This window comes from Acinetobacter sp. ACNIH2 (assembly GCF_002934965.1).
Classification (GTDB): Bacteria; Pseudomonadota; Gammaproteobacteria; order Pseudomonadales; family Moraxellaceae; genus Acinetobacter; species Acinetobacter tandoii.
Genome location: NZ_CP026416.1, coordinates 57,672 through 115,342 on the forward strand (window position 1 = coordinate 57,672; position 57,671 = coordinate 115,342).

The 57,671-nt window shown below is 38.7% G+C and carries 48 protein-coding genes and 10 pseudogenes (2 of these 58 cut by a window edge); 33 read left to right on the forward strand and 25 right to left on the reverse strand.

All coding sequences use genetic code 11. The features are described from left to right. From ureC to C3F34_RS19290, 6 genes are all read left to right on the forward strand, one after another. On the forward strand, nt 1-1,058 hold the 3' portion of the coding sequence (gene ureC / locus C3F34_RS19265) for an urease subunit alpha (protein ID WP_004778074.1). Its footprint begins 643 nt before the window's first position; the window shows 1,058 of its 1,701 coding nt (coding positions 644-1,701); its start codon lies off the left edge, out of view; the stop codon is at nt 1,056-1,058. Between the two features lie 412 nt (nt 1,059-1,470). Continuing rightward, a complete protein-coding gene (gene puuE / locus C3F34_RS19270) occupies nt 1,471-2,433 on the forward strand; it encodes an allantoinase PuuE (RefSeq protein WP_000127611.1) in 963 nt (320 codons plus the stop codon). A gap of 143 nt (nt 2,434-2,576) precedes the next feature. Next, the gene (gene uraD / locus C3F34_RS19275) at nt 2,577-3,080 is read left to right on the forward strand and encodes a 2-oxo-4-hydroxy-4-carboxy-5-ureidoimidazoline decarboxylase (protein WP_001177702.1); all 504 of its coding nucleotides are present in this window, start codon (nt 2,577-2,579) and stop codon (nt 3,078-3,080) included. Then, nucleotides 3,077-3,397, forward strand: a complete 321-nt coding sequence (gene uraH / locus C3F34_RS19280) for a hydroxyisourate hydrolase (protein ID WP_000625767.1) — start codon at nt 3,077-3,079, stop codon at nt 3,395-3,397. The genes uraD and uraH overlap by 4 nt, the downstream gene beginning before the upstream one ends. A gap of 35 nt (nt 3,398-3,432) precedes the next feature. Next, nucleotides 3,433-4,794 carry a nucleobase:cation symporter-2 family protein gene (locus C3F34_RS19285; RefSeq protein WP_000139429.1) on the forward strand — a complete coding sequence of 454 codons (1,362 nt, stop codon included), beginning with the start codon at nt 3,433-3,435 and terminating at the stop codon, nt 4,792-4,794. 126 nt (nt 4,795-4,920) lie between these two features. Further along, nucleotides 4,921-5,637, forward strand: a complete 717-nt coding sequence (locus C3F34_RS19290; protein ID WP_004778009.1) for an outer membrane protein OmpK — start codon at nt 4,921-4,923, stop codon at nt 5,635-5,637. A gap of 125 nt (nt 5,638-5,762) precedes the next feature. Here the strand turns inward: C3F34_RS19290 and C3F34_RS19295 are convergent, their stop codons facing one another. Both C3F34_RS19295 and alc read right to left on the reverse strand, forming a co-directional pair. After that, nucleotides 5,763-6,263: an ureidoglycolate lyase gene (locus tag C3F34_RS19295; protein ID WP_000250866.1), complete on the reverse strand. Its 501-nt coding sequence runs from the start codon at nt 6,261-6,263 to the stop codon at nt 5,763-5,765. A 96-nt stretch (nt 6,264-6,359) separates the two neighbouring features. Continuing rightward, the gene (gene alc / locus C3F34_RS19300) at nt 6,360-7,367 is read right to left on the reverse strand and encodes an allantoicase (RefSeq protein ID WP_004778010.1); all 1,008 of its coding nucleotides are present in this window, start codon (nt 7,365-7,367) and stop codon (nt 6,360-6,362) included. 210 nt (nt 7,368-7,577) lie between these two features. Between alc and hpxO the strand changes: the two genes are divergently transcribed. Next, complete coding sequence (gene hpxO / locus C3F34_RS19305) at nt 7,578-8,735, forward strand: FAD-dependent urate hydroxylase HpxO (RefSeq protein WP_000406591.1); 1,158 nt, start codon at nt 7,578-7,580, stop codon at nt 8,733-8,735. A gap of 123 nt (nt 8,736-8,858) precedes the next feature. On the opposite strand, the gene C3F34_RS19310 is transcribed toward hpxO, so the two are convergent. Next, nucleotides 8,859-9,785, reverse strand: coding sequence for a LysR family transcriptional regulator (locus C3F34_RS19310; RefSeq protein ID WP_034426981.1), 927 nt, complete (start codon nt 9,783-9,785; stop codon nt 8,859-8,861). A 245-nt stretch (nt 9,786-10,030) separates the two neighbouring features. On the opposite strand from C3F34_RS19310, the gene C3F34_RS19315 reads away from it, so the two are divergent. Next, nucleotides 10,031-11,086, forward strand: coding sequence for an aromatic ring-hydroxylating oxygenase subunit alpha (locus tag C3F34_RS19315; RefSeq protein WP_005090794.1), 1,056 nt, complete (start codon nt 10,031-10,033; stop codon nt 11,084-11,086). Between the two features lie 56 nt (nt 11,087-11,142). On the opposite strand, the pseudogene C3F34_RS19320 reads toward C3F34_RS19315, so the two are convergent. From C3F34_RS19320 to C3F34_RS19340, 5 genes and pseudogenes are all read right to left on the reverse strand, one after another. Further along, a pseudogene (locus tag C3F34_RS19320) lies at nt 11,143-11,894 on the reverse strand (IS5-like element ISAha2 family transposase); the annotation flags it as partial. Nucleotides 11,895-11,990: 96 nt separating this feature from the next. Further along, nucleotides 11,991-13,295 (reverse strand): nucleobase:cation symporter-2 family protein, encoded by a 1,305-nt coding sequence (locus C3F34_RS19325; protein WP_004778258.1) that lies wholly within the window; start codon nt 13,293-13,295, stop codon nt 11,991-11,993. A 20-nt stretch (nt 13,296-13,315) separates the two neighbouring features. Next, nucleotides 13,316-14,107: an outer membrane protein OmpK gene (locus C3F34_RS19330; protein WP_104442435.1), complete on the reverse strand. Its 792-nt coding sequence runs from the start codon at nt 14,105-14,107 to the stop codon at nt 13,316-13,318. 17 nt (nt 14,108-14,124) lie between these two features. Continuing rightward, nucleotides 14,125-15,078, reverse strand: a complete 954-nt coding sequence (locus C3F34_RS19335; protein WP_104442436.1) for an isopenicillin N synthase family dioxygenase — start codon at nt 15,076-15,078, stop codon at nt 14,125-14,127. Between the two features lie 16 nt (nt 15,079-15,094). After that, nucleotides 15,095-16,069: an isopenicillin N synthase family dioxygenase gene (locus C3F34_RS19340; protein ID WP_000125683.1), complete on the reverse strand. Its 975-nt coding sequence runs from the start codon at nt 16,067-16,069 to the stop codon at nt 15,095-15,097. A gap of 304 nt (nt 16,070-16,373) precedes the next feature. Between C3F34_RS19340 and C3F34_RS19345 the strand changes: the two genes are divergently transcribed. Further along, complete coding sequence (locus C3F34_RS19345; RefSeq protein ID WP_004778253.1) at nt 16,374-17,306, forward strand: LysR family transcriptional regulator; 933 nt, start codon at nt 16,374-16,376, stop codon at nt 17,304-17,306. A 70-nt stretch (nt 17,307-17,376) separates the two neighbouring features. On the opposite strand, the pseudogene C3F34_RS20785 reads toward C3F34_RS19345, so the two are convergent. From C3F34_RS20785 to C3F34_RS19365, 3 genes and pseudogenes are all read right to left on the reverse strand, one after another. After that, nucleotides 17,377-18,465: pseudogene (locus C3F34_RS20785) on the reverse strand (BMP family ABC transporter substrate-binding protein). Further along, nucleotides 18,462-19,538: a hypothetical protein gene (locus C3F34_RS19360; protein WP_000738084.1), complete on the reverse strand. Its 1,077-nt coding sequence runs from the start codon at nt 19,536-19,538 to the stop codon at nt 18,462-18,464. Before C3F34_RS19360 ends, C3F34_RS20785 begins: the two are co-directional and overlap by 4 nt. Nucleotides 19,539-19,564: 26 nt before the next feature. Then, complete coding sequence (locus C3F34_RS19365) at nt 19,565-20,554, reverse strand: isopenicillin N synthase family dioxygenase (RefSeq protein ID WP_004778250.1); 990 nt, start codon at nt 20,552-20,554, stop codon at nt 19,565-19,567. A gap of 344 nt (nt 20,555-20,898) precedes the next feature. On the opposite strand from C3F34_RS19365, the gene C3F34_RS19375 reads away from it, so the two are divergent. The 6 genes and pseudogenes from C3F34_RS19375 to C3F34_RS19400 all read left to right on the forward strand — a co-directional run bounded on the left by C3F34_RS19375 (nt 20,899) and on the right by C3F34_RS19400 (nt 26,396). Beyond that, the gene (locus tag C3F34_RS19375) at nt 20,899-21,954 is read left to right on the forward strand and encodes an aromatic ring-hydroxylating oxygenase subunit alpha (protein ID WP_000991568.1); all 1,056 of its coding nucleotides are present in this window, start codon (nt 20,899-20,901) and stop codon (nt 21,952-21,954) included. A 244-nt stretch (nt 21,955-22,198) separates the two neighbouring features. Beyond that, nucleotides 22,199-23,131 (forward strand): annotated as a pseudogene (locus tag C3F34_RS19380) (IS5-like element ISAha2 family transposase). Nucleotides 23,132-23,385: 254 nt separating this feature from the next. Beyond that, nucleotides 23,386-23,661, forward strand: coding sequence for a metal/formaldehyde-sensitive transcriptional repressor (locus C3F34_RS19385; protein WP_001133624.1), 276 nt, complete (start codon nt 23,386-23,388; stop codon nt 23,659-23,661). A 21-nt stretch (nt 23,662-23,682) separates the two neighbouring features. Beyond that, nucleotides 23,683-24,795, forward strand: coding sequence for an S-(hydroxymethyl)glutathione dehydrogenase/class III alcohol dehydrogenase (locus tag C3F34_RS19390; RefSeq protein WP_000842149.1), 1,113 nt, complete (start codon nt 23,683-23,685; stop codon nt 24,793-24,795). A 228-nt stretch (nt 24,796-25,023) separates the two neighbouring features. After that, a complete protein-coding gene (fghA, locus tag C3F34_RS19395) occupies nt 25,024-25,854 on the forward strand; it encodes an S-formylglutathione hydrolase (protein ID WP_104442438.1) in 831 nt (276 codons plus the stop codon). Between the two features lie 239 nt (nt 25,855-26,093). Then, nucleotides 26,094-26,396: a putative quinol monooxygenase gene (locus C3F34_RS19400; protein WP_045795883.1), complete on the forward strand. Its 303-nt coding sequence runs from the start codon at nt 26,094-26,096 to the stop codon at nt 26,394-26,396. A 97-nt stretch (nt 26,397-26,493) separates the two neighbouring features. On the opposite strand, the pseudogene C3F34_RS19405 reads toward C3F34_RS19400, so the two are convergent. Next, a pseudogene (locus C3F34_RS19405) lies at nt 26,494-26,811 on the reverse strand (IS3 family transposase); the annotation flags it as partial. A 183-nt stretch (nt 26,812-26,994) separates the two neighbouring features. Between C3F34_RS19405 and C3F34_RS19410 the strand changes: the two are divergent. From C3F34_RS19410 to C3F34_RS19420, 3 genes are all read left to right on the forward strand, one after another. Next, nucleotides 26,995-28,152 carry an iron-containing alcohol dehydrogenase gene (locus tag C3F34_RS19410; RefSeq protein ID WP_104442439.1) on the forward strand — a complete coding sequence of 386 codons (1,158 nt, stop codon included), beginning with the start codon at nt 26,995-26,997 and terminating at the stop codon, nt 28,150-28,152. 75 nt (nt 28,153-28,227) lie between these two features. Next, nucleotides 28,228-28,905, forward strand: a complete 678-nt coding sequence (locus C3F34_RS19415) for a type 1 glutamine amidotransferase domain-containing protein (RefSeq protein WP_104442440.1) — start codon at nt 28,228-28,230, stop codon at nt 28,903-28,905. Nucleotides 28,906-29,105: 200 nt separating this feature from the next. Then, nucleotides 29,106-30,233: an alkene reductase gene (locus C3F34_RS19420; protein ID WP_104442441.1), complete on the forward strand. Its 1,128-nt coding sequence runs from the start codon at nt 29,106-29,108 to the stop codon at nt 30,231-30,233. 83 nt (nt 30,234-30,316) lie between these two features. Here C3F34_RS19420 and C3F34_RS19425 read toward each other — a convergent pair whose 3' ends face one another. Beyond that, entirely contained in the window at nt 30,317-30,547 is a 231-nt protein-coding gene (locus C3F34_RS19425; protein ID WP_001087973.1) for a hypothetical protein, read from the reverse strand. Nucleotides 30,548-30,653: 106 nt separating this feature from the next. Beyond that, a complete protein-coding gene (locus C3F34_RS19430; RefSeq protein ID WP_104442442.1) occupies nt 30,654-31,262 on the reverse strand; it encodes a TetR/AcrR family transcriptional regulator in 609 nt (202 codons plus the stop codon). Between the two features lie 143 nt (nt 31,263-31,405). On the opposite strand from C3F34_RS19430, the gene C3F34_RS19435 reads away from it, so the two are divergent. The 4 genes and pseudogenes from C3F34_RS19435 to C3F34_RS19450 all read left to right on the forward strand — a co-directional run. Beyond that, a complete protein-coding gene (locus tag C3F34_RS19435; RefSeq protein WP_104442443.1) occupies nt 31,406-32,425 on the forward strand; it encodes an NADP-dependent oxidoreductase in 1,020 nt (339 codons plus the stop codon). Nucleotides 32,426-32,441: 16 nt separating this feature from the next. Then, nucleotides 32,442-33,080, forward strand: a complete 639-nt coding sequence (locus tag C3F34_RS19440) for a glutathione S-transferase family protein (protein WP_104442444.1) — start codon at nt 32,442-32,444, stop codon at nt 33,078-33,080. A 236-nt stretch (nt 33,081-33,316) separates the two neighbouring features. Next, nucleotides 33,317-34,249, forward strand: coding sequence for an IS5 family transposase (locus C3F34_RS19445; RefSeq protein ID WP_104442445.1), 933 nt, complete (start codon nt 33,317-33,319; stop codon nt 34,247-34,249). 94 nt (nt 34,250-34,343) lie between these two features. Continuing rightward, a pseudogene (locus C3F34_RS19450) lies at nt 34,344-35,294 on the forward strand (tyrosine-type recombinase/integrase); the annotation flags it as partial. 15 nt (nt 35,295-35,309) lie between these two features. Here C3F34_RS19450 and C3F34_RS19455 read toward each other — a convergent pair. Both C3F34_RS19455 and C3F34_RS19460 read right to left on the reverse strand, forming a co-directional pair. Next, entirely contained in the window at nt 35,310-35,588 is a 279-nt protein-coding gene (locus C3F34_RS19455; protein WP_004871362.1) for a helix-turn-helix domain-containing protein, read from the reverse strand. Further along, the gene (locus C3F34_RS19460; protein WP_104442446.1) at nt 35,581-36,885 is read right to left on the reverse strand and encodes a type II toxin-antitoxin system HipA family toxin; all 1,305 of its coding nucleotides are present in this window, start codon (nt 36,883-36,885) and stop codon (nt 35,581-35,583) included. Before C3F34_RS19460 ends, C3F34_RS19455 begins: the two co-directional genes overlap by 8 nt. Before the next feature lie 204 nt (nt 36,886-37,089). Here C3F34_RS19460 and C3F34_RS19465 point away from each other — a divergent pair. After that, a pseudogene (locus tag C3F34_RS19465) lies at nt 37,090-38,021 on the forward strand (IS5-like element ISAha3 family transposase). A gap of 372 nt (nt 38,022-38,393) precedes the next feature. Beyond that, a complete protein-coding gene (locus tag C3F34_RS19470) occupies nt 38,394-39,626 on the forward strand; it encodes an ATP-binding protein (protein ID WP_087528525.1) in 1,233 nt (410 codons plus the stop codon). Nucleotides 39,627-39,897: 271 nt separating this feature from the next. Here C3F34_RS19470 and C3F34_RS19475 read toward each other — a convergent pair whose 3' ends face one another. Together C3F34_RS19475 and C3F34_RS19480 are read right to left on the reverse strand one after the other, a co-directional pair. Next, a complete protein-coding gene (locus tag C3F34_RS19475) occupies nt 39,898-40,215 on the reverse strand; it encodes a DUF4236 domain-containing protein (protein ID WP_104442447.1) in 318 nt (105 codons plus the stop codon). A gap of 3 nt (nt 40,216-40,218) precedes the next feature. After that, a protein-coding gene (locus tag C3F34_RS19480) for an IS4-like element ISAba33 family transposase (RefSeq protein WP_104442458.1) occupies nt 40,219-41,309 on the reverse strand; the annotation gives its coding sequence in 2 pieces (ribosomal slippage) (nt 40,219-40,769 and nt 40,769-41,309; 1,092 coding nt in all). Between the two features lie 239 nt (nt 41,310-41,548). Here C3F34_RS19480 and C3F34_RS19485 point away from each other — a divergent pair. Continuing rightward, a complete protein-coding gene (locus C3F34_RS19485; RefSeq protein WP_104442448.1) occupies nt 41,549-42,958 on the forward strand; it encodes a TIGR00341 family protein in 1,410 nt (469 codons plus the stop codon). A gap of 32 nt (nt 42,959-42,990) precedes the next feature. Here the strand turns inward: C3F34_RS19485 and C3F34_RS19490 are convergent. Beyond that, nucleotides 42,991-43,827 (reverse strand): annotated as a pseudogene (locus C3F34_RS19490) (BCCT family transporter); the annotation flags it as partial. 275 nt (nt 43,828-44,102) lie between these two features. Here C3F34_RS19490 and C3F34_RS19495 point away from each other — a divergent pair. Both C3F34_RS19495 and C3F34_RS19500 read left to right on the forward strand, forming a co-directional pair. Beyond that, nucleotides 44,103-44,667, forward strand: a pseudogene (locus C3F34_RS19495) (recombinase family protein). 332 nt (nt 44,668-44,999) lie between these two features. Then, a complete protein-coding gene (locus C3F34_RS19500) occupies nt 45,000-45,227 on the forward strand; it encodes a hypothetical protein (RefSeq protein ID WP_004812234.1) in 228 nt (75 codons plus the stop codon). A 66-nt stretch (nt 45,228-45,293) separates the two neighbouring features. Here C3F34_RS19500 and C3F34_RS19505 read toward each other — a convergent pair whose 3' ends face one another. From C3F34_RS19505 to C3F34_RS19525, 5 genes and pseudogenes are all read right to left on the reverse strand, one after another. Further along, nucleotides 45,294-45,998, reverse strand: a complete 705-nt coding sequence (locus C3F34_RS19505; protein WP_001067783.1) for an IS6-like element IS1008 family transposase — start codon at nt 45,996-45,998, stop codon at nt 45,294-45,296. Nucleotides 45,999-46,278: 280 nt separating this feature from the next. Then, complete coding sequence (locus C3F34_RS19510; protein WP_004695721.1) at nt 46,279-47,736, reverse strand: DASS family sodium-coupled anion symporter; 1,458 nt, start codon at nt 47,734-47,736, stop codon at nt 46,279-46,281. An 83-nt stretch (nt 47,737-47,819) separates the two neighbouring features. Next, nucleotides 47,820-48,751, reverse strand: a pseudogene (locus tag C3F34_RS19515) (IS5-like element ISAha3 family transposase). Between the two features lie 121 nt (nt 48,752-48,872). Beyond that, entirely contained in the window at nt 48,873-49,754 is an 882-nt protein-coding gene (locus C3F34_RS19520; protein WP_005021625.1) for a copper resistance D family protein, read from the reverse strand. A gap of 64 nt (nt 49,755-49,818) precedes the next feature. Further along, entirely contained in the window at nt 49,819-50,199 is a 381-nt protein-coding gene (locus tag C3F34_RS19525) for a copper resistance CopC family protein (RefSeq protein ID WP_004681441.1), read from the reverse strand. 351 nt (nt 50,200-50,550) lie between these two features. Between C3F34_RS19525 and C3F34_RS19530 the strand changes: the two genes are divergently transcribed. The 6 genes and pseudogenes from C3F34_RS19530 (at nt 50,551) to C3F34_RS19555 (ending at nt 56,440) form a co-directional block, all read left to right on the forward strand. Next, nucleotides 50,551-50,793 carry a DUF2789 family protein gene (locus C3F34_RS19530; RefSeq protein WP_004281876.1) on the forward strand — a complete coding sequence of 81 codons (243 nt, stop codon included), beginning with the start codon at nt 50,551-50,553 and terminating at the stop codon, nt 50,791-50,793. Nucleotides 50,794-51,396: 603 nt separating this feature from the next. Then, nucleotides 51,397-51,828: a hypothetical protein gene (locus tag C3F34_RS19535; protein WP_004695737.1), complete on the forward strand. Its 432-nt coding sequence runs from the start codon at nt 51,397-51,399 to the stop codon at nt 51,826-51,828. 26 nt (nt 51,829-51,854) lie between these two features. Continuing rightward, nucleotides 51,855-52,103: a DUF2933 domain-containing protein gene (locus C3F34_RS19540; RefSeq protein ID WP_004695740.1), complete on the forward strand. Its 249-nt coding sequence runs from the start codon at nt 51,855-51,857 to the stop codon at nt 52,101-52,103. Nucleotides 52,104-52,123: 20 nt separating this feature from the next. Beyond that, complete coding sequence (locus tag C3F34_RS19545; protein ID WP_104442449.1) at nt 52,124-52,774, forward strand: methyltransferase family protein; 651 nt, start codon at nt 52,124-52,126, stop codon at nt 52,772-52,774. An 11-nt stretch (nt 52,775-52,785) separates the two neighbouring features. Next, complete coding sequence (locus C3F34_RS19550) at nt 52,786-55,161, forward strand: heavy metal translocating P-type ATPase (RefSeq protein ID WP_104442450.1); 2,376 nt, start codon at nt 52,786-52,788, stop codon at nt 55,159-55,161. Beyond that, nucleotides 55,158-56,440: pseudogene (locus C3F34_RS19555) on the forward strand (MgtC/SapB family protein). Before C3F34_RS19550 ends, C3F34_RS19555 begins: the two are co-directional and overlap by 4 nt. A gap of 38 nt (nt 56,441-56,478) precedes the next feature. Here C3F34_RS19555 and C3F34_RS19560 read toward each other — a convergent pair. Beyond that, nucleotides 56,479-57,671 carry the 3' portion of a heavy metal sensor histidine kinase gene (locus C3F34_RS19560; RefSeq protein WP_104442452.1) on the reverse strand. 208 nt of this gene lie beyond the right edge of the window, so 1,193 of the gene's 1,401 nt are visible here — the last part of the coding sequence; the start codon falls outside the window, past its right edge; it ends in the stop codon at nt 56,479-56,481.

Sequence of the window (57,671 nt, forward strand, 5' to 3'; positions counted from 1 at the left end):
TAAAATTACATGAAGACTGGGGATCGACGCCAGCCGCGATTGATAACTGTCTAAGTGTGGCGGATCAATACGATGTACAAGTTGCCATTCACACAGACACACTAAATGAAAGTGGCTTTCTAGAAGAAACCTTAGCAGCATTTAATAACCGGACCATCCACACTTACCATACTGAGGGTGCGGGCGGTGGTCACGCACCAGATATTTTAAAAGCAATTGGTCAACCCAATGTTTTACCATCTTCAACCAATCCCACACGTCCATATACCGTCAATACCATTGATGAACATTTAGATATGTTGATGGTTTGCCACCATTTAGACCCTGCAATTTCTGAAGATGTTGCTTTTGCTGAAAGTCGGATTCGCCGTGAAACTATTGCTGCAGAAGATATCTTGCAGGATATGGGCGCAATTGCCATGATGTCTTCCGACTCGCAAGCGATGGGGCGTGTGGGTGAAGTAATATTACGTACTTGGCAGACAGCACATAAAATGAAAGTGCAACGCGGCCCACTCGAAGGTGATAATCAAAATCACGATAACAATCGTGTGAAGCGCTATATTGCTAAATATACGATTAATCCTGCCATTACCCATGGATTAAGCCATGAAGTTGGTTCGATTGAAGTGGGTAAATTAGCCGATATTGTTTTATGGAAGCCTGCATTTTTTGGTGTTAAGCCCTCGATGATTATTAAAGGCGGAATGATTGCAGCTGCGCCGATGGGTGATATTAATGCTTCAATTCCAACGCCACAGCCTGTGCATTATCGTCCGATGTTTGGCGCTTACCCTCGTGGCGTACATAACACCTGCATTACCTTTTTATCGCAAGTGGCAATAGAGCAAGGCGTACATGAACAATTGGCTTTAAAGAAGTTGATTAGTCCTTGTAAAGCCACGCGTAATATCTCGAAAGCAGATATGAAGTTAAATACTTATTGTCCTGTAATGGAGGTTGACCCTGAGATTTATGAAGTACGTGCAGATGGTGTGCATTTGACTTGTGAGCCTGCGGAAGTGTTACCAATGGCGCAGCGTTACTTCTTATTTTAATCATTTCCAAAACACTATTTCACAAAGCCTTTCTGAATATGAAAGGCTTCTCTTTTTTAAATTTTAGGGCTTTGTTGCATAAATATGTAAGCATCTGATTTAAATAAATTTAATTTTGGATCAAAAAACAATCAAAACTTTTAAAATCATATAGTTATGAAATCGTTGTGCAACAAAGCCATTCTAAAGTAAAAATATTAATAATTTTTTTATGTTTTGTATTCATTAGACAGTCCAAAGAAAAAATATTTTTTAGATATTAAATTTATAAAGTTAGATGCTCAATATGCACGCGTCATCAGTTGTCGTTCCTTTAGAAAGGAAATAAAACTTGTATACTAAGTTTTGGCGCACTAATTGCTTAATTCATTCTAGTTTTTGACTGTTTGATATAACAAATTAGGAAGTGGATGTGACAGCAACATATTTACGTGGGCAAGATCTGATAGACCAGATTCAACAACAAGACTATTCCAGAGATCTGATTGGCTATCATGGAGAACCACCCAAAGTGGAATGGCCAAATGGTGCTCGTGTCGCGGTTCAGTTTGTATTGAACTATGAAGAAGGCGGTGAAAACCATGTAGAACATGGTGATGCAGGTTCAGAACAGTTTTTGTCAGATATTATTGGCGCGGCCAGTTTTCCAGACAAACACATGTCGATGGATTCCATGTACGAATATGGCTCACGAGCGGGCTTTTGGCGCATTCACCAAGAGTTTAAAAAACGCCAACTCCCCATGACCATTTTCGGTGTGGGTATGGCTTTGGCACGCAATCCTTACATTGTGGAAGCGATTAAAGCAGCCAATTATGATGTCGTATCGCATGGTCAACGTTGGTTGCATTATCAAGATATGCCAATCGAACAAGAACGCCAACATATGGATCAAGCTATTAGCGTGCTTGAAACGCTATTTGGTAAAACACCAATCGGTTGGTATACCGGACGTGATAGCCCGAATACTCGAAAATTACTTGCTGAATTTCCTCAGATTCAATATGACTGTGACTATTATGGCGATGACTTACCATTTTGGAGCACAGTGACGAATGTAGATGGTGCAACACGTCCGCATTTAATCATTCCATATACACTTGAAAGTAATGATATGAAGTTTTGCTCGCCGGGTGGTTTTAATAGTGGTGAGCAATTTTATCAATACCTTAAAGATGCCTTTGATGTGTTATATGCCGAAGGTGAAACTGCGCCAAAAATGCTATCTATTGGTATGCACTGTCGTATTTTAGGGCGACCAGGACGCTTTAAAGCACTACAAAGATTCTTAGATTATGTGCAATCGCATGAAAAAGTATGGGTTTGTCGTCGTGCCGATATTGCAGAACATTGGATAAAACACCATGCACCGTAATAAAAAAAATAAAGAAGAAAGAGAGGCTTAGCGCCTCTTTTTTTGTGCCTATAAAAAGCAATTTGTCTAAGAAATAAGGGATTGGCATTGATATTGCAAAACATGTTTTGAACGAACATTAAATATTTTTAGGCGATTTAATAGTGCAACTTGTTGAATTTAATCAAGCATCCGAAGCCGATGTAAAAACATTTTTAAAGCACTGTGTGCAAATTGAAAGCTGGGCGAATGAGCTGCTCAGTCAGCGTCCGTATGCATCATTAGACAGTATTTTGGAATACGCGGCTCAAGCTGCTCGTACATGGTCGTGGGAAGAAATTAAATCTGCTTTAGATAATCACCCGCGTATTGGTGAAAAAAAAGCCCAAGCTGAACTTTCTGAATTAGAAAAGAATTTTTCCAACCGTGAACAATCCGCTATTTCAGCCGATGAAGAAACACAAATGGCATTGCTCAAAGGCAACATCGCTTATGAAAAAAAGTACGGCTATATCTTCTTAATTAAAGCTTCAGGCTTAAGCAGTGAAAATGTATTACAAGCATTGCAGTACCGTCTGCTGAATAATCCAGAAACTGAAAAGCGTATTGTCCATCATCAATTGGCTGAAATTGCCTTATTAAGATTAAAACAGGAGCTAAGTGCATGATCAGCTCACATATTTTAGATACAAATCTTGGGAAACCTGCTGCCAATGTCTTGATTAAATTATTCAATGCAGACGGTATGTTACTTGGTGAAGGGCAAACCAATGCAGATGGCCGTGTGACCGACTTTGGTTTAAGCGAATTTTCTACGGGTAGCTATAGCTTAGAGTTTGCCACAGCGGACTATTTTGAAAGTCTTAATACCGAAACTTTTTTCCCAAAAGCAGTAATTCATTTCTTAGTAAAAGATGCCTCACAGCATTTTCATATTCCTTTGTTGATTAGCCCTTTTGCCTATTCAACATATCGCGGTAGCTAAAAATAGCATCATAAAACGGATCGGGGGATATAAAAATGACAGAACAAAATCAAACAGTTTCACCAGAACATGAATATTTAGGTGCAGGGAAAAGCCTAGCTTATGGCTTACAACATGTATTGACGATGTATGGCGGTATTATTGCGCCGCCACTGATTATTGGTACAGCCGCAGGACTTGAACCTGCACAAATTGGTTTATTAATTGCAGCAGCATTATTTGTCGGTGGTTTAGCCACGATTTTACAAACGGTCGGTGTGAAATACATCGGTGCAAAATTACCCCTAGTTCAAGGCGTATCCTTTGCTGGTGTGGCAACGATGATTGCCATAGTCACTGCAGGTGGTGGGCTTTCGGCAGTATATGGTGCGGTTATTGTTGCTTCATTAATCGGTTTCTTTTTAGCACCATATTTTTCAAAAATTATTCGTTTTTTCCCGCCAATCGTGACCGGCTGCGTGATTACCGTGATTGGTTTGTCATTGCTACCTGTCGCAGTACGTTGGATGATGGGTGGAAATAGCAAAGCGCCTGATTGGGGCAGTGCTGAAAATATTAGTTTGGCTTTTCTAACTTTAGCCATTGTCATTGTGCTGAATATTACTCGAAACGCTACAATTCGTCGTTTATCCATCTTATTAGCAATTGTGCTAGGTACAGTGCTGGCATATGCGATGGGCTTTGGCGATTTCTCAAAAGTCGCAAATGGCAATTGGATTCAATTCCCAAGTTTCTTTGCCTTTGGTATGCCAACATTTGAACTGAGTGCCATTATTGCCATGCTAATTGTGACATTGGTGATTATGACTGAAACTACAGCTGATATTATCGCTGTTGGTGAAATTGTCGGTACCAAAGTCGACGCTGAACGTATTACCAATGGGCTACGTGCCGATATGCTTTCAAGTGCAGCAGCACCAATATTTGGCTCATTCATGCAAAGTGCCTTTGCACAAAATGTAGGCTTGGTCGCGATTACTGGTGTAAAAAGCCGTTTTGTTGTTGCAGCGGGTGGCTTAATTTTAGTTGTATTGGGTATTTTACCAATTATGGGCCGTTTGATTGCTGCAATTCCTGTACCGGTATTGGGTGGCGCAGGTTTGGTATTGTTCGGTACAGTGGCTGCAAGTGGTATTCGTACTTTAGCTAAAATTGATTATAGTGAGCAAAAGAACCTAATCATTGTTGCTACAGCAATTGCCGCAGGTATGATTCCAATTATTGATCACTCATTCTATGCGAACTTCCCAAAATGGGTACAAACCCTGTTCCATTCAGGTATTAGTTCAACGTGCCTCATGGCCATCGTATTAAATATTGTGTTTAACCATCTAAACTTTTTTAAAAGTAAAGAAGTGAATAAAACCAGCAATATTGTTATAGATAGTCATCACTAAGCTATTCAAAATAAATAAAAAAAGCTCACATTAATGTGGGCTTTTTTTATTAAAAAATCTAATATTGGCTTTGTTTTTGCTAAATAAATTACTCAAAACGTATTTATCGCTAGGAAAAACAATTTAATGAAATTTATGCCTCTTTCAGCTGCAATTCTATGCACTATTTCAGCCAACTCTATCTTTGCAGCCCCAATCTGGCAAGACTTCAGCATTACCGGTCTATATGGCACCGACTATCAGCTCATTGCAAAAGAAGACAAACAAACCACTGTGACATTTGAATACGCGTCAAAGCTTAAATATGGTGATTTCTTCATTTTTGCCGACCGTACACATAATGACGTCGGCGATCAAACCTATTTTGAAGCATCACCACGATTGAGTTTAGGCGCTGTAACGGGTAAAGAACTTAAATTTGGCCCTGTAAAAGATGTATTGCTTGCAACCACTTGGGAAGCGGGTAGCAACATGGATAATTTTCTCTATGGTATTGGCTTAGACTTTGATGTGCCATATTTTCAATATGCAAAATTAAATTTATATAAAGTGAATAATGATACTAAAGCTGATGACTATCAAATGACGCTTACCTATGCCATACCTTTTAAAATTGGCTCAGAATCTTTCTTAGCAGATGCTTTTCTGGATTGGTCAACTGCGGAAAAAGGCTCAGCCAGTGAGATGAACTGGACCAGTCAATATAAATGGAATGTGGGGCAACATATTTCCCCAGATACACGCCTGTATGTAGGCGTTGAGCATTCAGTTTGGAATAATAAATATAATATTAAAGGTAAAGATGAAAATAACGTCAGTGCGCTAGTGAAATATCACTTCTAATTGATTCGTTAAAACCGTACATCGTTACACAACATACTGCACAAGACTTAAAAGCCCCACGGATGGGGCTTTTAATTTCTGAGACAATTTTAAATTGAGGTTTCAATTTCAATGATAGTTTAAATTTATGCCACGATATTGAGTACTTCATTAAACTGATAAACATCACAATTATGTCCAATACCAATACGATCAACCACGGCAAAGTTACTTGGCGCCTCTAAAGTTAATAGAGGGTGATGCCATGTACCTGCATGGTAGTTAACACCTTGTGTACCATCTGAAATAAAAGCACAGAGTTTTGAAATATCAGGCGTTTGATCATCCAATGCAGGTGCCACCACAATTAAAAAAGCCTGACCTTGCATCGGGATAAAAGCTTGTGAGCCATTCGGATGTCGCTCAAGCATCGAAACCGAAAAAGGAATTTCTGTCTGTTTAATATTACGAAAAATACTAATACCTGCATGTGCTTCACCGAAGATTTCAGTGGTTACAAGGGCATGATAACGCTCGGTATGTGCATCATTGATATGAAAAAAATCCTGTCCTCCGCAGCAAATCACCTCACCAAAAGGGGCAAAGTTTTCAATGCTCAGGGGCTGTAGCTGAATTGTTTGAACCATGTGTAATTCTTTTATTGTCTATATCAAGTGTAGGAGAAGAAGGATAAAACCACAGTACTTATCCTTCTCGATGTAGAAAGTATTCAAGCTTTCAATTTAGCTTTTGGTTTTACCCCACAAACGAATACGGCTGATACCACCATCTGGAATCATATTAATGCGAATATGCGAGATCTTTTCATGTTGCAAAATTTCGTTTACAAAGCTATGAATATGATCCATTTGCAAGTCTTGTGCTTCAAGCAAAAATGGCCAGAACATACTTTGTGGAATTAATTGTGGATCAGTTGCATCTTTAACATATACGGCTTGAATAGAGACTTGGGCTGGAAAGTTGCCTTTAAAGTGTGCCGTATCGATATCAATTTTTTCAATTGCACCAGTTTGACCCAAAGCCAAAATACACCAATCAAAGCCCGGTGCACGACGACGTTTGGTTTCCCAACCATCACCCATATTAATTCCGCGACCTGGGTTAATCAGATTACGTGGATGACCAAAATGTGCATCGCTATAAGCAATTACACGTCCACCATTTTCTAAAGCAACTAAATCAATTGTTGCAGTGTGATCTTGTTGTTGAACGCTCACTTCACCATACACTTTAAAACGAGCAACACCACCATCAGGAAAAATATTTAAACGCACATGAGTAAAAACTTGGTCAGCTGTAATCGGCAAAACATGATGCTGACTTGGGCCAAGTACGTTGTTCTCTAATATGTTCAACCATTCAGCTTGAGCAAGATCGCCATCAGGGGCGTAGCAGGCTTCAACTGAAGCTGAAGCAGGGTAATTCCCAGTGAAGAAGGTAGTGTCAATATCTAAAGCCTTAATATGCCCAGCTACGCCCAATTGAATAATTGCCCAGTCATAACCTGTGTGACGTTTACGGCGCGTTTCCCAACCATCCATCCATTTACCATGGTCATCGAATTTATCTTCAACAAAAATTGGCGCGTCAAATTGAAGCATACGTTTTGCTTCTGCGAAAAATTCATCTGAACATTCAATAATTTTTGCACCAATACGGTCATCTGCCAAATTGGTAAGTGTCTGTAATTGTGCAGGAATATCAAAATCGGGTGCTAATAAAGTCGCCATATATTAAATCCATTCGCTATTTTCTTTCAAAATTCATGCTTTGCGCTATCGTGCTACAAAAAATTTAATAAACGATAAAAACAAGCATTTACACGCGTTTAGATGCACAGCGTGTGCCAACTTTGGATTTTTTTCAGGGCGCTTTATAAAAAATGGCACGCTTTTAGCATTTTATGACTTAGAAACTTATAAAACACAGGGGAATTATAGATGGAAATTACAATTATTGGTGCAGGTATGGCGGGTCTAACTACAGGCATCGCACTAAAAAAATTCGGACACCAAGTAACCATCTATGAACAGGCAGAACAAATTTTACCGGTGGGTGCTGCTATTTCGTTATGGTCTAACGGTGTGAAATGTCTAAATTATTTGGGTTTGACAGAGCAAGTTGAAAAGCTTGGCGGCAAAATGGATAACCTTGCTTATATTGATGGTCTGACGGGCGATGTGATGACCCAGTTTAGCCTTTATCCATTGATTGAAGAAGTCGGGCAACGACCATATCCGGTATCACGTGCGGAACTTCAGAATATGTTAATGGATGAATTTGGTCGTGAAGATATTCATCTAGCTAAGAAAATGATTTCTTTTGTTGAAGAAGGAGAGCGTGTAAAAATTCAATTTGCAGATGGTAGCGAAATAGAATCTGATCTATTGGTGGGTGCAGACGGTACACACTCAATTACTCGTGCCTATGTTTTAGGTGAGCAAGTTGAGCGACGCTATGCAGGCTATGTCAATTGGAATGGTCTCGTTGATGTCTCAGACGATTATGCCGCAGCAGATCAATGGACAACGTTTGTAGGTGAAGGCAAACGTGTTTCACTGATGCCAGTGGCGAATAATCGTTTCTATTTCTTTTTTGATGTGCCGTTAGCTGTTGGTCTTGAAAATGATCGTAGCCAATACAAAGCTTTATTCAAACAATACTTTAAAGGATGGTGTGAGCCTGTCCAAAAGTTAATTGATGCAGTCGATGTGCAAAAGACCAATCGTGTAGAAATTCACGATATCGAACCATTTGCCAATTTTTACAAAGGTCGAGTGGTGATTGTAGGTGATGCAGCGCACAGTACAACACCTGATATTGGTCAAGGCGGCTGCCAAGCGATGGAAGATGCTATCTATTTGGCACGTTCATTGCAAATTAATACCTTAGGTTTACAAGATTCTTTACGTCGCTATCAGAACAAGCGTAATGAACGTGCCAATGAGTTGGTACTTCGTGCCCGTAAGCGCTGTGATGTGACACATATGAAAGATGAAGCGGTGACCCGAGAGTGGTATGAAGAGTTACGTAAAGAACAAGGCAATCATATTATGAAGGGAATTATTAGTAACATTGTCGGTAATCCACTCGACTAAGCTGTAAGACACAAAAAGAAATGTAAAACTAAAAGGTTAGCTTTCAGCAGCCAGTGTGAATATTCACACTGGCTTTTTTTAGCTATTTAGAAACATTAGATTGAAGAGCAAAGGATTAAATGTTTAAGGAAGTTGCTTTAATTGCAATTTGATTTCTTCCATTTTTTCGACCAATAAATTTACCATTATTTGTGAAAGACGAGATGTTTGACGTTTTGAAGCGACGCACAGTGCAATGGTTAAACGATGCATACCTTTTTCACGAATGGGCTTAAATACGATCTTTTTTGAGTTTAAAAGTGGTAATGCATCCATATATGACATTAAGCCAATGCCTAATTGTTGTTGAATTAATGATGTTATCATTCTAATGTCATTACATTCTATCTTTTGTATAGGATTAAATTTGTGATGTTTATAGAGTGTATGTACATAATCACTGATGACTAAGGGCTCACTTGGCATGATATGACGCTCATTTAAAGTGTCAGATAAATAGATTTTATCCATGCCGGCTAAGGTGTGATGTGGTGATAAAACATAGCCTAAAGGAATTTCAATAAAGGATAAGATTTCTAATTGATTGTGACTTTTAGGATTTAAGATAATGCCAAAATCTAATTCTGCATCAATGATTTTTCTCGATATTTCTTCACTGCTATTCATACTGATATTGAGATTAATCCATGGATAGCTTTCAGCCATGCGTTGAATACAATCCACGACAAAACCATCATTTAGGGAAGAAATAAAACCCATTTCAATATTGCCGCGACTTAATCCTTGAATTTCATCAAATCGAATTCGAGTCAGCTGATATTCTTTTTGCCATTTAAGCAAATCAGCATAAAGTAATTCACCTGCTAACGTTAGCTTCAGCCCCTGCGGTAAACGCTCAAATAAAGCAACGCCTAACTCTTCTTCAGCAAGAACAATTTGCCGATGCACTGCAGAGACTGAAATAAAAAGCTGTTCTGCGGCTTTACGTAAACTGCCAGTACGGGCAACAGCCATAAAATATTCAGAAAATCGGGAAAAGGTAAGCGACATACAGCTATTCAATCTCACGGGCAGTTTACAAAGTACTTATCCATGCTTAAGCGATTTTCATGCCATAACTTTTGATTTTTTCAATTCATTCTGCTTTTGTGTTCTAAAAAGCAGAACATTGTATGCAAATCATTCTAATAGACAGAAATGCTATCCAAACGTATTTTTGACTTAGAAAAGAACGAATTAGCCCTAGTTACATGGCATAAAAGTTCTGCAAATAATGCGAATGTAGAGATTTAAAAATGAATGCGATTCCTGTACTGAATTTATTTACCCAACCACAATGCAGTTCATTTGATGCAAACGATTGGAATATTTTAGCGCAGCATTGGTACCCAGTTGCACGTACACAGGACGTTTCAGAACAACCGCAACAAGTACAATTACTTGATGTGAAAATGGCATTGTATAAAACTGAAAGTGGAAAAATTCATCTCGTGCGTGATATTTGCCCGCATCGTGGTGTGCCATTAACCAAAGGCTGGGTGAAAGGCGAAGAAATTATTTGCCCATACCACGGCCTACATTATAACGGTGAAGGAAAGTGTGTAAAAATTCCTGCACAGCCGGAACTTACACAAATTTCAGATCGTTTTTCACTGACCAAATTTCCAGTTGTAGAAAAATATGGACTTATTTGGACCAGTTTATTTAACCGCGATGTATCGAAAGCCAATTTTCCAGATTTAGACACGTGGGACAGTGAAGAACATCAGTCAATTCTCCCTCCATTTGTCGATATTGCTGGATCAAGTGGCCGTCAGCTTGAAGGCTTTATTGATGTTGCGCACTTTGCATGGGTACATAACCAAAGTTTTGCTGATCGTGAAAATCCTAAAGTACAAAAATATTCGACCGTTCGAACGGATTATGGCTTACATACAGAGTATGTGAGTGATGTCAGTAACTATCCGCATGGCTTACAACATTTAGCACCAGATGATTTTTTATGGAAACGTACTTTCGATGTCTATCCACCATTTTCAGCTATTTTGACTATCGACTTTCCTGAAAATGGCTTACTTAAAATTTTAAATGCGTGCTGTCCAGTTTCGCACAATAAAACGCGATTATTCGTTCCCTTAACTCGTAACTTTGATACTACAGGAGACTTACAGGCAGTTTATGATTTCAATGCACAAATCTTCGCTGAAGATCAGGACATGGTGGAAAGCCAAAAACCAGAAGAACTTCCTTTAGATATTTCAATGGAGGCACATTTTGAGGCAGATCGTTCATCAACCACTTACCGCCGAATTTTGGCAGAGTGGGGATTGAGCAAACGCTATACAGTTTAAAATGGCTTTGTTGCACAAAGATTTAAAAGATAACACTCTGCTCATTTGAACAGAATTCAAGTGACAACTTGGGTATGAGGACGACCTAATTCTGTAAATTTGACAATACGGCTATGCGTGCATGAATCTCATTCACCTGACTAGAAAAACTCCTTGCTGTTAATTTATCACCTAATAGTTTGATGCAATGCATCTTGGTTTCAACTAAACTTCGACGATGATAACCAGACCATTTTTTCCAAAGCGTTCTTCCTAAACGTTTAACTGTTTTCAGTAACTCATTCCGCTCTAAAGATCTCAATTTCTGATCTTTCCATGGTTTTGCATTTTTTCTTGGCGGAATGAGCGCATGTGCATCTCGATCTAGAATGACTTGTCTGCAGTGCTTCGTGTCATAAGCACCATCGGTATAGACCGAATCAATTCGTTCATCTAAGGGAATTTGAGCAAGTAAATCACCGAGTACTTGCGAATCGCTCACATTATTTGTAGTAAGCTGTACTGCACGTATTTGCAAGGTTTCAGCATCGATGCCAATATGAAGCTTACGCCATTGGCGACGATATTCAGGTCCATGTTTCTTACGTTTCCACTCACCTTCACCTAGAAACTTTAAGCCAGTTGAGTCGACGAGTAGATGTAGCCCATCACTACTTTTTTGATAGCTAATCGCAATATCAATATGTTTTTGTCTTCGACAAAGCGTACTGTAATCTGGTGCGGTCCAATTTAATCCACAAAGTTTAATCAGACTTTGAACAAAACCTGTGACCATGCGTAAAGAGAGTCTAAATAAAGATTTGATCATTTTGAAATTATAGGACTGAATAAACCTTATAGGCTATGTTTGTGCAACAAAGCCCTGTGTATCTGATATTTATGCATCTTTCAATTTCTGAAGATACTATTCATCCAATATCCGCTGTTTTCGATTGAGAACAGCATTCAAAATCACAGCACAAAAAGCCGTTAGCAAAATTGGGCTGTTTAACAGAGGTGAAAGATAAGATGGTAGTTGTGAGAAAATAGTAGGTGTGAATACAGGCAACATACCTATGCCGGCACTGACTGCAATGATGTAGAGATTATTCACATTTTGAAAGTCGACACGCTGCAGTACTTTGATACCATTAGATGTCACCATCCCAAACATAAACAATGCGGCTCCACCTAGAACACATGAGGGTATAGACGCAACAAAGTAAGCTATTTTAGGAAATAGACCTAAAAGGATTAAAAACACACCAGCTAAAGCACATACACTGCGATTCTTAACACCTGTGATCGCTAGCAAACCGATGTTCTGAGCATAGGATGTATACGGGAAGATATTAAAAATCCCACCAATCATTGTGCCAAGGCTGTCAGCTCTAAAACCGCGAGTCAATTTTTCCTGATCCACCTCTTCTTCAACAATTTCACCTACAGCCATGAACATCCCAGCTGTTTCAATGAAAATAACCAGCATGACTACGCACATAGTCAAGACAGCCCAAAAGTTAAACTCTGGAATACCGAAGTGAAATGGCATCACCCAACCTAACCATGGGCTTTCATCTATCTTGTCTAAAGAGATGAGGCCAGAAAATGCAGCGATGATATAACCAATTCCCATCCCGATTAGAACTGAAATGTTGCCCAAAAAGCCTTTAACATAACGGCTGATGATAATAATGCTTAATAGAACACAGGCAGCGATAGATAAGTACAATGGATTTCCAAAGTCTTTTACCCCATATCCGCCAGCGGACCATGTGCCTGCAATACCAATGAGAGATAGACCAATCACAAGAATTTGAGTTCCTGTCACCACAGGAGGGAAGAATCGTATTAACTTTCCAATAAATGGTGAAATCAGGAAGCCAAAGATCCCTGCGATAATGATTGCCCCAAATACACTTAGTAGTCCCATATCTGGATTAGTCCCAATTGCAATCATTGGGCCTACTGCAGTAAAGGTAACTCCCATCATAATGGGAAAGCGAATACCTACATTTTTAAAACCAATAGTTTGAATGAGGGTGGCAATGCCACAAACAAATAGATCTGCAGTAATTAAGAAAGCAATTTCTGCAGTGCTTAACCCTAAAGCTCCTCCAACAATTAGGGGAATTGAAACAGCACCTGCATACATTACCAAGACGTGCTGGATACTGAGAAAAATCATGGAGCTTGGTTTTAAGTTATTGGCTGTGATTGTGTTAGTCATATATGTTTTTCTCCTTCAGCCTAAAAGGTATATTTGACGATGAAACTAGTAGCATTTTGATTAGTTTTAAAATATGGAGTGTCTTCGATTAAGAATTTGTTTTTCCAATAGTCGTATTCAATACCTGCTGCTAATTTTTTTGGGCTTAAGCCTAGATGAGGGCTAAGGTCATATTTGATTTGTGGGTTAAAGTGAAAGTCGGAAGAGTTATTACCTTTGGAATTGACTACCCAATCAATGTATCCATCAAAAATGATTGATGATTTAAGAAATGGGACGGTATATGACCAGGATGGAGTGATTTGCCATTGTCCACTTGGGGTGTTTCCATCGTCTGGAATGCGATAGTAAAAATTAAGGGTGAAATAATCAAAGCCTTTGATATCTAGGTCAAAACCTGGACCAACTAAATAAGTCCACATATCGTCATAGCCAGGCTGATCTTGAATACTTAAGTCAAAACTCGTAGCTATTAGGACATCTTTCACTGGCCCAAAGCTCAAATTCGTATTGGTTAGTTTTCCTATTGAAAAGCGTGGGGCTATTTCTGTATAGACAGCATTATGGCCTTGGGAAGCTGTCTTTTCGCCATCAAACCAATAAGTGTCGACGAATAGAAAGAGATCTCCCCATTTCCAATTACTAGCATGTTCGAAGGTAATGGTTTCATGTGTATCTGGTTCAACTTCAAAACCTTTACCGTAAAGTGCAGAAATACTATTGGATTGCCAATTTAACCATGATTCCTCAGCAAAAGAATAAGTGCTGACTGCACAGGTACTTAATAGTAATGAAGTGATAATTTTTTTCATTTGAATGTCCCCGATATTTAAACGTCAGCACGATGTTTGTAGGTTGCACTAAAACGTGATTGCAAATATTCCATACTAGTAATTGGTAAGTACTTAGGTGGATTGGATTCGCTGTAACAGTTAGGTAGGCAACGGATTACAGTTTTTGGACTAGGTTGTATGAAAAATGGAAATGAGAATCTTTGTTTTCCTTTAGGACTCGAAACGCGATGAGGTGTCGATTTATAGAGATCATTTGACCATCGTGCCATCATATCTCCGATATTGATTACATAGGTGTTAGGTATAGGAGGAGCATCGATCCAATTACCATTTACATCCTGAACTTGTAATCCACCTACTTCATCCTGAGCCAAAATAGTTACACACCCATAATCAGTATGTGTTCCCGCATTAAAACCTTGAGAGTCTGTATTGTCTAAGGTAGGCGGATAATGAATTAACCGGAGAAAACATAGGCTGTCTTGCAGACAATGATCAAAATAATTTTGCGGAAGACCAATGGCATGAGACATGGCATTAAGCAATATTTTTGCTAAATCCACCATTTCATCAAAATACTCTTCTGTAGCTACTTTCCACCCTTCAATATTTGGATAAACATTTGGTCCCCTTAGAGGTTCTTGATTAATGACTTCGGGATGATTAGCTTCTAAATGGACACCCATGTCATATATTTCTTTAAAGTCTTCAGGTAAGTCAGGGTTCAGTTGTTCTACTCCTAATGCACCATATCCTCTATGTGCAATTTTATTCTTTTGAATATCTATTTCTAATTTCTCTTGTAGAGGCTTACTAAAAAACTCTTTAGCTAAACTTTGAACTTCTGCAAGGTGATTCGGTTTATAACCACTGATATAGAAGAATCCCCATTCACGACATGCTTGGTCAATTTGGTTGCATATATCTGCATAATCAGGATGGTTAACGTCATAAAGAGGTGCAATGTCGATAACTGGTAATTTTTTCATGGGAAACTCCTTATTATTAGATATATGTTTTTTTGAACATGTTACGATAATGCTGTTCAACACTGATTGGTGGATATAGCGGTTCTGAGTTTTCCTCCAAACACTCTCGAATGCATTCAATCTGATACTGGTGATTACCGCTGTAGAAGAATGGAACAGAATATCGTTCCCCACCTGAGATGTTGATGACGCGATGGAGGGTGGATCTATATGTATTGTTCGTCCACATAGAGATTAGGTCACCTAGGTTAACGACATAACTATCTTCAATAGGCTCTGCCCAAATCCATTGGTTTGTTGACTGATCCCATACTTGTAAACCACGATTATGGTCTTGAAGTAATAGAGTAAGCCCGCCGAAATCAGTATGTGCCCCGCAACCTTTTTCATTTGGTTGAGCATTAGCTGGTTGAGGGGGATAGTGTAATAAGCGTAAAGTGACTAAATCTGCATCCTTACAAAACTCTGTGAAATAGTCAGCTTCCAAGTTTAGAGATAATGCAATAGCACGCATGAGTCGTTCAGAGACTTTAATCAATTCAACTTGATATTCCTCCATTACCTCTTTAAATCCATCAATATCTGGCCATTGGTTTGGGCCTTGGTTAAAAGCTTTATGGATGACAAAAGGATCTGAAGGTGAGCGTTCCTTCCCGATATAAAAGCCTTCCTTTATATCAGGCGGAGAATTAGGTTCAAGTGTTTGTGCTCTTAATGATTCATAGCCTCTATTTGCTTCAGAAAGCTCTTTGGACCACTGCTTTTTCTGTTCTGGGGGAAGACTAAAAAATAATTTGGAATATTCAAAAACCTTATCTTGTAATGCTTTAGAAACTCCATGTCCGGTAATGTAAAAAAAACCTTTATCTAAGCATGCTTTCCGAATATGTGAGGCAATGTTTTGGTGCGTTTGTATGTCATTATCCAAAAGTCCAGAAATATCGATGATGGGTATAGAGGTAATGTTTTGATTGTTTTCCAGCGCAGTCATGTAGCAATCTCTCAAAAATAATGTTTTCTTTTTATAAAATAATCATGAGACCGCATAGCAATGAATATCGAGCAAGCTGATGCCAAAAAGAGAGCTATTCTTAATTAATTAAATAAAAACAATTGCTTAAACTTTTTTAAATGAGTGGTGATGCTGAAAAAGCAACGGGATGCACTGAAAATAATGCTTTAGGTCCAAAAAATGGCTGCTACTTAATGGCAAGTTTTTTGCTTCTATTTCAATAGCTCATTCAAATTTATAAATGAATTTGGACTTTAAAGTTGGAATAGGATGTGATGTTAAAATGAGTACACGTGGTCTTCGCTTTCACTCAGCAGCAATTCATTATTTTGATGCTGTACGCCGGTGCGGTTCAATCAGGGAAGCAGCCAGACAATTAAATGTCGTGTCTTCCGCTGTAAATAGGCAAATTTTAAAACTCGAAGATGAAATTGGAGCACCATTATTCAATCGGGTGCCTTCGGGTATGGTGCTTACTCATGCAGGTGAGTTGTTTTCAAGACATATTAGTTTAGTACTGAGAGATACTAAGCGATTGCAGAATGAATTGGATGCACTGAAAGGGCTTTATAAAGGTCATGTTGAAATTGCGAGTGTTGAAACACTAGCGATTAATTTACTGCCAGAGATTATTGAAAAATTCCAGGTCAAATATCCTAATGTAACTGTAGGGGTTACAATTTTAGGCTCAAAAGATATCCCTAATGAAATCATTGAAAATCGGGTGGATCTAGGCTTGGCTTTTGCCTTGCCAAAGCATAATGATTTGCACCAAATAGCAATATCCCATTTTAAATTAGGTGCAATTGTATCGACTGACCATCCGCTGGCTTCTCAAAAGACGGTGTCATTCCATCAGTGCCTCGACTATGATGTGATTATGCCAAAACCTAATTTGTCTATTTATCAACAGTTGGCGCCATTATTTGCGGGTGCACAACATGCTATTCCAAATTTTAAAATACAAACGAGTTCTTTGGAATTAATGAAACAGTTAATACTCAGGAATAAGGGAATTGGTTTTCAGACATTCTTTGGGTTGGAAAATGAAATAATTAATAATCGCCTTCGCTATATTCCGCTTAATGATAACAATGGTATCTACTGTGATTTAGGTCTGTATGCACGTAAAGGTCATTATCTTTCTACAGCAACAGACGCTCTCTCCAGGCTTATTACAGATGAAATCCTACAAAGAGGCGAAGCTGGACAATAAACATAACCTGAAAAGTACAACTAAAAAGCTAAGCCCTTATCGAAATCCCTCAATAAAGGCTTAGCTTTGTTTATTTTGGATAAGCAGCATCCACGCCTTTAACGAAATAATTCATACTCATCAATTGCGTATTTGAGAGATGTTTACCTTTTCCCAAAAGCAATGTTCCATCTTGTTTGTAAAGTGGTCCACTAAACACAATATATTGACCGTTACGAATTTTATCTCGGACTGCCAAAACCTTCATTTTTTCATTGTTAGAGACCATTGGACCAAAACCAGTTATATCGATGGCACCTTCCTTGACACCATACCATGTCGATCCCGACTTCCATATTTTGTTATGCACTTGTTGCAAAACAGGGGTATAGATTTTTTTCCCAATATAACACTGATGCAGCTAGGTGACCTTTAGGAGCAAACTTACCCATATCTGAGTTCCAGCCAAAGGCAAATTTTCCTTTTTCCTGAGCAGCTTGAACTACAGCGGGGGAGTTGGTGACTTGTGATAATACATCAGCATTTTGCGATATTAATGCAAGTGCAGCCTCATGCTCTTTTCCTGAATCAAACCAAGTGTTAATCCAGACTATCTTGGTCTTAATTTTTGGATTTACAGATTGAGCCCCAAGTGTATAGGCATTGATGTCTCTAATGACTTCAGGAATTGGGAATGGTGCTACAACACCCAAACATTACTTTTAGTCTTATAGCCTGCCAATACCCCTTGCAAGTAAGAGCCTTCATAGGTTCGGATATCATAGACTCCCACATTTTTTGCAGTTTTATATCCGTTCGCATGCATAAAAATGGTGTTCGGGAACTGTTTAGCTACCTTTTCAATGGCATTCATATACCCGAAGGTAGTAGCAAATATAACCTTATTTCCTTGTTGTGCGAGTCTCCGAAATGTACGTTCAGAGTCGGCATTATCTAGAATATTCTCGATATAAGAGGTCTTAAATTTACCCTTTAAGGACTTTTCTGCTTTCAGACGACCTATATCGTGTGAATAAGACCAACCATAATCGTTTTTATGAGCGACATAGACAAAAGCCGCTTGATCAGCGGCCAATGCTGGATTGGCCCCACTGATGAGTAAAAGTCCTAAAAGACTGGCATTTACGAAAATATTTTTTAAATTAAGTAGGTTATTCATGCTGATTCTCTTTGAAGAGTATCAGTTGAATTTTGTTTTGCCATAAATATTGCCAGTCGCTCCTCATAAATCTCACGAATATAATGGGCAACACTGCAACTGTCGGCAAACATGTTGTATTTCCAATTTAAACCATACGACTCTAAATTGATATTATCAACAGTCATAAGTTGAACTTTAGAATTTGGATTGTTCAAGTAGCTATCAATGATTTTACGAATGACTTCTTTGGTTGGTGCAAGCTTATATGCATGCCAGAAGTCTGTATGCCATTCACCTTCCGTAGGTTGATTAAATGGATACTGAATTCCTCGGCCAGGACGATTTGTTCCTAAGCCATTATATGGTCCTGTTTCAAATGCTAACCAGTTAACTGGATTATTCGGGACTGCAGGACGGATCTGCCCCCATGTAACTAAATTTCGATTCAGCCAATCATCTGCAAAACTATCATTATTAAAAGGATCTAACTTTCTGATAGCTTCAGGATCATCACGCATTTGTGATACAGCAAGCTCAATTTCATTTTCAATTTTAAAAATACAATGGCTGTAATCCATTGCAAACTCAAACGGCACACCTTCTTTTTCTATAAGATCTGCCACCGGAATTACTCGACGATAATCTTCAGACCAGTTATCAACGTGGCACTCTAAGGTAACCGTTATTCCTTTACTTTGAGCGTAGGTGTAGAAATCGATATAAGTTTTAGCAACTTCTTCGTTCGTTACATAATGACCATCTGCATGTTTTGCCCAAATCATCATGTTGTGGAATTTGGCCCCTACAGCGGCACTACGATTAATATCCTGTTTGAATGCTTCCTCATCCTTGCCAATGACATATAAGCCACAACCAGAATAAATAGGGATATTTGTTTTCTGACTTGCCTTGATGTAAGCATCTATTTGACTATCTTCAAGAGGGATACGATCCAGAAAATCAAAGACCTCCGCAGCTTTTAGCATTTCGAACTGTTCGAGAATAGTAGGCTCATTCAGGCTTACTGGTCGTTCTTTTGATGAGTTTTGAATGCCTAAACCAGCACAACCTAAAGGAAACATTTTTTTCATAATTTTGATACCAACTGTTGAATAAATTAAACGGCTTCTTTTTTCGATGCGTAAGTTTTTTGATACATATAGGCTAGGTACTCACCTACAGTCATTTCTTTAGGTTCAGCCTTAAATTGATCACCTAAATTTTGCAGCGTTTTGATTTTGTATTCGTAATCCAAGTCAAAGAAGGTTGGAACCGAATAACGTGAGACACCTGCTTTACTATTGAAAACACGGTGCATATTTGAGAGGTAGAGTCCATTAGTCATGAATTGGACTAAATCACCGAGGTTTACGATAAAAGTATCTGGTATGTGAGGTGCACGTATCCATTCACCCTCACTATTGCGTACTTCTAGTCCACCTACTTCATCTTGCAATAAGAGCGTCAGTAACCCCCAATCAGTGTGCGCACCGCACCCTAGCTGATTGTTTACAATTTTTTCAGATTGAGGAGGATAGTGAAGCATACGGGTAATAATGACAGTTTCATCATAGCCTGCCTCGAAGTAGTTTTCTTCAAGCCCAAGAGAAAGTGCCAATAGGCCAGCTAGATGCTTACCCAGTTTTAAAGTCTGTTGAATATAGGTTTCGGTCTGGGTCTTCATTTCAGGAAGATCTTCAGGCCACTGATTCTGCCCATGTTGTGGATAGCCTTTTTGGACATATGGGTGACTTGAATCTAGATTTTTCCCTGACATGAACCCTTCTTTTAAGTCAGGAGGAGAGCCTTCATCAAGTGTTTGAACTGCCATTGGTTCATAACCACGAAGGCATTTGGAGTTTTTGAAATCAATTTCTAGTTTCTTTTCAATCGGAAGGTCAAAAAACTGTTTTGCAATGTCTAATTGTTTTTGGAGAACTTCAGAAGCGATACCATGATTTTTAATATAGAAGAAACCTGTTGTTCTGCATGCTTTATGGATTTCCCACGCAACAGATTTCCGTTTTTCTAGGTTATCGGAAAAACTGTCGCTTAAGTCGATTACTGGAATACTTTTAGCCGTAGAAGGTGGTGTGTATGTCAACATTTTTGTGGCTCTTTGAACTTTGTTGTTATCAACTTAATGACAATTTAATTCCGTGCATAGCAGAGAATCTCGCTCAACTCGTTGCCAAAAAGGCAACACTAAATAAAGTCAGAGTAGTAATAGGAGTCCAAGTAATTCAGCATCAATTAAGAATTGTGATGAGTTATAAAATGCTAGTTATTCGTTAAGTTTAGATAAGAAGAACAATAATAAGAAAAGTGTTCTAAAAATTAGAAATACCATTCCTAAAGTCTTTAATAGACAGATAGAAAAGAAAAAGTCATGATGAAGCAATGCTAAGAAGTTTGAATTAATCAATAACTTATAAGAGGGGCAGCGCTAAAATGAATGCAATACCAGTTCTCAATTTATTCACTCAGCCACAATGTAGTCAATTTGACCCAAATGACTGGAATATTCTAGCGCAGCATTGGTATCCGGTAGTTCAAATCCAGGATGTAACGACTCAACCGCAACAAGTTCAGCTTCTTGATGTCAAAATGGCTATTTATAAAACTGAAAGTGGAGAAATTCATCTGGTCAGAGATATCTGTCCACATCGAGGAGTGCCATTAAGTAAAGGATGGGTAGAAGGTGAAAATATTGTTTGTCCCTATCATGGGCTCAACTATAACGCACAAGGTAAGTGCGTAAAAATCCCTGCTCAACCAGAACTTACCCAAATTTCAGATCGGTTCACCTTAACTAAATTCCCTGTAGTTGAGAAATATGGACTAGTTTGGACCAGCTTATTTAGCCGTGATGAAAGTGAAGCTAATTTTCCAGTTCTTGAAACTTGGGATTCAGATGAACATCAATCAATACTCCCACCATTTGTTGATATAGCAGGTTCTAGTGGTCGTCAGCTTGAAGGTTTTATCGATGTGGCACATTTTGCCTGGGTGCATAACAAGGCATTCGCTGATCGTGATAATCCAGTAGTGCCAAAATATGAAACTGAAAGAACAGATTATGGACTTAAAACGATTTATATCTCTACAGTAAGTAACTTTCCTCATAGTTTGAGACATTTAGAGCCAGAGAATTTCTTATGGAAACGAGAATTTGATGTATATCCTCCATTCTCGGCAACACTTACTGTCTATTTTCCTAACAATGGGATTTTAAAAATTTTGAATGCTTGTTGTCCTGTTTCGCATAATCAAACCAGGCTATTTGTTCCGTTGACACGTAATTTTGATACGACGGGTGACCTACAGGCTGTATATGACTTCAATGCACAAATTTTTGCAGAGGATCAGGATATTGTTGAGAGTCAAAAACCGGAAGAACTTCCATTAGATGTTTCAATGGAGGCGCACTTTGCAGCAGACAAATCTTCAACGACATATAGACGGATATTGGCAGAATGGGGATTAAGTAAAAGATATGTGGTCTAGAGATATAAGATAACCTGATTATCTCGATTGGTTGAAATATAAGGGAGGTAGTCTCCCTTATATTTTTAGAGATTGATTTCGCAGAAATACTAATATAAAAGTGACTCACCATTTATCGTAATTTCATTGTCTTAGCTTCTTCTAATTAATAAACTTGATTTTGTTACAATATCAAGTTTGTACAGGGGGAGGCTTTGTTGCACAAACCTAGCCTATAAGGTTTATTCAGTCCTATAATTTCAAAATGAATAAACCTACTCCTAAAACTTATCGTACAACCAACTGGTCTTCCTATAATCGCGCTCTCATTAATCGGGGCAACATTTCCATTTGGTTTGATCCAAACACTCAGTGGTATGCACAACCACAAAACAAGCAAGGTCGAAATCAAACTTACTCCGATACGGCTATTCAATGCTGTTTAATGATCAAATCTTTATTTAGACTCTCTTTACGCATGGTCACAGGTTTTGTTCAAAGTCTGATTAAACTTTGTGGATTAAATTGGACCGCACCAGATTACAGTACGCTTTGTCGAAGATAAAAACATATTGATATTGCGATTAGCTATCAAAAAAGCAGTGATGGGCTACATCTACTCGTCGACTCAACTGGCTTAAAGTTTCTAGGTGAAGGTGAGTGGAAACGTAAGAAACATGGACCTGAATATCGTCGCCAATGGCGTAAGCTTCATATTGGCATCGATGCTGAAACCTTGCAAATACGTGCAGTACAGCTTACTACAAATAATGTGAGCGATTCGCAAGTACTCGGTGATTTACTTGCTCAAATTCCCTTAGATGAACGAATTGATTCGGTCTATACCGATGGTGCTTATGACACGAAGCACTGCAGACAAGTCATTCTAGATCGAGATGCACATGCGCTCATTCCGCCAAGAAAAAATGCAAAACCATGGAAAGATCAGAAATTGAGATCTTTAGAGCGGAATGAGTTACTGAAAACAGTTAAACGTTTAGGAAGAACGCTTTGGAAAAAATGGTCTGGTTATCATCGTCGAAGTTTAGTTGAAACCAAGATGCATTGCATCAAACTATTAGGTGATAAATTAACAGCAAGGAGTTTTTCTAGTCAGGTGAATGAGATTCATGCACGCATAGCCGTATTGAACAAATTTACAGAATTAGGTCGTCCTCATACCCAAGTTGTCACTTGAATTCTGTTCAAATGAGCAGAGTGTTATCTTTTAAATCTTTGTGCAACAAAGCCGAACCAAAATAAAAAAATGGGAGCTAAAAGTCCCATTCTTTGTGACTTTAGCATCAGCTCTACGATGTTAATTTAAAAAAACTAAAAACAGGGATAGAAAATTTTCGCTAAAGATCTTTTTAATTTTCGATTTATAAAAATTATTGCTTTTTTTATACTATGGGGTACTATAGTATTAATGCTAGCAAATAAGGAGGTCTGATGCCTAATCAGGTTGAAGACAAAAAAAAGATTCTTCTACGCGTCAGAAAGATCAAAGGTCAGACGCAAGCGATTGAAAAAGCGTTAGAAGACAATGTGGAATGTGGTGCAATTCTGCAACAAATATGCTCTGTGCGTGGTGCTATTAATGGTTTGATGAATGAAATGTTGGAGGTTCATTTAAAGGACACTTTAGTATCAGGTGAAACCACAGAACAACAACGAAAAGAAGAATTGGCTGAAATCGCCAAGATTCTAAAATCATATTTAAAATAGATCTGTATAAGGAATTATTGCATGAAGTCACGTGCTGCTGTTGCGTTTGGTCCTGGTCAACCTCTTCAAATTGTTGAAGTTGATGTTGCACCACCAAAGAAAGGTGAAGTATTAATTAAGATCTCCCATACCGGTGTGTGTCATACAGATGCATTTACTTTGTCTGGCGATGATCCTGAAGGTGTTTTTCCGGCTATTCTCGGGCATGAAGGTGCTGGTGTCGTAGTTGAGGTTGGTGAAGGCGTGACTAGCGTCAAACCAGGTGATCATGTTATTCCACTTTACACTGCTGAATGTGGCGAGTGCGTATTCTGTAAATCTGGAAAATCGAACTTGTGTATTTCCGTTCGCGAAACTCAAGGTAGAGGCGTAATGCCAGATGGTACCACTCGTTTTTCCTACAATGGTCAACCGATTTACCACTACATGGGCTGCTCAACGTTCAGTGAATACACGGTAGTGGCAGAAGTATCATTGGCTAAAATTAATCCTGAAGCCAATCACGAACATGTCTGCTTACTGGGTTGTGGTGTCACAACGGGTATCGGTGCAGTACACAACACGGCTAAAGTACAAGAAGGTGATAGTGTTGCGGTCTTTGGTTTAGGTGGTATTGGTCTGGCAGTCGTACAAGCCGCACGTCAAGCTAAAGCAGGACGTATTATTGTGGTTGACATGAATCCAGATAAATTTGCGCTGGCAAAAGAGTTTGGTGCAACGGACTTCTTAAACCCTAAAGACTACGATAAACCAATCCAGCAAGTCATTGTCGAAATGACTGGCTGGGGTGTAGATCATTCATTTGAATGTATTGGTAACGTGAATGTGATGCGTGCAGCTCTTGAAAGTGCACACCGTGGCTGGGGACAATCCGTAATTATTGGTGTAGCTGGCGCAGGTCAGGAAATCTCTACCCGTCCATTCCAACTGGTTACTGGTCGTAAATGGCTAGGTTCTGCCTTTGGTGGCGTAAAAGGTCGTACGCAACTTCCAGGAATGGTTGAAGATGCCATGAAAGGTAAAATTCAATTAGAACCATTTGTGACACATACGATGGGCTTGGATCAGATCAATGAAGCCTTTGATCTAATGCATGAAGGTAAGTCAATTCGTACTGTAATTCATTACGAATAATTCCGTCAGACCTTATAGTTTTCCATGCATGTGCATCATGAATGACATGCATGGAATCCTCTAAAACGGCACATTATCTGTAAAACCGATCTATCTGTTTAGGCATCGTGTATAGGTTCAACAAACCTGCCTACATTTTAAATCTTAATCACTATTCTCTGTGGAGAATGTCAGACTCTTTGTTTACTCGATTTCTCATGAAGTCTTGCTCAACATAGGTAATTGATTATGGAAATAATTGAGAAACATGCTTCTTTTGGTGGATCGCAAGAAGTGTATCGCCATCAGTCAATAGCATTAAACTGTTCAATGAAATTCTCAATATATCTGCCACCTCATGACAAAGATGAGCGGTTGCCAGTTTTATATTGGTTATCAGGACTGACTTGCAACGAACAGAACTTTATTACTAAAGCCGGAGCACAAAAGTATGCGGCTGAACATAAAGTCATTATTGTTGCACCAGATACCAGCCCACGTGGAGAGGATGTACCAGATCATGCAGATTATGATTTAGGCCAAGGCGCAGGATTCTATGTGAATGCAACACAAGCACCCTGGTCACAGCATTTCAAAATGTATGATTATATTGTGGAAGAGCTCAGAAATCTGATAGACCTGAATTTTCCGACCAATCAAGTCCAAAGCATTATGGGACATAGCATGGGGGGGCATGGTGCATTAGTCATTGGGTTAAAAAATCCTGAGCTGTTTAAAAGTATTTCTGCTTTTGCACCGATTGTTGCACCTAGCCAAGTACCTTGGGGGAAAAAGGCTTTCACACACTACCTTGGTGAAACCGAAACTTTATGGAAAAGCTATGATGCGATTGAATTAATCAAAAACGCTGAAGTTCATTTACCTATTTTAGTCGATCAGGGAACAGCTGATGATTTTCTTGAAGAACAGTTAAGACCTAAGCTTCTTAGTAATATTTGTTTGGAACAAGAATATCCTCTTACACTTAACCTAAGAGAAGGGTATGACCATAGCTATTACTTCATTGCGAGCTTTATAGAGAAACATATAGAGTTTCACAGCAAATTCCTAGCTAAATAACTTTCATAGATATGAGGATGTACAATGTTGTTCTTGAATGCTTCTTGAGCAATATTTTTTGATTCAAATGTTAATGATATTAACTTGAATAAATTCATAGCATTATGCCGAAATAAACATCCAAATTTTGGCTCAGCTATGGTAATTTTTTTTAACTTTTATACAACAAAACTTTCTGACATGCATCCATTAGCAATGTCAGACTCGTTTTAATTCTAATCAATTGTGGAGTTTTAGTCATACTTAAAACAGCTTTATATGTCCGCCTTGAAGCTAAACCAGGTAAAGAAGACGAAGTGGAAGCTTTCCTTAAAGCCGGTTTACCTATTGTAATGGAAGAACCTGCGACAGTTGCGTGGTTTGGCCTACGTCTTGGACCTACAACATTTGGTATTTTTGATGCATTTCCTGATGAGGCGGGTCGCCAAGCACATTTATCTGGCAAGGTTGCAGCTGCGTTGATGGCTCAGGCCGAAGAGCTATTTTCAGAGCCACCGTCTATTGAAAAAGTAGATGTTTTGGCGAGTAAACTACCAGGTTAAACCGACGCTTAAATGTAAGAGGTTGCTGCCTGAAATTTTGAATGAAAGGCAGCACTTCAACCCGGTGATGTTTGTCAGAGGCTTTATATTTAAGTTGGGCTACTTTATTTAATGGCTTAATTTCATCATTTACATGGGGCAATATCCAAAACACGGTAAATAAACGAATATAACTATTTACATGCTTTATATTGAACCAATCTATCTGATTTAGCGTTGCATTTGTACATCTGCTAAACCGTGCCAATCTGCTTTTAAAATATTTAATCATTGCTATTTTGTATGAGCCATTCACTGTTTCAGCCAATGCGTTCACGACCATGTCAATAGTCATACGTGTTGATATCTTCCATCCAACAATCGCTCGTGAAAATACATCAATAATAAAACTGGTAAAGAACAAGCCTGAATGTGTTTAACCATCACTCAAGTCGGCAAGCTGAAATAATTTTAAAAAAATAGACGACTGGTCTATTTTTATGTATAGTTAGCACATGGTGTAGGCAAAAGCCGCAGTGTTGTCCGATTTTTTAAAAGTTTATTTGATGAATAACGGTGGTTTTTCAAATCAATTAACTGATCATCCTAGGATAAAAATATGCTGAATTTTAACTTTTATAATCCGACCCGCATTATTTTTGGTGGCGATACAATAGCTAAAATCAATGACTATGTGCCTACAGAAGCAAAAGTATTAATGCTGTTTGGTGGTGAAAGTGCACGTAAGAATGGTACTTTAGCTGAAGTGCGTGAAGCATTAGGTGCAAGAGAAATTCATGAATTTGGCGGAATTGAGCCGAATCCGAGTTATGAAACCCTCATGAAAGCTGTAGAGCTGATTCGTGAACAAAAGATTGATTTCTTAATGGCTGTCGGTGGTGGATCGGTAATTGACGGTACTAAATTTATTGCAGCAGCAGTCAATTATACAGGGGATACATGGGAGATTTTAGAAACCCATGGTAATAAAATTACCCAAGCTTTGCCTTTTGCGAGTGTACTCACCCTTCCGGCAACTGGTTCAGAAATGAATAGTGGTGGGGTAGTCACCAGAAAATCGACCCAAGCCAAACTTGCATTTAGCAGTCCCTATGTTTTTCCGCAATTTTCGGTGCTAGACCCGAATAAAACCTATAGCTTGCCGACGCGCCAGTTGGCAAATGGCGTGGTCGATGCATTTATTCATGTCATGGAACAGTACTTAACTTACCCTGTCAATGCACAAGTACAAGATCGTTTTGCCGAAGGTCTATTGCAAACCCTGATTGAGATTGGACCGAAAGTCTTGGAAGATTCGGCAGATTATGACACGCGTGCCAATTTAATGTGGACCGCCAGCATGGCACTGAATGGCCTGATTGGAGCAGGTGTACCACAAGATTGGTCGACCCATTTGATTGGACATGAGCTCACGGCTTTACATGGTATTGATCATGCTCGTACCTTAGCAATTGTGTTGCCGGCCAATCTACAAGTACGTCGTCAAGAGAAGCGAGAAAAATTACTACAATATGCGACTCGTGTCTGGCAGATTGTCGAAGGTGATGAAGAACAACGTATTGATACTGCTATTGCTCGTACTCGAGCCTTCTTTGAGCAACTTGGATTGCCGACTCGTCTTAGCGATTATGGACTGGGGGAGACAGATATTGAGATCATCATTACGCAACTTAAATCACATAATCTTACACAGCTAGGCGAACATAAAAATGTTTCATTAGAGATCAGTCGCCAAATTCTCGAGATGAGCATCTAAGCTAAATGCGCGTATCTGGCATGCTCTGACCCTGTAACAATGCTCCTCAATCATGAAAATTATCGGAGAAATAACATGAAAATTTTAATCGTTTTAACCTCACATAATCAACTTGGCAATACTGGTAAGAAAACAGGTTTCTGGCTAGAAGAACTTGCTGCACCCTATTACACCTTTATTGACTCTGGTGCTGAAGTTACGCTGGCGTCGCCTCAAGGTGGGCAGCCACCACTAGATCCGAAAAGTAATTTAGCCGATGCTCAAACTGAAACCACTCATCGTTTTGAAGCAGATCCAACTGCAATGCAAGCATTAACACAGACGCATAAACTTAGCGAAATTTCTGTAGCTGATTATGATGCAGTGTTTTATCCAGGCGGGCATGGCCCATTGTGGGATTTAGCAGAAGATCCGATTTCAATTTCTCTGATTGAACAGGCGATTCAGTCTGGCAAACCTGTTGCAGCAGTGTGTCATGCCCCGGGTGTTCTTCGTCATGTGAAAGCAAGTAATGGAGCGCCTTTAGTCAGAGGTAAATTAGTGACTGGTTTCACCAATACTGAGGAGGCCGCTGTAGGTTTGACTGAAATTGTACCATTTTTAGTCGAAGACATGCTTAAACAAAACGGTGGTCATTATTCTAAAGTGGATGATTGGCAAGTATATGTTCAAGTAGATGGCTTGCTGGTTACTGGACAAAATCCAGCATCTTCTGCTGCAACTGCCTCAGCATTACTTCAATTGTTGAAATAAAGAGTAGCTAGTGTCTGTTGTGGTGCTTAGCAGTAAATGAAACTTCTGACTCTGAGCAACTGGCGCAATAAGCAAAATAACCCTCATTTAATGGTGAAGGGCCTGAGTTAATAGCTTTCCTTCCTTTATTTTTTCTATATACAGGAAGGAAGGGTATTTAATGTAGATCAATTAAGTCATGATGACTTGGATACAGTGAAATGAAAGCCAGCAAACTTTTTCAAAACTTAAACTTAGGCCCTTATGTTTTGCAAAACCGTATTGTATTGCCACCATTAACGCGGTCGCGCAGTACTCAGCCAGGGAATATTCCAAATGAATTAATGGCAACCTATTATCAACAGCGTGCTGGGGCAGGATTTATGGTCACCGAAGGTACGCAAATCGAGCCACGTGGTCAAGGCTATGCTTGGACTCCCGGTATTTACAGCCCTGAACAGATTGCTGGATGGCGTAAAGTGACGGAAGCAGTGCATGCTAAAGGAGGCATTATTTTTGCACAACTTTGGCATGTTGGGCGTGTTTCACATACATCTTTGCAACCCAATCATGCATCACCAGTCGCACCTTCGGCTATCGGGGCTGATAGTAATGTTAAAGTCTTTATTGAGACCGGGCCCAATGCGGGGGCCTTGGCTGATCCTTCTATGCCACGTGCTTTAAGCAATGCAGAAGTTAAAGAATTAGTGCAACTCTATGCTCAAGCAGCGCGTAATGCCTTGGCTGCTGGTTTTGATGGAGTTGAAATTCATTGTGCAAATGGTTATTTGGTGAATCAATTTATCTCTGCACATAGTAACCACCGTGAAGATGAATATGGTGGATCACTAAACAATCGTTTGCGTTTTTTACGTGAAGTAGTAGAGGCAGTTGCTGAGGTAGTTGGTGCAGATCGTTTAGGAGTGCGTTTTGCCCCCTTATTTGAAAGTACAGAGGAAGATCGTGTCTACATGGGTTTAGTTGAAGATGATCCACATGTGACTTATATTGAGGCCATAAAGATACTTGAAGAAGTTGGGATTGCCTATTTATCGATTGCAGAAGCTGATTGGGATAATGCACCAGAACTTCCTCATGATTTTCGTAGAGATGTCAGAGACACTTTCAGTGGTCGGATTATATATGCAGGTCGATATACGGCAGAAAGAGGGACTCGAATTTTAGAGGCAGGACTGGCCGATTTAATTGCATTTGGACGCCCATTTATTGCGAATCCAGATTTACCCGATCGCATCGCCAATGTCTGGCCATTGAATGCAGTAGATGCAAGCAGTATGTATGGTGGGACGGAAAAAGGCTATATTGATTATCCAGCTTACGCAGATTAATATCGACTAAGTAAGTTATTTTGCCAACCTTTGTGGTTGGCAAAATAAGGACTTAGGATTGCTGTTGCCAGCATAAATTCTTCTTAAAACAAATTCTTAAAATTTTTTAGCTGTGTAATGAGCCAACCTGCCAGTGGGAAAGAAATCAGTTGCGTTACTGGCACTAATACTATGACTTCAATCAACACCATCATCGGGAAACTTTGATGCTGTGTAATTGGCTTTAATAAAGTGAGAACCAGTAATAGTGTGGGATATAAGCCTAAATAACCAACTAAAATACGAGTCATGAGGGCTTTAGAAGGAGAATTCATTGTGCGCTATACTCATGGATTGTAAATTGATCTAATAGCAACACAATAATAGGTAATCATTGGACTGCTATCATGAATTATTAATTATGTAGTTGATATTTAATTTTTATGAATCTTCACTTTTTAATAGAAATTTAGTTGCTCTCAGAGCTTGATGTAATGGTGTTTTATCTTTTTGCAACTTACTCAGTAATGCTGCACCTAACCACATTTGGTAAAGTACTTGTGCCAAAGTAGAGGCCTCGGTATCTGCTTGGATAGACTGATCCTGTTTTCCCAAATCAATTAAACCAGCAATACGTTGGATTACATCATCAACGCCAGCGGACATAATCGAGCGCATATCTTCAGATAGATCGGCAACTTCTGCGGCAAGTTTCACAATTAAACAGCTATCCGCCCAACCACACTGTGTTTCAGGATCTGCTATCCATAAATTAAAATACTCAATCAGCTTTTGATAAGGGGATTTATCACAACGCCATACATCATTTAAACGGACTTGGTAATTGTCTACATAATGCTGTACCAATTCACATCCGAAAGCTTCCTTAGATTGGAAATAATGATAAAACGAGCCTTTAGGGATTTCACAGCTCTGTAAAATTTCCTGTAATCCTACGCCAGTAAAACCTTTATGCAAAATCAGGTCTGAACTGGTGTTAAGAATGTGTATGCGCTTCGCTTCAGACTTTTTAATAGGAGTAGGCTTCATATTAATTATTTACTCTATTGCAAAAAATAGACCAGTCGTATTGTTTTTTATTATAACTCATCTACAATGGATGTAAAGAAATTTTAATCACAGTTTTTGATTGTGAAGAAAAATACTTTTAAATAAAACATGGAGTTATATGTGTGAAAACAGTTATTAATCAACGCATCGTTTTAGCTAAACGGCCAGTGGGTGAGCCAAAACACAGCGATTTTCGTATTGAACAAGTTGAACTCAATGAACTTAAACAAGGCGAGATATTGTTAAAAACCATTTACTTGTCACTCGATCCTTATATGCGTGGTCGCATGAGTGATGCTCCTTCATATGCAGCACCGGTTGAAATTGGCGAAGTGATGGTCGGTGGAACAGTCAGTCAAGTGGTGGCCTCTAAAAACCCAAAATTCAAAGAAGGCGAGTGGGTTCTTTCCGGAAATGGCTGGCAGGGCTACGCAATTTCTAATGGGACTGCATGTCAAAGCTTAGGTATGCAACCTGAACATCCATCTTGGGCATTGGGTATTTTGGGAATGCCAGGATTTACTGCTTATATGGGGTTGTTGGACATTGGTCAGCCTAAAGCTGGTGAAACTTTGGTCGTTGCAGCTGCAACAGGACCTGTTGGTGCTACGGTTGGACAGATTGGTAAAATTAAAGGTTGTCGCGTGGTTGGCATCGCAGGTGGGCCTGAAAAATGTCGCTATGCAGTAGAAGAACTCGGCTTCGATGCTTGTATCAATCATCATGATGAAAATTTTGCAGAACAATTACAACAAGCAGCTCCCAACGGTATTGATATTTATTATGAGAATGTCGGGGGTAAAGTGTTTGATGCGGTATGGCCATTGCTTAACTCTGCGGCACGTGTACCGGTGTGTGGTGTGGTTTCCCAGTATAACGCTACCGAGCAAGCACAAGGGCCAGACCGTTTACCGGGCTTTATTTCCACCCTTTTAAAAAAGCGTATTCGCATGCAAGGCTTTATTATTTTTGATGATTATGGCAGTCAGTATCCGGAATTCTATCAGCAAATGTCTGAATGGTTGAAAGACGGAAAAATCAAATATAAAGAGCATATGGTGCAAGGTTTAGATAACACGATCAATGCTTTCAATGGTATGTTGAAAGGCGAAAACTTTGGCAAAGTGGTTGTAAAAATTTAAAAAAATAGGAATTATCATGATCACACTACATCATTTAGATCAATCACGTTCTTTTCGCATTTTGTGGTTACTTGAAGAAATCAAGCAGCCCTATGAGCTGAAACGCTATTATCGTGACTCAAGCACGCATTTGGCCCCTGACTCTTTAAAAACCATTCACCCTTTAGGGAAATCTCCAGTATTGGAATGGGATGGCAAAGTTATTGCAGAGTCAGGCGCAATCGTTGAGTTATTAATTCAGAAACTTGCGCCGCATTTAGCACCAGATATGGATGAATCTACCTATGTCGATTATCTACAGTGGATTCATTTCTCAGAAAGCTCTGCCATGCTGCCATTTTTGTTGAAAACGTTTAATGCGATAGAAACTAAGCAGGGTACGAAGTTGGTATTTCTAGAAAATTATACTCAAGTTGAGTTCGATAAAGTATTTGGCTATTTAAATGAATATTTAAAAGATAAAGAATTTCTAGTGGCAGACCGTTTAACCGGTGCTGACTTTATGATGGGCTTTGGACTACATGCTTTAGTTTATCATATGGGACAAGGTGAAAATTATCCCCATATCCAACGTTATGTAGCAGGTTTAAGCCAACTACCTAGCTGGCAAGCCGCAGTACAAATTGAACAAAATGGTGTGAAAAGTCAAAAATAGCAAGATTGTTTTTTAAAGGCAATGGAGAATAAGAATCATAATTGACAAGTACATCTGGTTATAAAATAAGCTGACACTTATTTAAAGTAAACGCCTGATGAATTTCATCGGGCGTTCTTTATTTTAAAGATGAGGAATTACCATTATTTAAGACAAGTTTCGCCTATTCTTTCACTGCAAATGGCTTTGTTGTACAAACCTATCTGTAAAGGCTTTTTCAGCGATATAATTTTCAAATGAAGAAGCCTACACACAAAATCTATCGCACAACCAATTGGCCCGCATATAACCGAGCACTCATGAGTCGCGGAAATATTGCCATTTGGTTTGATCCTGCTACGCAATGGTATGCTCCATTAAAAGGCAAACAAGGGCGAAATCAAACCTACTCCGACGCAGCTATCCAATGCTGCTTAATGATTAAATCCTTATTCCGTCTATCTTTACGTATGGTCACTGGCTTTGTGCAAAGTCTGATTAAACTTTGTGGATTAAATTGGACCGCACCAAATTACAGTACGCTTTGCAGAAGACAAAAGCATATTGATATTGCAATCAGCTACCAAAAAGGTAGCGATGGGCTGCATCTACTCATAGACTCTACAGGCATGAAGTTTCTAGGTGAGGGCGAATGGAAACGCAAGAAACATGGACCTGAATATCGTCGCCAATGGCGTAAACTTCATATTGGTATAGATGCTGAAACCCTTCAAATACGCGCTATTCAACTCACTACAAATAATGTGAGTGATTCACAAGTGCTTGGTGATTTACTCGATCAGATTCCACAAGATGAGCAGATTGACTCTGTTTATACCGATGGAGCTTATGACACCAAGCAATGCCGTCAGGTCATTGCAGATCGGCAAGCGCATGCGGTGATTCCACCTAGAAAAAATGCGAAACCATGGAAAGATACAAAGATCAGCTCGCTAGCGCGAAATGAATTACTTCGAACAGTTAAACGTTTAGGCAGGACATTATGGAAAAAATGGTCCGGCTATCATTGCCGAAGTTTGGTCGAAACTAAGATGCATTGCATCAAATTATTGGGGGATAAACTCAGTGCAAGAAAATTTGATAGCCAAGTCAATGAAATTCATGCACGTGTAGCAGTCCTCAACAGATTTACGGAATTAGGTCGACCACTTACCCAAGTTACGCCTTAAATTTGGCTCAATTAGGGGGCTTTGTATTTCAAATCTTTGTGCAACAAAGCCTAAGGCAACTAAATTTTCTACACAAAATTTAGTTCAGGAGAAAATTCAAACTTTTAAAGTTGTTTGTGAAGAATGGTTAGAGTTTAAAACAAATAATTCATTTAAAGATCAACCACGTGGTGGTGTAATCCAATTGGCGAATGCATGTTTAATAAATGACATTTATCCCGTTATTGGTGATATAGATTTTAGCAAAATTAAAAGAACTGATTTAGTTAAGGTAATTAAGCAGATTGAAAATAGGGGAGTTAAGGAACCTGTAAAAAAAGCGTATAGCTATTTAAATCAAATCTATGATTTTGCAGTTGCAATGGGATACTGTGATTATAATCAAGCTTATGGTCTCAATAAAATATTATTGAAAGGGAAATTAAAGAAAAATTATCCCTATTTAAAAGATGAAGAAATTTCTAATTTTATTCTTAGAATAACTCAACTAAATACAGATCCGATTATAAAAAAAGCAATCCTATTTAAATTATATACTGGAGTCAGGGGGGCAGAGTTATTGTCTGCAGAACCTCATCATTTTGATTTTGACAACAAAATTTGGAAAATACCTGCTTTACATATCAAGCAATATCGTCGAAAAGTGATAGCAGGTTATGATATTCCAGATTTTTTAGTCCCGTTATCATCGCAAGCGGTGAGCATTGTTAGATCTGCACTAGAGTGGTCACAAGGCGATCGTTATGTTTTTGCCAGCCCAAAAATTAAAGATAAGCCATTGCATTTTAACACAATAAATTCAGCCATTCGTAAGATGGGATACAAAACAAATGAGCTATCCTCACACGGTTTAAGATCAACATTCAGTACTATTTTAAATGATTCTGGCTTATTTCAAGATAGTTGGATTGAGGCTCAGCTTTCACATGTAGATAAGAATAAAACACGTGCTAGTTATAACCATGCAGATTATATTCAACAAAGAGCTGATATGATGCAGTGGTGGGGTGACTATTTAGAAAATAAATCAAAATCTAGTTTATAGGTAATTTAAATTAAACTATTTTGATTTAATAATAAATTTTAAACCAAATGCATTTAACAACTTATTTATAGAATCTAATGTTGGATTACTATCAGGTTGCTCCATTTTCTGTAAAGTCTGTGGTGCTATTTTAGTAATTTTACTCATTTCATTTAATGTTAAATGTAGTTCTTTTCTAATGTATGATGCAATCTGGTAAATTTGCCACTCAGGATTGTTATTTATATTTTCTAAGACTTGTAAGCGTTTATTCATTTGCTCGATTGCCGTCATAGGCTTATAACGTTTATCCATTAGAAAGCTCCTGAATCTGTTGGCATATATTTAATATACGATGATGACTATTTTGTAGAATCTCATCATCTATATTTATTTTTTTCATTTCATCGAGCAAATTTTCATACAGTGGCAATTGTTGAATCATTGTATGTTTAATTTCAGTTGAATCTATTCCTGTACATTCTTCTATTTGCGTTATGACAGATCCCCATATAGGCATTCCTCCATGGTCATCTTTTTCCCAACGTGTAGTACGTGCAATTCCGTCAGGATGAAGCCACATTGGTGCAAAATCGAAGAGGGGTGTTAATTGAATTGTGCCGTCATTTAAACGTTGAATTGCGGTATTACGGGTATGATTATCTTTATTTCCTAATGCAACATTAGCGATATCTCGTTTCAAATATTCAAAAATTTCAGCTCTTGGTGATGAGCAACATTCCATGATCAATGTACAAATTTGATTATGTGTCATTTTAACGCCGAAGCCAGCTTTACCACTTAAAGAGGCTAGGCTTTCTTGTGCAACTCTTTCGACTTTACCATTGATAATTTGGCGATCAAAACGTGGAATAAATAGCGTTCTCTGGTGAAGTTCCAAGTCGTTGAACACTCTTAGACCTAAATACCGAGCTATTTTCATGTAAATTGCTTCATGTAACAGTATTTTTTCCAGTTTTTGATCATCTCCACGACTAAATTTAACTAGCCAATGCTTTGCTGCTAGTTCATCTGGAAGACTGTGATCTAAATAAAACAGACCATCATATCCTTGTGTTAGTAATAGTTTAGGCCATTCACCTTGAACACCTGAAGAACCAGCAACAAATAAGCCATATGATGCAAGTGACTCAATGAAATCTTCTTTCCTTTCAATTATTTCGCTTAGGCTAAATCCACGAGGTTTCACTGTCGGAAAATGATCTTGAAGCCAGTCATAAGCTTCTTTAATTCGTAGATTACCAATAGGATTACCTGCCCCAGATTTCAGTAGGGGCCAATCAGCTTGTTCTTCTACATTAATTGAAAAACCCAGCTGATTTAAAAGCTCCTTTCGCCCATAACCTTGAGGTAGCAAGTCCATGAGAAATGCTGGCCATTGGTTTTCTAAGTTGTTTTGTACATTGACTGGAAATTGGAATGATAGAGCATGACCATCCCTTAAATCCATATGTTCAATAGCATATTCAAATAAGTATGACGTTCGTGTAGATGCTCTCCAGCCCTGCTCTTGATTAGCAATTAATTCAACGATAGCGCAATCTTGCCATTCGTTATTTTGAAAAATTTGAAGTGTGCAATATTGATTCATATATGTATTAAAATAAAATATTAGTTTCTATTTTGGCTATATTTATTTATTATAGTAGATATATATTAAATTTCCTACTCTGATTTAGAATCATTTAATTTGCACTATAAGCAATCATTTTAAACGTCATAACTTGTCGTATTGCTAAATGGCTTTGTTGCACAAAGCTATTCTTGAAGGCTTCTTCAGTAATATAATTTCCAGATGAAGAAGCCTACACCTAAAATCTATCGTACAACCAATTGGTCCTCGCATAACCAAGCTTTAATCAAGCGAGGAAATATTTCAATCTGGTTTGATCCTAAGACGCAATGGTATGCACAACCACAAGGCAAGCAAGGACGAAATCAAACTTATTCCGATACAGCGATTCAATGCTGTTTAATGATCAAATCTCTATTCCGTCTTTCTTTACGTATGGTTACTGGCTTTGTTCAAAGCCTGATTAAACTCTGTGGCTTGAATTGGACAGCACCAGATTACTCCACCCTTTGTAGACGACAAAAGCATATTGATATTGCGATAAGCTATCAGAAAAGTCATGATGGGTACACCTACTTGTCGACTCTACGGGTTTAAAGTTTTTAGGTGAAGGCGAATGGAAGCGTAAAAAACATCAGCCTGAATACCGTCGGCAATGGCGTAAACTGCATATTGGTATAGATGCTGAAACACTGCAAATACGTGCCGTTCAGCTTACTACAAATAATGTCAGTGATTCACAAGTACTAGGTGATTTACTGGATCAAATTCCACTAGATGAGCGAATAGATTCTGTCTATACCGATGGCGCGTACGACACGAAGTGCTGCAGAAAAGTGATTTCAGATCGTCAAGCACATGCAGTAATTCCACCCAGAAAGAATGCCAAGCCCTGGAAAGATTCTAAAATAAGTTCAATAGAACGAAATGAGTTACTTCAAACGGTTAAACATTTAGGCAGAACCCTATGGAAAAAATGGTCGGGTTATCACCGTCGTAGTTTGGTGGAAACCAAGATGCATTGCATCAAATTATTAGGTGATAGGCTGACGGCAAGACATTTTCAAAGTCAGGTCAATGAAATTCATGCGCGTGTGGCAGTTCTGAATAGATTTACGGAATTAGGTAGACCTCGCACCCAAGTTGTGTCTTAAATTTGAATGGATTGGGGAGAACTCAGCTTTTGAATGTTTATGCAACAAAGCCCATTTCATAAGCAATTAGGATTAAGGCTGAGACCATCAGCACAACAAAAATGAGTTCCACTCTAGTTAACATATTAATTCCTTTTACTTTTCACTTAATTTATATAGCAGTTAAGTCGCAGCATCAATGACATAACATGACATGGAAAATAATCAAAAAGACAGAATTTGGATTTTCATCAAATCTGCTGTTTGCATACTTCAACAGTAGTTTTGAATGTTTCACTTAACCTTTAAACTTTTTCTAAAATTAAATATATTTACATATACGTTCTAAAATTTGATAGAATTTATTAAAACTTTAGATTCTAAGTGTAAATAATGAGAAGCGCTAATATTCGACGTGATGGCTACTTAAAATTTCTGAATACATGGCAAGACCGTGATGTCATTAAAGTACTTTCAGGTGTGCGTCGCTCTGGAAAATCCACCTTATTGGCGATGTTTCAACAAGACCTAAAAGCACAGGGTGTACAAGCCGAAAACATCATTGCTATCAATTTCGAATTTATGGAATTTGAAGAACTCACAGATTACCGTAAACTACATGATTATGTACTGTCTAAAGTTGATAAAAGTAAAAAAAACTATGTTTTTTTAGATGAAATACAACATGTTACCAATTTTGAGAAAGTGGTCGACTCTTTATATGTTCGGGATTATATCGATTTATATATTACAGGCTCAAACGCATTCTTTCTAAGTGGAGAACTTGCGACTTTACTTACAGGACGCTATATCGAGCAACATGTTCTACCTTTGTCATTCCAAGAATTTAAACAGTGGCATATTGAAAATAATCCGATCATCCAACAATTATCCAATCGTGATTTGTATGCCATGTATACGCGCAGTAGTTTCCCTTATACGCTTGCCATGACTAGCCAGCAAGAAACTTATGATTACTTGCAAGCGGTCTATGCCAGTGTAATGTTTAAAGATGTTATTCCCCGTTTGAATACTGCCGATATTAACTCTCTCGAGCGTGTCGCAAGATATTTGGCAAGCGTGACAGGCTCACCTATTTCCATCAATAAAATTAAAAATACCTTTGTTTCAAGTGGGGTTAAAATTTCATTTGAAACAGTAAAACGCTATATTCAGGGCTTACAGGACAGTTTGTTATTTTATAGTGCTGCACAATTTAAAGTACGCGGGCGTGAGTTATTACAATCCTCTGAAAAATACTATTTAGTTGATGTCGGATTGCGCCGGATTATGTTGCCTGATGCTAATGCTGATCAAGGTCATATCTTAGAAAATGTAATTTATCTTGAGCTTATCAGACGAGGTTATACGGTCTATGTAGGGCGGGTTGATGAATATGAAATTGATTTTGTTGCTGTCGATACTTTACAGAATTTAACTTATTATCAAGTGGCATTAGAAACGCTCAATGAGGAGACACTCAGCCGAGAGTTACGTCCATTACAGAAAATTTCTGATTCGTATCCCAAATATTTACTTACCTTAGACACGATAGGGGCTGAAGCAAATTATAATGGTATTGTAAAAATGAGTGCTCTCGATTGGTTGCTATCTGAAAATAAGTAAAGTTGAGGGTAGACATGAATACTCTTATTTATTGATTAAAGCTCAAAGACTTTTCAGCATCATCCAAGAATGTATTCAAGCATAATTTCTGCTCCAATTGTGATGGATCGATTTACCTCGATTCGATTGAGTCAGACCCTCATGATTGAGCCAGAGTCGCTTACTGAAAGTAGCGAGAATTGCGCTGGAGTTTCTGAAGGATATTAATTCCTTAGTTTGCCCATTCATCCATGTGGGCATTTTTTTTGATCAAAATACAATGCTGTTCTTGCTAAAAAATGACGGCACCCACCATAAAACACAATATTCCAAAAATGATCCAAGGCCAGATCTTTGTCTTCGGTTGTTCTAAACTCTGAGGATTATATTCCGTGTGTTCTAGCGATGTCGGTTGTGGAACACGGGTCTTTTTAGAGTAAGGTTGGTGTTTAGAGTAAGATAGTCCCGTACCTGGAATGCCGACACTGGTTCGCGTACCTTTTTTCCCAATATTTAGAGAAGTACCAGGTTTGCCAATGCTGGCACTGCTGATGCCTTTATGGGTCAGATTAATTTTAAAACCCGGGAATAATTTCTCTGTACACGACAAATTTCATAGGATCCTTGTCCTATCAGGCTTTTTCTTTCTTAAAATTGCTAGCACTTTCTTAAATTCTTCTTTTTTTCCAAAACCAATCAAACGTAGAATAGCCATTTGAACATAGTCCAAACCGTAGCGAAATAAACTTACTGAAAGTCGTCCATGCTTCTTTATTTTTATCGCTTTTTTCCGATCATGTTGCCATTCACCTGTTAAATAGCACCAACAGAAACCGATAGCTAGCACTGCTATCAATTTCTTGACTCGTCTAGGGTCTGTTAAACGAGTATTTTCAAGATTGAATCCACGTCCTTTGAGACAACTAAATAAGGTTTCGATTTCCCAGCGTAATGCATAATCACGAATAGCAGAAGCATTAAACATAGGAGAAACAACAAGTAAAAGTTCTCCATCTTCTAATCGTAGCGCACTAATATACAGTTTCACTCGACCAACCCAAATACGTCGTTTACGACATTCAGTTTGACCAACTTGAAGATGACGAAATAAATCACTAATTTTATGATTCTTGGCTAAGTAATTGGTCACAATAAAGTTTTTTTAACACGTATACAGAAGTTAATGTCATTTTCAATTAACCATGTAAACCATTTCTCACCGATAAATTCTCTGTCTGCAAACACATTCACAATACGATCTTTACCAAAAATGGAGATAAAGCGTTGAATCAAAGCAATACGCTCTTTTGTATCTGAATTTCCACGTTTATTGAGCAATGTCCAAACAATAGGTATCGCTATTCCACGATAGACGATGGCTAACATCAAGATATTAATATCTCGTTTTCCCCATTTCCAATTAGTTCTATCCAAAGTTAATTGGACTTTATCGAATGAAAATATATTGAAAATTAACTGAGAAATTTGACGATAATCGAAATACTGATCTGCAAAGAAGCGTTGTATACGTCGATAAAATGATTGTGGTAAGCACTTGATGGGTAAGGCTTTAGATGCAGAAGAAAGATTACATGTCTGTTTTACAATTAATGCAAGCATAATCAGTGTAAAACATTTTGCATGTGACTTGTTCCACTTTAGATATTTGTTTAAGATGAGATGTAACTCATTGAAATGTGTCATCATATTCGTCGTCAGAAAACAAGTATTATGCCATTATTTCAATGAGTTATCTTTTTTTGTCGTGTACAAAGATGTTTATTAATTAATCAATTGCAGGAGATATTAAGACTTTTTTGTAATTTTAAGTAAAGTTAGTTTTCTGGAATGTTTCATTTTCTCACTCTAAGGTAATCACGAGGACCAAAAATCGACTGAGATTAAAGGTCTTTCCACAGATGGATAAAAAGTAGGATGTTAAATTGACCAACACCTCTAATAAACACAACTCCTCCTTTAATTATACAAGTAGATTAAGACGTGCACGCCATCGCTTTAGTCTGCTGGCAGATAAGGCAGAAGATGATGAAATCGAGCGTCGTATTCGTGATGGGATTGAGCTATCAGGAGCCATTCCCTGGATTTTAATATTCGCTATTTTTATTGCATCAGTCGGATTAAATATCAATTCAACAGCCGTGGTTATTGGCGCAATGCTAATTTCTCCACTTATGGGACCGATCATGGGGGTGGGGCTGGGTGTAGCAGTTTATGACTTTAAACTGGTAAAACGGGCACTCTTCAACCTAGGTATTGCAACACTGATCAGCTTGGTCGTATCCACTCTATATTTCTCGATATCACCCCTCGATAATGCACAATCTGAACTTTTATCACGAACTAGCCCAACCATTTGGGATGTGCTCATCGCATTATTTGGTGGATTGGCAGGAATCATTGGGATCACTCGAGAAGAAAAATCAAATGTTATTCCAGGGGTGGCGATTGCTACAGCATTGATGCCACCTGTCTGTACTGCTGGATTTGGTATTGCAACTGGACAGTGGAGCTTTGTTGGTGGTGCACTGTATTTATATACCATCAATTGTGTGTTCATCAGTTTGGCAACTATTATCGGTATCCGGATTTTAAGGTTAAAGCCACATAGTTTTGCTGACGAAAAAGTAGAAAGATGTGTAAAAATATCTTTGCTGATGATCGCAATGGTGACCGCAATTCCAAGTGCCTATCTGGCGACTAAATTAGTTAATGAAGAAGTTTTTAAATCAACTGCCAACAAATTCATTACACAAGAATTTACCTTTAAAGAAACACAAGTCGCCAGTTCAAAAATTGATAGCAAGACACGGACCATTGAGTTGGCTTTAGTCGGTTTGCCCTTAAGTCAGGCGACGTTGCAGAATATTGAAGGGAGACTTGCTGTTGCAAATCTCGAAGGAACTAAAATTATTGTGCATCAAACCAATGATGATAAGGTTGATGTGACTGCCTTAAAATCTGGGGTATTGAGTGATTTGTATCTGAATGGACAAGAAGCCCTGCGCCAAAAGGATGAACAGGTAAAACAATTACAGCAAGAATTAAGGGTGAAAAATGCTTTATTTGCCAATGCAAATGATGTTTTTGTAGAGCTACGTGCACAGCATCCCACTGTAAGCTCTATTTTTCTAGGACAAGGCATTGATTTACCGACTGATCCCAATCAAAAGCAAATACTGCAACTTAGTGTGAGAACATCTGAACCACTATCGAGTGAAGATCAAATTCGCATTGAAAATTGGTTCAAGGTTAGAATGAAGACGGATGCTGTACTATTAAATTTTTTGGTAAATCAAGATATTGTTAATCAAAAAGATAGCAGTTCAAACTAATACTTGTTAATTTGAACTGCTATGTAGATTGTTTAATTACGGACTACATTTAAAAAATACAAGTGGCGTTCGTATTGATCAATAATGTCCTGGAGTAAATCTTCTTGTGTCCATTCCATGACATTGTAGTTTTTCCCCCCTTCTTTTAGAAAAACTTCCGCTTTGTAATATTTCAGAGAGAGGCTACTTTCGTCATCGAGCATAAAACTCGGAGCTCGTGTTTCAGTAGCCACGACTTGATAGATGAAGTTGATTTCATTTTGATGATCTACTTTCAGTAATAGCCCCCCATCAACCTCACGGATTGAAACATCCAGATTCCGGCGCTGAAATTCATGTTTTATGTTCTGAAAAGCCTGATGAACATTCTGATGAATATAGGCTGTTACTTCGGCTTTAGAATGTGGGTAATGCATAATTAAACCTAGACGCTGTTGCCAGCTTCTTGGGTTTTGTATAGCTCGTGGTGTGATCCTAGCACTTTGTAGGGCCTGTACTTTTAAGACATCTAAACGTAGTGCCTTGATTAACCCCCAGCACAATAACAGCATAATGAAAGTAAAAGGCAAGGCACTCATGATCACTGCAGATTGCAAGGCACTTAAACCACCAACGATCAGCAAGATAATAGAAAGAACAGCAATCACAGCTGTCCAGAACAAACGTTGCCAAACAGGGGAGTGCTCCGTTTTAGCCGTAAGGTAATCTGTGATCAAGGCTCCTGAATCAGCCGAAGTAACAAAAAACAGGAAGATCAGGAGGGTAGCAACCAGACTGGATACACTAGAGAGAGGTAAAGTCTTTAAAAATTCGAATAAGGCAACAGAAGAATCTTTTTCTACAGCCAATACTAGACTGGAATGATTTTGAACCGTACCGGGTTTGTCGGAGACTTTTTTATTTAAGTTAGGCCACCTGACCTAACGGGTTAATCTTATCATTGAACCGTACTGGGTTTATCGGAGAGAAGTTTTTAATATCTAAATTTATGTAACTATAGAGTATACCCTAAAGTTACAATCTGAAAGTTCATGAAATTATGTATCATTTAAATGATTTTTAATCATAAATAACATGTAACTTTAGTATTAAAGATTTATAATTTACGAAATTGTTCATTTTTATCCAATTGGGGCGTGAAAAATTGAAAGGCCAAAAAGTAGGGTATATCCGGGTAAGTTCTGTCGAGCAAAACACTGGACGTCAACTTGAGGGAATTGAAGTCGACCGGATTTTTGTTGACCGTGCTTCAGGTAAAAATACTGACCGACCTAAATTTCAGGAAATGTTGAACTATGTCCGGGAAGGGGACAGGGTGATTGTACATTCCATGGATCGTTTTGCGCGAAGCCTGAAAGATTTGGTCACTGAAGTAGATAAACTGGTCAAACGAGGGATTGCCATCCAGTTTGTAAAAGAAAATATTACTTTTACGGCCGAATCCACCCCGATGGATAATTTGATGCTGCAATTGATGGGTGCTTTTGCACAGTTCGAACGTGAGATAATTTTAGAGCGGCAAAAAAGGAATAAAACTCGCCTCTGCTCAGGGGAAGTACAAAGGTCGGGTGCATAAACTAAAGCCTGACCAAGCTGAAGCTTTACGACAAGCATGGAGGGAAGGGAAGTATCCATCAAAAATGGCATTAGGAAAAGCTTTTGGGATTAGTCGTCAGGCGGTATACCGATATTTACAAGTTAGTGAATAGCTTATTGGGATTGGCAACTAAATTTAGTTTAACTTATAAAAATCATGAAACATTGTTCGAATTTTAAGCGTGGAACATAAATAATCAATAAAAAGCCGCTCTGGTACCCTATGCCCCACAACGGCTTGATCTAATATACTGAAATTTAATGATAAATATCAAGTATTTCATATAAGGTGTATTATGTTATTTTTAGAAAAACTTAACTTAAATAGATAAATCTAATATATTATCTTTCTCACAATTTCATAAATATCAATTATCTAATAAGCTTTAAATCCTCTTGCTAAGTCTGTATGCTGTTTTATCAGAAAGATACTATAGAGGGTAATATGCATAGTTTTTCTGTAAAAGAATTGGATCAGTTGATTGAAAATGATCTAAAGGAAAAGAAAAAATCTAGTAAGTTATTGATTGGATATAAACTATTTAATGATCTAATGAATGACCCTAAATTTTATGCAGAAGTGACAGATTCAGCCCTGAGTGCCACAAAACGAAAATATAAGAACCTCAAGATCAAGATTACGACGGATAAATATCAACTTCATTTTGAATAAAACATAAAAAAGAGGGCACTGTTGCAAATAGAGATTTGAGTCGATGATGTTCCCTTTAAAAAGTGCTTAGAGACCGAAAACCCTGTTGATTAGACACACTTCACCCTGAGGCTGACCATAATAAAATGACGATGCTTGTCCTTTACGTAGTGCACGCATGACTTCAATACCTTTAATTGTGGCATAAGCAGTCTTCATAGATTTGAATCCTAATGTGGCCCTGATGATTCGCTTTAACTTACCATGATCACATTCAATGACATTATTTTTATACTTAATCTGCCTGTGCTCAATATCTACTGGACATTTTCCTTCTCGCTTTAATCGTGATAAAGCATGGCCATAGGTCGCTGCTTTATCTGTATTGATGACCCGTGGAATTTGCCATTTTTTCACCGTATTGAATATCTTTCCTAGAAAACTATAGGCTGATTTACTGTTCCGTCTAGCGGAAAGGTAAAAGTCAATCGTATGACCCCGTTGATCAACTGCACGATACAGGTAAGTCCATCGCCCCTTCACTTTGATATAAGTCTCATCCATATGCCATGAATGTAAATCTGTAGGATTACGCCAATACCAGCGTAACCGTTTTTCCATTTCTGGAGCATAACGCTGAACCCAACGATAAATTGTACTGTGATCCACATTTATGCCTCGTTCAGCGAGCATTTCTTGAAGTTCACGATAGCTGATGCCATATTTACAATACCAACGAACAGCCCAAAGAATGATTTCACCTTGAAAGTGCCGACCGTGGAAGGGATTCATCTGCTGTATCTCGAAATAAATAAGATATTTAGCTTATCATGTCAGCCTATTTGCAACAGTGCCTCATGACTACTATGTCTGTGAAACAACAACAGATAAGCAAGCGCATAATTGGGTCTATGACATCGAGTCTAATTAATCAAATATATTTTTATTCAGTGAGTAAAATTATAACGAAGTTTCTGTAATGGACAGATATTAAAAAGCCCCCTTATTCAGGGGGCAGGTTGTATAGATATAACTATACTTATAAAATTTTAATTTTGTTATAGATATTAAATTACCAATAGCCCAGCATCTTCCACCAAAGTCCGCCCAATACAATAAAAATAGCTATATTGATAATGCTCATAGCAAAACCAGCTTTCCACCATTCACCAAGCGTTGTATAACCTGAACCATAAATAATAGGGGATGTACCTGTCGCATAATGAGTCAGCGTCATCATAATGCTTGATGCTGCTGCCATAATCAGTGCAAAGAACATTGGAGGAGCACCTAGTGCGATACCTGCAATGTAGAATGCTGAAAACATAGCGGTAATATGTGCAGTAGTACTGGCAAAAATATAGTGAGCGTACATATAAGCAAATAGTAAAAGCATGGAAGCAGGAACCCACGTTAAGCCAAGCTGTCCAATGCTAGTTTGTAAAACACCAGAAAACCAAGCGATTAAGCCGAGCTTATTTAAAAAGGTCGCCATCATGACCAATGCAGCAAACCAAGTTACTGTATCCCATGCACTCTTTTGAGTTAAGACATCATCCCAAGTTAAAACTCCTGTAAGCAGAAGGAGTGATAAACCAATAAACGCGGTTGTAGTTGGGTCTAAAGTCCACATATCACCCAACAACATGGCAGGAATACCTGCCCAGAGTAATAATAAAATTCCAAATACAGCCAACATAATCATTTCATGTAAGGTAATGGGACCCATTTCTTGTAAACGGTCTTTGGCAAATTGTGCAGCATTTGGTGTTTTTTTAATTTCAGGTGGGTACATAAAGTAAAGCGCAATCGGCATAAATGCTAATGCAACAACACCTGGTAAAACCATTGCTAATGCCCATGTGGTCCAACTCAAATGGATTTGACTATTGGTCGCTTTCGCAATGAGTTCAACGACTAAAGGGTTGGGTGCAGTAGCCGTAATAAACATGGCAGAAGTAATAGGATTTGAATGGTAATTGACCAAAGCAAGATATTTACCAATTTTACCTTCAGTGCCTTTTTCTGGATCTGAGTCAAAACTCGTTGCAATCGAGCGCACGATAGGGTGAATAATTCCGCCTCCACGTGCTGTATTACTTGGGGTAACAGGTGCAAGAATGAGTTCAGATAATGCAAGGCTATAGCCAATACCAATGGTTCTTTTACCCCAAACTGCAATAAAGTAATAACCTAGTCGTGCACCTAGCCCTGTTTTTTGTAACCCTTTTGAAATCATGATGGATATACCAATCAACCAAATAAGAGGGTTAGCAAAGCCACTTAAAGCATCTTTGATGGCATCGCTAGGGTTATCTGCTGTTACTCGGGTAATCGCGACCAGTGCTATCGCGATAATCGAAATTGCACCAATAGGCATTGCTTTACCAATAATGGCTGAAATAACACCAATAAACATCGCAAATAGAAGCCAAGCATTTGCAGAAACATCTTGCGGAATTGGAATGAGAAACCAAATAATAAGGGTAAGTGATACTGAAATTATGGTTGGTATGAGTTTGAATCCCATTGAATCGTACTCCAAAAATATAGTTATTATGGGCTTTGTTGCATAAACATTCAAAAGCTGAGTTCTCCCCAATCCATTCAAATTTAAGACACAACTTGGGTGCGAGGTCTACCTAATTCCGTAAATCTATTCAGAACTGCCACACGCGCATGAATTTCATTGACCTGACTTTGAAAATGTCTTGCCGTCAGCCTATCACCTAATAATTTGATGCAATGCATCTTGGTTTCCACCAAACTACGACGGTGATAACCCGACCATTTTTTCCATAGGGTTCTGCCTAAATGTTTAACCGTTTGAAGTAACTCATTTCGTTCTATTGAACTTATTTTAGAATCTTTCCAGGGCTTGGCATTCTTTCTGGGTGGAATTACTGCATGTGCTTGACGATCTGAAATCACTTTTCTGCAGCACTTCGTGTCGTACGCGCCATCGGTATAGACAGAATCTATTCGCTCATCTAGTGGAATTTGATCCAGTAAATCACCTAGTACTTGTGAATCACTGACATTATTTGTAGTAAGCTGAACGGCACGTATTTGCAGTGTTTCAGCATCTATACCAATATGCAGTTTACGCCATTGCCGACGGTATTCAGGCTGATGTTTTTTACGCTTCCATTCGCCTTCACCTAAAAACTTTAAACCCGTAGAGTCGACAAGTAGGTGTACCCATCATGACTTTTCTGATAGCTTATCGCAATATCAATATGCTTTTGTCGTCTACAAAGGGTGGAGTAATCTGGTGCTGTCCAATTCAAGCCACAGAGTTTAATCAGGCTTTGAACAAAGCCAGTAACCATACGTAAAGAAAGACGGAATAGAGATTTGATCATTAAACAGCATTGAATCGCTGTATCGGAATAAGTTTGATTTCGTCCTTGCTTGCCTTGTGGTTGTGCATACCATTGCGTCTTAGGATCAAACCAGATTGAAATATTTCCTCGCTTGATTAAAGCTTGGTTATGCGAGGACCAATTGGTTGTACGATAGATTTTAGGTGTAGGCTTCTTCATCTGGAAATTATATTACTGAAGAAGCCTTCAAGAATAGCTTTGTGCAACAAAGCCTTGCTCAGCTACAAAAGATAAATGCAGTAATGTTAAATTTCCTCAATTCCCTTATTTTGAAATTCTCTTATTCAATACCCACGACAGTGGTTATATAGCCTGTTGTTAATAGAATTGATAGACCTAATAACATCTCAAATAAAATGGCATGACTAAGGTGTTTAGCGAATTTAGGATGTTGAAGACGCGGGGTGAAATACCATTTGTTGAAGGCAGCTAAAAGTAGAATACCTATAACAAAAAACATTTTAACCATGAAACCATAGCCATATGCAGTATTGATTAAGGTATTAAAATCTTTAATTAAAAGAAGAGCTACACTAGCGCCACAGGCGATTAATATCCCAACAATGAAAGCAGCAATACGTCCAAATACATGCATGCGATCTTTTAAAGGTAAACCACTTATTTCCCGGCTGGTTTTCCATAACGGATATAAAGACCCCATCCATAACGACATAACTAGAATATGGATTGATAATAAAATTTGAGCAAGTAAGGTTAAATTAGCGACATGTCCGAGCTGGGAAAAACTAAAAATAATCGGGAGAAGTAAAACACAAAATATTGAACTTTCAATTATAGAAAAATGACCTTTGTTCCTGTTAAGTTTAACCACCATGAGAAGAAGTAAAAGAGCAAAACTAATAGAACGAAGAACGTATATATACCCCGTCGGAGTATTAACCAATATATTAATATACGTGGGGTCCACCATCCCTGTAATACCAGTATTGGCAAAACTACCAATCAGAATAAAAAATCCCAAGGTACTGGAAATTAGGCCTAATCCAGCGCCAATTGTAATATATTTAAGAATCGATTCTTTTAGTTCAAGATATTGTCTAAGTAAAAAATAGCAAAAGGCTCCACCAACGACAAAAGCTACACTTAAATATAAAATAACCTTAGTTAACCAAGTGGCCCACATCCAATATTCAGAAATCATTATTTTTGTCCATTCTAGAACAACATGCCAGCACCTCACTGACATGTTGAAAGGTAATCAATTCTTATTTAGTTGATTTGATAGTGAAACTATATTCACCATTCATGTTGTGACCATCTTTCCCCATTGTTGTCCAGACAACGGTATATTTACCTTTTTTCAGTTTCGGAAGAGCGACATCAAAGGATTTCTTTAAGTCATGAGTAACTTTATATTTTAAAGGAACATCTCTTCGCTGAGCATCCAGTAACTTAATATTCATCAACATAACCTCTGCACCAAAGTTAAGGGTCAAGTTCTTTGGTTGACTAAGGATAGATGCATTTTCCGCAGGAATCGCACTCACTAAACTCACATGAGCGAACGTAGTTGTAGTAGCCACAATCATCGTTGCAGCTACTACAACATTACGTAGAGCAGTCATTTTATTTTGAAATAATTTCATTTACGTTTCCTCTTGATTCGTTAGTTCATTAGAGATGACTTTATAAAATCTATATTTAATGAGACCACATCATCTCCTCTTATATTTCAATTATTAGTGAGAGACAGAAACAGAGCGATGACTTCAAAATTACATTTTTGTCATTTTTAAAATTTAAAATCTTTAACTATTAAAATAATCTTATTGAAAAATAATGATCATTTAACAAACAAATTATGTAGGTGGTTGATTTATGAAATGTAGTAATCATTTTGTCTAAGAAAATAGTAGCTATTTAATTTTTTATATTTTAGTTTAAATATAAACATGTTATGTTTAATTTGATCTAATATAAATTTGTGGGCTAAGCACATGACTCAAACACGTCCAAGAATGACCAAATTATTTGAACAGCTTGGTTTAGCTTCTACTGAAGAAGCAATTGCAAAATTCATAGAGAGCCATCAGCTAGCTGGAGATGTTTTTTTAACACAAGCAATTTTTTGGACTGATGCTCAACGTCATTTTTTAGAAGAAAAACTACACTCTGATGGTGAATGGACGACAGTGATTGATCAATTAAATGAGTCTTTACATGAAAATTCAGTAAAATAATTTTCCGTTAGTATTAAGGATCTACATTCTTCCCTGCATTGAATACAACTCATTCATACAGTAGTACTGTTTTGGAGATGGAATCTCTATTATATAAGTAGTAGATTCCTTACTCTGAAATTTGGATTATAAACCCTAATATTAAAAATAATCTTCTTTACCTTCTATCTAATAAATATACCAATAAGTTTAATAATTAAATTATCCACCCTTTTTTCTATAAAAAACTATTTTGATCAACTGTATTTTTTCTTTAAAGGAATAACAGTGTAAATTACATTAAGAATGTGTCTCTAACTAGCCTTGGAGTCATCTAATCATTTCATTTTTATTTTTTTAAGCACATAAAATCATAACAACTTTAATAGTTTTAAAAGATTAATATTAAATAAAATTTTTGTCATCTCAGCATAGACTATATATTTCGAGAAGATCTCAAAATTACATTTTTGTCATTTTTAAAAATAATTAATTAATAGTGCTAAAATTTTTAAGAGAGACAGAGAATAACCAAAAATTTCATCAGTTTAGTAGTCAAATTCCTAGACTCTGTTCAGTACTAAAACATAGCTTTTACTTCCAAATTATTTAAAGGAAAAAATTATGATGAAATTCAAAAACATTTTTTTGGGCTTATGTATCGCAGCCGCGTCATTGAATACATTTGCACAGCAATCCGATGAACACAAAGATCACCACCCTGAAAAAACAGCACCATCTGCAGTAACAATTAAGCAAACAGTTACCAGCACCACTGCTACAGATAAAATGGCTGCAATGGATCAACACATGAAGGCGATGCAAGCCATGCATGAGAAGATGATGGCTGCAAAAACCCCACAAGAACGTCAGAAACTTATGGCTGAGCACATGAAACTCATGCAAGGAGGTATGAGTATGATGAAACAGATGGGCAGCCAAAGCATGAATGCAAATATGGCTGACCGTCAGCAGATGATGGAAAAACGTATGGACATGATGCAATCCATGATGCAGATGATGATGGACTGTATGCCTCCGTCAGCAACTAAATAGTTACCCATGAATTAGGGGAAAGCACCATGAATCACCAACACCAAGAAAATAATTCAGTACCTAACTTCTGGTCTACACGTTATGCGATTGGTCTAATCGTGCTGGGTGGTATCGCAGCTTATTTTCTATTAACAGAACATTTAGCCCACGTTATCGGTGCTTTGCCTTATTTATTCCTTTTAGCGTGTCCACTGATGCATATTTTTATGCATGGTGGTCATGGGCATAACCACTCGCAGCAAAAAAAATCCGATATATCTGATAACAAAAAATAGCTCTTATCAGGAGATCCATCATGAATCATGCGGAATCGGCTTATGGTTTATGGACGCTGGTTATCATTAACTCAGCAGTTTTTATCATGTTCGCTTTCAGTTTTTTTAGACCTTCCACTGCGCGCGATTGGCGTACATTTGGGGCCTTTTCGGCTTTTATCATTGCTCTATTTGTCGAAATGTATGGTTTTCCTTTAACCATTTACCTGTTATCTGGTTGGCTTCAAACTCGCTTCCCTCAACTTGACTTACTTTCTCATAATGCAGGTCACTTGTGGTCAACGCTATTAGGTGAAAAAGGTGATCCACATTTTGGCATTTTGCATATCGCCAGTTACGTTTTCTTGGGCTATGGATTTTACCTGTTATCAACGTCATGGCACGTGCTGTACAACGCGCAACGTCAGTATTCTTTAGCGATCACAGGCCCTTATGCACGTATACGTCACCCACAATACGTGGCTTTTGTGATGATCTTGTTGGGTTTTTTATTGCAATGGCCAACTTTACTGACACTGATTATGTTTCCGATCTTACTGATTATGTATGGGCGCCTAGCAATCACGGAAGAGGCTGAGATGAGTAAACAGTTTGGTACTGTCTATGACAGCTATGCTCAACAGACTCCAAGATTTATTCCAAAATTCGGCCATAAAACCACTTTACCATAGGAGAATTATTTATGTCAGATCAAAAAAATCATAACCAGGACCATATGGCACAGGCTACAACAGACGTACTGAAAGACCCAGTCTGTGGTATGACCGTCACTGAAGAATCGAAATACCATGAGGAATTTAAGGGGAAAACTTACTTTTTTTGCAGTGATAAATGTCAATCAAAGTTTCATAGCAGCCCGGTGCAATATATCGCTAAACCCGCAACGACGACTGCCGATGCACATACACAGCATCATCAGACTGTTCAACACGTTAATGCGGCAAGCACAACAGGTACGACCATCTATACATGCCCAATGCATCCAGAAATCAGGCAAGATCATCCTGGAAACTGTCCTAAATGCGGAATGACACTGGAGCCACTCATTCCTGAATTAGAGGAAGATGAGAATCCGGAGTTACGTGATTTCCGCCGACGCTTCTGGTGGACACTGCCATTGACCATCATCGTGACTTTTTTGGCGATGTTTGGTCATCAAATGAACCTGTTCAATATGGCTGTTCAGAGCTGGATTGAACTGGTGTTGTCACTCCCAATTGTACTTTGGGCAGGTTGGCCATTTTTTTCCCGGGGTTGGCAATCGGTTGTGAATCGCAGCCCGAACATGTGGACGCTGATTGGTTTGGGCACTGGAGCTGCATTTATTTATAGTGTGGTCGCAACCATTGCACCGCAAATCTTCCCAGACTCATTTATTTCCATGGGTCGTGTCGCTGTTTACTTTGAAGCTTCAGCGGTCATCATTTCATTGACCCTACTGGGACAAATATTGGAGTTAAAAGCACGTTCGCAAACTTCTGCTGCAATTAAGTCACTCCTTGGGCTCGCTCCTAAAACAGCTCGCCGAATCCTGCCTGATGGAACTGAAGAAGATGTTCCTCTAACGCATGTCCATGTAGGAGATTTACTCAGAATTCGCCCAGGTGAAAAAGTGCCTGTGGATGGTGTAATCACTGAAGGAAGTAGTTCAGTGGATGAATCGATGCTGACAGGTGAACCTTTACCTATCACTAAACGTATCGGCGATAAAGTCATTGGAGCTACCCTGAATACCAATGGTTCATTGATCATGCGTTCAGAGAAAATTGGTTCAAGTACCATGTTATCCCAGATCGTACAGATGGTGGCGCAAGCTCAACGATCGAGAGCACCAATGCAACGTATGGCTGATCAGGTAGCAGGTTGGTTCGTCATGGCTGTAGTGATCATTGCCTTGCTTACCTTCTTTGGATGGGGACTATTCGGCCCAGAAGAATCAAGCTGGGTTTATGCATTAATCAATGCTGTGGCAGTACTCATTATTGCCTGTCCTTGTGCACTAGGCTTGGCAACTCCAATGTCTATCATGGTTGCGACGGGTCAAGGTGCTACTCATGGTGTGCTGTTCCGTGATGCAGCAGCCATTGAGAATCTACGCAAGATTGACACACTAATCATCGATAAAACAGGTACGTTAACTGAAGGACGCCCTGTATTCGATCGTGTAGTTGCCGCATCAGGTTTTGACGAATCTGAAGTATTACGTTTAGCCGCCAGTCTTGATCAAGGCAGTGAACACCCGCTAGCCGAAGCGATTGTAAACGCAGCACACGAACGTGGCCTGTCTCTTGAAACACCAGATAATTTTGAATCGGGCTCAGGGATTGGTGTTCGAGGTCAAGTGGGCGATCGTCAGTTAGCTTTGGGCAACACAGCACTGATGGAGCAATTGGGTATCTCGGTACAATCTCTGATTCCGCAAGCCGAAGAGCTGCGTTCGGAAGGTGCAAGTGTGATGCATCTAGCCATCAATGGTGAATTGGCCGGTCTGCTTGCAGTATCCGATCCCATCAAAAAAAGTACCCCAGAAGCACTTGCCACCCTGAAGGAAGCGGGTCTACGTATCGTGATGGCAACAGGAGATGGTCTCACCACTGCCCGTTCAGTCGCAGCACGTCTAGGCATTGATGAGGTACATGGCGAAGTCAAACCCGCAGATAAACTAGAACTGGTCAGCAAATTGCAGAAGAAAGGTCGCATCGTGGCTATGGCTGGTGATGGCATCAATGATGCACCAGCCTTGGCTAAAGCTGATGTCGGTATCGCTATGGGAACCGGGACTGATGTTGCAATGAATAGTGCCCAAGTTACGCTGGTCAAGGGAGATTTACGAGGGATTGCTGTTGCCCGTTCACTTTCGGAAGCTACTGTCGGCAACATGAAACAGAACCTCATGTTTGCTTTCCTTTACAATGCTTTGGGTATCCCTATCGCGGCTGGCGTACTATATCCATTTACCGGTTGGTTGTTGTCACCGATGATTGCCGCCTTGGCTATGAGTTTGAGTTCAGCTTCAGTCATCACGAATGCCCTTCGCCTGCGAAATAAAAAGTTATGATAGAGAGTTCTTTTCTTCCACCAGATGTACCAGGTCTTATTGCAGCACTTGCCATCGGCCTGCTCATTGGTTTAGAACGAGGATGGCACGATCGTGAATTGCCCGAGGGCAGCCGAGTAGCAGGCCTACGTACCTTCACATTGACAGGATTGCTCGGAGGAGTGCTCGGTCATTTACAACCAAACTTCGGGCCTTGGCCGCTGGTCGCGGCCGTATTAGGGCTTTCCTTATTATTAACAGTGTCCTACGCGCGTACCGCAAAACTTTCCGGTAATCTAAGCGCTACCACGACGATCGCGATGCTGTTGACATTAGTTTTAGGTGCATATGCATCCCATGGTAATGTTACTTTAGCATTAACCGCGGCTGTAATCGTCGCTGTATTTTTGGATCTCAAGCCAACCTTACACGGTTGGCTACGCTTGATAGAGCATCGTGAATTAACCGCATCCCTGCAGTTGCTGGTACTTTCTGTCGTTATATTACCCTACTTACCCAATACGGGTCTGGGACCTTTTGCTGCATTAAATCCTTACCAGTTATGGTGGGCTGTGATCCTGATTGCCGGACTCTCTCTGGCAGGTCATTTTGCCATGCGGCTCACCGGTTCACAAAGAGGCATACTCTGGACAGGTCTATTGGGTGGTTTGGCATCTTCTACAGCTGCAACTGTCGCACTGGCACGCTATACACGCCAGCACCCCGTCATGGTCAGTGCTGCTATTTCTGGAACATTGGCTGCCTGTGGCATCATGTTTTTTCGTATGGTTGTGCTGATAGGCGTCATTGAGCCAACATTGCTAAGCACTTTTGGTGGTGCAATGATGATTGCGGGAATCCTTCTGCTGGGTATGGCATTGTGGAGACAACGCCAAATTACCAGCGCTGAAAACAACGATCGAACAATAGAAGCAATGGCTCCTTTTGATCTTGGGACAGCATTCAGCTTCGCTGCTTTCCTGGCTGTCATGGCAGTCTTGGTCCCGGCAGCAAAACAATGGTTGGGCACCAGCGGCATCTTCGTATTATCGACTATTTCTGGGCTAGCAGACGTAGATGCTATTTTAGTCTCACTTGCCCGCCTGCATAGTACTGAAGGCTTAACAACAAATGTGGCTGCTGTCGCGCTAGGGCTGGCCACACTGAGCAACATGTTAAGCAAAGCGACAATTGCATGGATGACAGGGGGGCACAGTTTGGCCGAGCTATCATATTTGGCTACACAATTGCCATGATAGGTGCTGGCGTAGCTCTGGCTCTCAGTTTGAGCTTTATGTAAGGTCAACTCGGGTAAATGGAAGATGTTCAAAAAATGAGTTAAAATGATTCCCCTTGCATGGATTCACTTTGAAAAACAATGGTAAAAATGATTCGACCATTGAGGGATTCAGCCTGGATGGTCGCCCCAAGCATATCAAGAATAGATTTTGTTATCGCGAGCCCTAAGCCGGTTCCTTCTTCTGTTCTTTGTCTAGATGCATCTGTTCGATAAAATCGATCAAATAACCTGGATAGTTGTTCAGGAGAGATTTCAGGGCCTTCATTTTCAATTGAAAATATTGTGTTATCTAAATTCTGTTGAAGTTTTATGCGTATTGTAGAATTCTTATTTCCATATTTAACTGCATTAGATAATAGATTGCTGAGTGCTCGACGTAACATAGCAGGATCACCTTTGACATTTCCAGATCCTGTTTGTTGAAGCGTCATATTTTTTTCGGCAGCTAGCGCATCATAGAAATCAAATAAGGCTGTAACTTCTTTAACCAGGTCAATATTCTGTAAGTTCTGTAATTTTAGGCCATGTTCTGCTTTTGCCAAGAAAAGCATATCGGATACCATTCGAGCCAAACGTTCTAATTCTTCTAAATTAGAAAATAGTACTTCTTGATAGGTACTGGTATCTCGTTTACGGGCAAGACATACTTGAGTTTGAGTCATTAAGTTATTAATCGGTGTTCTAATTTCATGCGCTAAATCAGATGAAAAATCGGAAAGCCTTTCTAAAGCTGATTCTAGTCTGTCGAGCATATCATTGAAGGCAATTGCTAATGATTTTAGTTCTGTTGGTGTGTGCTCAACTTCTAAACGTTCTGAAAGATGTTGGGCAGAAATGCCTTCTGCGACCTTAGCCATTTTTTGCACGGGTCTTAAACCTCTCCAGGTTGCAAACCAGCCTAAAAACATTAAACAAATCGTACCGGCTAAACCAATGTAAAAAAGTTGACGCTTAAAATCATTTAAAAAATGTAGATGTTCAGATGTATCGATCCCCACAATAATGCGTACAGATTGTATTTCAGTATTTTTGTTTATATCCGTGTTGTAGATCATGCCATGATAGGTCTTATTCTTAATTTTCCATTTAATCCAAGGGTTATTTGCTGACTTGATTAACTGTTGAGTATTAATGATTGAAGGTGTAGAACTAAATAAAATCTGACCTGCCGGTCGTTCTATTTGGACCATAAGATCATGGTGTCCAACTAAAGCATCTTTCAAATATAGAT

Bases quoted from the DNA above. Each gene is read 5' to 3' on its own strand.
- uraH (WP_000625767.1), top strand. From the start codon at position 3,077: ATGATCAGCTCACATATTTTAGATACAAATCTTGGGAAACCTGCTGCC.
- C3F34_RS19285 (WP_000139429.1), top strand. From the start codon at position 3,433: ATGACAGAACAAAATCAAACAGTTTCACCAGAACATGAATATTTAGGT.
- C3F34_RS19290 (WP_004778009.1), top strand. From the start codon at position 4,921: ATGAAATTTATGCCTCTTTCAGCTGCAATTCTATGCACTATTTCAGCC.
- C3F34_RS19295 (WP_000250866.1), bottom strand. From the start codon at position 6,263: ATGGTTCAAACAATTCAGCTACAGCCCCTGAGCATTGAAAACTTTGCC.
- alc (WP_004778010.1), bottom strand. From the start codon at position 7,367: ATGGCGACTTTATTAGCACCCGATTTTGATATTCCTGCACAATTACAG.
- hpxO (WP_000406591.1), top strand. From the start codon at position 7,578: ATGGAAATTACAATTATTGGTGCAGGTATGGCGGGTCTAACTACAGGC.
- C3F34_RS19310 (WP_034426981.1), bottom strand. From the start codon at position 9,785: ATGTCGCTTACCTTTTCCCGATTTTCTGAATATTTTATGGCTGTTGCC.
- C3F34_RS19315 (WP_005090794.1), top strand. From the start codon at position 10,031: ATGAATGCGATTCCTGTACTGAATTTATTTACCCAACCACAATGCAGT.
- C3F34_RS19325 (WP_004778258.1), bottom strand. From the start codon at position 13,295: ATGACTAACACAATCACAGCCAATAACTTAAAACCAAGCTCCATGATT.
- C3F34_RS19330 (WP_104442435.1), bottom strand. From the start codon at position 14,107: ATGAAAAAAATTATCACTTCATTACTATTAAGTACCTGTGCAGTCAGC.
- C3F34_RS19335 (WP_104442436.1), bottom strand. From the start codon at position 15,078: ATGAAAAAATTACCAGTTATCGACATTGCACCTCTTTATGACGTTAAC.
- C3F34_RS19340 (WP_000125683.1), bottom strand. From the start codon at position 16,069: ATGACTGCGCTGGAAAACAATCAAAACATTACCTCTATACCCATCATC.
- C3F34_RS19345 (WP_004778253.1), top strand. From the start codon at position 16,374: ATGAGTACACGTGGTCTTCGCTTTCACTCAGCAGCAATTCATTATTTT.
- C3F34_RS19360 (WP_000738084.1), bottom strand. From the start codon at position 19,538: ATGAAAAAAATGTTTCCTTTAGGTTGTGCTGGTTTAGGCATTCAAAAC.
- C3F34_RS19365 (WP_004778250.1), bottom strand. From the start codon at position 20,554: ATGTTGACATACACACCACCTTCTACGGCTAAAAGTATTCCAGTAATC.
- C3F34_RS19375 (WP_000991568.1), top strand. From the start codon at position 20,899: ATGAATGCAATACCAGTTCTCAATTTATTCACTCAGCCACAATGTAGT.
- C3F34_RS19385 (WP_001133624.1), top strand. From the start codon at position 23,386: ATGCCTAATCAGGTTGAAGACAAAAAAAAGATTCTTCTACGCGTCAGA.
- C3F34_RS19390 (WP_000842149.1), top strand. From the start codon at position 23,683: ATGAAGTCACGTGCTGCTGTTGCGTTTGGTCCTGGTCAACCTCTTCAA.
- fghA (WP_104442438.1), top strand. From the start codon at position 25,024: ATGGAAATAATTGAGAAACATGCTTCTTTTGGTGGATCGCAAGAAGTG.
- C3F34_RS19410 (WP_104442439.1), top strand. From the start codon at position 26,995: ATGCTGAATTTTAACTTTTATAATCCGACCCGCATTATTTTTGGTGGC.
- C3F34_RS19415 (WP_104442440.1), top strand. From the start codon at position 28,228: ATGAAAATTTTAATCGTTTTAACCTCACATAATCAACTTGGCAATACT.
- C3F34_RS19420 (WP_104442441.1), top strand. From the start codon at position 29,106: ATGAAAGCCAGCAAACTTTTTCAAAACTTAAACTTAGGCCCTTATGTT.
- C3F34_RS19425 (WP_001087973.1), bottom strand. From the start codon at position 30,547: ATGAATTCTCCTTCTAAAGCCCTCATGACTCGTATTTTAGTTGGTTAT.
- C3F34_RS19430 (WP_104442442.1), bottom strand. From the start codon at position 31,262: ATGAAGCCTACTCCTATTAAAAAGTCTGAAGCGAAGCGCATACACATT.
- C3F34_RS19440 (WP_104442444.1), top strand. From the start codon at position 32,442: ATGATCACACTACATCATTTAGATCAATCACGTTCTTTTCGCATTTTG.
- C3F34_RS19445 (WP_104442445.1), top strand. From the start codon at position 33,317: ATGAAGAAGCCTACACACAAAATCTATCGCACAACCAATTGGCCCGCA.
- C3F34_RS19455 (WP_004871362.1), bottom strand. From the start codon at position 35,588: ATGGATAAACGTTATAAGCCTATGACGGCAATCGAGCAAATGAATAAA.
- C3F34_RS19460 (WP_104442446.1), bottom strand. From the start codon at position 36,885: ATGAATCAATATTGCACACTTCAAATTTTTCAAAATAACGAATGGCAA.
- C3F34_RS19470 (WP_087528525.1), top strand. From the start codon at position 38,394: ATGAGAAGCGCTAATATTCGACGTGATGGCTACTTAAAATTTCTGAAT.
- C3F34_RS19500 (WP_004812234.1), top strand. From the start codon at position 45,000: ATGCATAGTTTTTCTGTAAAAGAATTGGATCAGTTGATTGAAAATGAT.
- C3F34_RS19505 (WP_001067783.1), bottom strand. From the start codon at position 45,998: ATGAATCCCTTCCACGGTCGGCACTTTCAAGGTGAAATCATTCTTTGG.
- C3F34_RS19510 (WP_004695721.1), bottom strand. From the start codon at position 47,736: ATGGGATTCAAACTCATACCAACCATAATTTCAGTATCACTTACCCTT.
- C3F34_RS19520 (WP_005021625.1), bottom strand. From the start codon at position 49,754: ATGATTTCTGAATATTGGATGTGGGCCACTTGGTTAACTAAGGTTATT.
- C3F34_RS19525 (WP_004681441.1), bottom strand. From the start codon at position 50,199: ATGAAATTATTTCAAAATAAAATGACTGCTCTACGTAATGTTGTAGTA.
- C3F34_RS19530 (WP_004281876.1), top strand. From the start codon at position 50,551: ATGACTCAAACACGTCCAAGAATGACCAAATTATTTGAACAGCTTGGT.
- C3F34_RS19535 (WP_004695737.1), top strand. From the start codon at position 51,397: ATGATGAAATTCAAAAACATTTTTTTGGGCTTATGTATCGCAGCCGCG.
- C3F34_RS19540 (WP_004695740.1), top strand. From the start codon at position 51,855: ATGAATCACCAACACCAAGAAAATAATTCAGTACCTAACTTCTGGTCT.
- C3F34_RS19545 (WP_104442449.1), top strand. From the start codon at position 52,124: ATGAATCATGCGGAATCGGCTTATGGTTTATGGACGCTGGTTATCATT.
- C3F34_RS19550 (WP_104442450.1), top strand. From the start codon at position 52,786: ATGTCAGATCAAAAAAATCATAACCAGGACCATATGGCACAGGCTACA.